Consider the following 42,652-nt stretch of genomic DNA (forward strand, 5'->3'; position numbering starts at 1 on the left):
GCGGCGCCCATGACGCAGTAAGATTAGTTAGCCGGAGGCGTAACCCACCACTGCTCATCTCCATTGGTGTGGTGGACTACGCTTCGCTAATCCACCCTACGAAGTCTCCTCCGCCATTGCGAGCGAAGCGAAGCAATCCAGAATCCCTCCGCGGAGACAATCTGGATTGCTTCGTCGCTGTGCTCCTCGCAACGACGACGGAGCAAACGAAAAACGCCGGAGCGGTCTCCCGCTCCGGCGTCATGTTTGTGCAGCCGATAAAGCTTACGCCGCGTTGAAGCCGGCGACGGCCTTCACTTCGAGGAAGTCTTCGAGGCCGTACTTGCCCCACTCGCGGCCGTTGCCCGACTGCTTGTAGCCGCCGAACGGCGCGGTGCGGTCGTTGGGCACGCCCTGGAGGTTGACGTTGCCGGCGCGGATCTGGCGGCCGACGCGCTTGGCATCCTCGACCGAGGGCCCCGAGACGTAGCCGGCGAGGCCGTAGGGCGTATCGTTGGCGATCTTGACCGCGTCGGCTTCGTCCTTGGCGCCGATGATGGTCAGCACCGGCCCGAAGATCTCCTCGCGGGCGATCGTCATGTCGGGCGTGACGTCGGCGAAGATGGTCGGACGGACATAGAAGCCCTTGTTGACGCCCTCGGGCAAGCCCGGGCCGCCGGCAACGAGGGTAGCGCCCTCGTCGATGCCCTTCTTGATCAGGCCCTGAATCTTGTCCCACTGACCGCGGTTGACGACGGGGCCGATGGTGGTGCCTTCGGCGCGCGGATCGCCGGCCTTGGTCTTGTCGGCGACGGCCTTCGCGATCGCGGCGACTTCCTTCATCTTGGACAGCGGCACGATCATGCGCGAGGGCGCGTTGCAGGACTGGCCGGAGTTGTTGAACATGTGCATCACGCCGCCGGTCACCGCCTTCTGGAGGTCGGCACCCTCGAGGATGACATTCGGCGACTTGCCGCCGAGCTCCTGGCTGACGCGCTTCACGGTCGGCGCCGCGCGCTTGGCCACGTCGATGCCGGCGCGGGTCGAGCCGGTGAAGGAGATCATGTCGATGTCGGGGTGCTCGCTCATGGCGGCGCCGACCTCGGGGCCGAGGCCGTTGACGAGGTTGAACACGCCCTTCGGCACGCCGGCTTCATGCAGGATTTCCGCGAAGATCAGCGCAGAGGTCGGGGTGAACTCGCTGGGCTTCAGGATCATGGTGCAGCCGGCGGCGAGCGCGGGCGCGACCTTGCAGGCGATCTGGTTCAGCGGCCAGTTCCAGGGCGTGATCATGCCGACCACGCCGATCGGCTCGCGCAGCACCATGGCGGTGCCGACCGGCTCCTCGAAATGATAATTCTTGAGCACGTCGAGCGTGGTCATGAGATGGCCGAGGCCGGCGCCGGCCTGGAGCTTCTCCGCCATCGGCAGCGGCGCGCCCATTTCGTCGGAGACAGCAGCGCCGATCTCCTTGAGACGGCCCTTGTAGACCTCGATGATCTTGGCGAGCAGCGCGACGCGCTCCTCGCGGCTGGTCTGGGAGAAGGTCGCGAAGGCGCGCTTGGCGGCGGCAACAGCCTTGTCGACGTCGGCCTTGGAGCCCAGCGCAACCTCGTACATCGCCTCTTCCGTCGCCGGATTGACCACGGCGGTGGACTTCTTGACGGCGGGATCGACCCAGGCGCCATCGATGTAGAATTGCATGCGATTGACCATCGTTAACCTCTTCTTGGGGGCATGGTGGGGGCGTTTCGGCAGGCATCCTTGCACGAAAGCGCCGGCGATTGAACCCGCCATATGCGGGGCCAGCGTTGCGGCGGACGGAGGTTATATGAGCCGATGGCCGGAGCGTGGCAAGGCTCCCCGGATGTCATTCCGGGGCGCGCGTTAGCGCGAACCCGGAATCTCGAGATTCCGGGTTCGATGCTTTGCATCGCCCCGGAATGACGGCACGGTTACCTTGATCACACCGCCATCTTCCGATGCAGCACCGGCGCGCCGACGGTGAGGCTTTCGGCCGCATCGATGATCGCATTCGCGTCGATGCCGTAGTGGCGATAAAGGTCCGCGATGCTGCCGGTCTGGCCGAACTGCTCGACGCCGAGCGCCTCGACGCGATGGCCGCGGACGCTGCCGAGCCAGCCGAGCGCGGACGGGTGCCCGTCGATCACAGTCACGATGCCGCAGTCGCGCGGCAGCGGCGCCAGCAGCTTTTCGATGTGGCTGAGATGCTGCACGCCGCGGCGGTCGCGCCGCAGTTTTCGCGCGGCGGTCCAGCCTGCGTGGAGGCGATCCGCGGAGGTGATCGCGAGCAGGCCGATATCGCGGCGGCTCTCGCCGATGAAGCCTGTGGCCTCGATCGCCTCGGGCGCGACCGCGCCTGTATAGGCGATCACGACCTCGGCATTCGGCCCCGGCCTGCGCAGCCAATAAGCGCCGTCGGTGATACCCTGCCTCAGCTCCGGCGTCATGATCCGCTGCGCCTGCTCGATGCTGCGCGTGGAGAGGCGCAAGTAAACGGAACCTCCCTCGCCCGGATCGCGCTGCATGTGCTCAAAGCCGAAACCCATGATCACGGCGAGCTCGTCGACGAAGGCCGGCTCGAACGAGGCGAGCCCGTCTTGCGCCATGCCGATCAAGGGCGTTGCAATCGACTGGTGCGCGCCGCCCTCGGGCGCGAGCGTGATGCCGGACGGCGTCGCCGCCACCATGAAGCGGGCATCCTGGTAGCAGGCATAGTTCAGCGCATCGAGCCCGCGCTCGATGAAGGGATCATAGAGCGTGCCGACCGGCAGCAGCCGCTCGCCGTTGATCTGGTGCGACAGGCCGAGCGCGGAGAGCATGATGAACAGGTTCATCTCGGCAATGCCGAGCTCGAGATGCTGGCCTTTCGGCGAAGCGTCCCAATTGTAGGTCGACGGAATTTTCTCGCTGCGGAATAAATCCGCCTTCTCGGCGCGCGCGAACAGGCCACGGCGGTTGACCCAGGGGCCGAGATTGGTCGAGACGGTGACGTCGGGCGAGGTCGTCACGATTCGTTTTGCGAGCTCGCTGTCGCTGCGCGCGATCTCGTTGAGCACGAGGCCAAAGCCCTGCTGGGTCGACATCTGCGGCGACGGCTTGAAGGCGAGCTGCTGGGACACCTCGATGACGGGAGCCGTCAGCCGGCGGCCGTCCTGGTTGAAGGGCACCCGCGCGAGGAACGCTTCGAGTTCGGCCGCATCCTGCGTCAGGCCTTCGAACTTGTCCCATTCGTGTCCGGGCCGGATGTTCTGGCTGTCGCGGTACTTCTCCATCTGCGCGACCGTCATCAGGCCGGCGTGGTTGTCCTTGTGACCCTGGAACGGCAGGCCGACGCCCTTGATGGTGTAGGCGATGAAGCAGACCGGCCGATCATGATCGACGGAGTCGAACGCCTCGAGCATGCTCGCCATGTCATGGCCGCCGAGATTCGACATCAGCGCGAGCAGATCCTCGTCGCTGCGCTTGTCGATCAGCTTCGTGATCGGGCCCTGGTCGCCGATCTCGTCGTGCAGATGCTTGCGGAAGGCCGCGCCGCCCTGGAAGCACAGCGCCGCATAGAGCGCATTCGGGCAGTTGTCGATCCAGCGCTTCAAGGCTTCGCCGCCGGGTTCGGCAAAGGCTTCGCGCATCAGGCGGCCGTATTTCACGATCACCACGTCCCAGCCGAAATTACGGAACATGGTCTCGAACTTTTCCCAGAGCCCCTCGCGGACGACGGCGTCGAGCGACTGCCTGTTATAGTCGACCACCCACCAGGTGTTGCGCAGGCCGTGCTTCCAGCCCTCCGCCAGAGCCTCGAAAATGTTGCCCTCGTCCATCTCGGCGTCGCCGACGAGCGCAATCATCCGCCCTTCGCGGCGGTCCTTCATCCAGCCATGCGCCTTGACGTAGTCCTGCACCAGCGAAGAGAACAGCGTCTGCGCGACGCCGAGGCCGACCGAGCCGGTGGAGAAATCGACGTCGTCGACGTCCTTGGTGCGCGAGGGATAGGACTGCGCGCCCTTGAAGCCGCGAAAGTTCTCCAGCTTCTCGCGGCTCTGGCGGCCGAACAGATGCTGGATGGCGTGGAACACCGGGCTCGCATGCGGCTTCACCGCGACGCGGTCCTCGGGCCGCAGCACGTGGAAGAACAGCGCCGACATGATGGTCGCGAGCGAGGCGGACGAGGCCTGATGGCCGCCGACCTTGAGCCCGTCCGCATTGGCGCGGATATGGTTGGCGTGGTGGATGGTCCACGACGACAGCCACAGCGCCTTGCGGCTGAGGGCGGTCAATGTGTCGAGGCGGGCGGAATCAACGGGCATGGCAATGCTCCCGGAAACAGGTCGGCCGATGATACGCCCGGGAGGAGCGCCAGACTTCTCAATTTTTCGCGCCATACCCACTCGTCTTGGGATATTTTACCAATGGACCGCGACAAATCCCAGGTTTTATCCCAATGCCCGAACTCGATGCCATTGACCGAAAAATCCTCGCGCTGCTCCAGACCGACAGCCGCATGACCATGCAGGAGCTCGCCGACAAGGTCGGGCTCTCGGTCTCGCCCTGCCACCGGCGCGTCAAGCTCCTGGAGGAGCGCGGCGTCATCTCGCGCTATATCGCGACCGTGGACCAGAAGGCGCTGGGGCTGCATGTCAGCGTCTTCATCTCGATCAAGCTGGCGCGGCAGAAGGAGGAGGACCTCAACCGCTTCGCGCGCGCGATCTCGAAATGGGACGAGGTGCTGGAATGCTATCTGATGACCGGCAATCGCGACTATCTGCTCCGCGTCGTCGCCGCCGACCTCGCCTCCTACGAGACGTTCCTCAAGACCAAGCTGACTCGGCTCGACGGCATCGCCTCGATCGAGTCGAGCTTTGCGCTGAGCCAGGTGAAGTATTCGATCGCGCTGCCGGTGTAGGGGTCACCGCCACGGCTGCACGATGATCTTGGTATGGGCCTCGGGATTGGCGAGATCGGCGAACGCCCTGGCGACGCCGTCGAGGCCGACGTCGGCCGTCACCATCGCGGCGGCATCCACCTGCCCGTCCGCGATCAGGCGCAGCGAGGTTGCGAATTCGTCCGGCGTGTAGCCGAGCACGTATTGGACGTTGAGCTCCTTCATGATGCCGAGCATCGGCTCGCTTCTGTCGGTTTCCATGCAGACGCCGACCACGACGATCCTGGCATCGCGCGGCGCGCCTTCGAACACCTGCTGCAACAGGCCGGGCACGCCGACGCATTCGAAGATCAGCGCAGGTTTAAGCGCCGGCAGCATCGCCTGGAACGGCGGCCGCGCGGCCTTCTCGGCGTCCGACATTTGCGCGTGCTCGGCCCAGGTCGCATAGGGTTGCGACAGCCTGGGATCGACCACGACGTCCGCGCCGAGCTTTACGGCGAGCGCGCGGCGGGCCGGCGAATAGTCCGCGGCGACGATCGGATACACGCCCCTGAGCTTCAGCGCGGCGATCACCGCGAGACCGACCGGGCCGCAGCCGATCACCAGCGGCACCTCGCCGCCGCTTATGTGGGCCTTGGCGACGGCGTGGACGCCGACCGCCAGCGGCTCCGGGAGCGCGGCATGCTCCGGCGCAAGACCGTTGGGCACCTCGAGCAGCAGAGGCTCGCTCAGCAGCATCGCTTCGGCGTAGCCGCCGATATTGTCGTTGGAATAGCCGATGCCCTCGATACCCTGCGGCGTCAACAGTGCCGGCAGCGAGCAGACGCGGGTGCCGGGCTTGAGTTTGCGCGCGGTGCCGGGGCCGTAGTCGACGACCTCGCAGCAGAACTCGTGGCCGAATACGACGTCGCGGCTGAGGTCCATCGGCTTGCGCCCGACCTTCTGCGCCATCTCCACCATGCGATGGGCGTGCTGGCGTGCATGCAGGTCGGAGCCGCAGATGCCGCAGGCGAGCGTCCTGACCAGCACCTGGCCGGGGCCCGGCTTCGGCTCGACGATCCGGTCGACGACGATCTCTCCGTTCCTGAAAATCGCGGCCCGCATCCGGCTCCTCCCGCATTGTCTGGAGCGCTGATACCACGACGCCCAAGGGGCGAACTTGCGTCAGGCGTTCGGGGAACGCTCTTCCAGCACCAGGAGCTGGGCGCGGCGGACACGTTCGCGATGGGCGATGTAGAGGCCGCTGGCGACGATGAAGGCCGCGCCCGTGATGGTCCAGACGTCGGGCACTTCGCCGAAGATGAAGAAGCCCAAGATGCTGACCCAGAGCAGCTGCGTGTAGGAGAACGGCGCCAGCACCGAAGCATCGCCGTAGCGATAGGCGAGTACGACGATCCACTGACCCGCGGTCGAGGCGACGCCGATGAAGATGCCGAGCGCGACTGCGGTCCAGGATGGCGTGACCCAGACGAACGGCACCAACGCGGTCAGGATCGCAAGCCCCGTCACCGAGGAATAGGCCATGGTGGTGACGACGGCTTCCCGCCCGCTCATCATGCGCGTTAGGATCAAGGTGCCGGCCCAGCATGCCGCCGAGACCAACGGAAAGAATGCGGCGGGGTGAAACGCGCTGGTGCCCGGGCGCAGGATGATCAGCACGCCGATAAGGCCGAGCGCGGTCGCGAGCCAGCGGCGCATGCCGACCTTCTCGCCCAGGAAGACGATCGAGAGCGCGGTGACGAATAGCGGCGCGACGAAGCCGGTGGCGGATGCCTCCGCGATCGGGAGGAAGCCGAGGCCCGTGATGAAGAACAGCGAGGAGCCGAGCAGCGCCGCACCACGCATCACGTGCAGGCCGGGACGCTTGGTGCGCATCGCATAAAGCGGCGAGGCGGGCAGCATCACCGGCGTAAACAGCAGCGTGAAGGTGAGGAAGCGGATCCAGGTGATCTCGATCGAGGGCAGGCTGGTCGACAGATATTTCGCGGTGACGTCGGAGCAGCCGAGGAACACCGTCGAGAGCAGGATCAGTGCGATGCCTTTGAACGGATGATCGACGCGCGCCGGTGCGCGGCGGCCGACATGCTTCCTCTCGGGCATGGGCATGGAAATACTGTCGAGCCTTGCGGCTGCGGCTGGCGGCGGGGTCACGGCTGGAACTCGGGAAAAATGCGAATCGAGCGCCATAAAAAACGACAAATGCGCCCCGTTCACAACTTCCGAAAACAGGATGCCGATATGCGCGAGCCGCCGCGCGCGTCAATGCTCCGTTAATATTGCCCGTTGTGCGCTACAGCATGGGCAGGCTGTGCGGCTTCGGTCCGCGCGGAAACGCCGTATCAAGCGCGGCAATCTCGTCTTTCGTCAGCACGAGATCGCCTGCAGCGGCATTTTCGCCGGCATGTTCCGCGGACGAGGCCTTCGGAATCGCGAACACCGTAGTCGCACGGGTAAGGAAGCTCAGCGCGACCTGGCGCGGTGTCGCGCGCCGCGCCTCCGCAATGCGCGCCAGCACGGCGCCGCCCTTGCTGCCGCCTGCGGGGAAATCATCGTGACCGAACGGCGAATAGGCAACGACGGCGACTCCGTGCCGCTCGCACCACGGGATCACCGCATGCTCGATCGCGCGCTCCTTCAGATGATAGAGCACCTGGTTGCAGGCGATGCGGCCTTCCCCGGCGACCTCGAGGATCTCGTCGAGATCGTCAGCATCGAAATTGGAGACGCCCCAGGACTTGATCTTGCCTGATTTCACCAGCTCCTCGAACGCAGCGACGGTGTCCTCCAGTGCATAGGAGCCACGCCAGTGCAGGAGATAACAGTCGAGCCGGTCGGTCTTGAGTCGCTTCAGCGAGCGCTCGCACGCCGCGATGGTGCCTCGGCGCGAGGCGTTGCTCGGCAGCACTTTTGAAACGAGGAACACCTCATCGCGCCGGCCTGCAATCGCATCCGCGATGACGAGCTCGGCATCGCCATACATCTCGGCAGTGTCGATGTGGGTCATGCCGAGATCGATCCCGCGCCGGAGCGCCGCGATCGCGCGCTTGCGGTCGCCGTGATCGAGATACCAGGTACCCTGCCCGATTGCGGAGACGTTGGCGCCGGTCTGGCCGAAGGGGTTCGTGTTCATGTTCGCTCCGCTATCGCTCTTCCGTTCAGGCAACCGCGACCAGGCTCAAGAGTTCAATCCGCCGATGTCGGCGACCAGCACGCTGCCGGTCGCCGACTCCGTGATATAGAGCCTGTCTCTCCTCGCGCCACCGATGGCGACGTTGGTGCAGTTCGGTCCCGCGCAGGATTTGATCCGCGCGATCAGTTCGCCGTTCGGCGCGAACACGAAGACGTGGCCGAGCGAGGCATGACCGACGAACAGGCGGCCCTTGGCATCCATGGTCATGCCGTCAGGACCGCTCGTGCCGAACAGCGAGCAGAAGCGGCCGACCTTGGACACGCTGCCGTCCTTCATGAACGGCAACCGCCACACCGCATTGTCGCGCGTCATCGCGACGAACAGCACGGTCTCGGTCGGGTCGAGCACGAGGCCGTTCGGGCTGATGCCGGTGTCGATCAGGCAATCGAGCCGGCCATTCGATGCGAGGCGATAGACCCGGCCGCTGGGATCATGCAGGCCGGTCTGGCCCTGATCGGTGAAATAGATGTCACCGTTGGAGGCGAGATGCAGGTCGTTGCAGCCGCGAAACGATTCCGAATTGCGCGCGGTCAACACCGGCTTTACGCGGCCGGCTTTGGCATCGAGCTCCATGATGCCGTGCATGTAGTCGGCCACCAGGATGCCGCCGTCGGATGCGATCTTCAGCCCGTTCGGCCAGCCCTCATATTCGGCGACCTGCGACCACTCGCCGTCAGGCGCAATGCGGAAAATGCGGCCGAACGGGATGTCGACGATGTAGAGATTGCCATCCTTGTCGAATGACGGGCCTTCGATGAAGCTATCGGTGGCGATGCCCGGCCGGTTGGCGTCGGCCCAATCCGTCCGCACGCCGTTGCGGCGGAACTTGTCGGGCATGGCGGAGAAGACTTTTGTCTCGATCAGGCGGGGCGGCGTTTCCAGATACATCATTGCTTTTTACGGGTGCTAATAGGGAGGCCGCGACACCATAAGGCGCAATCGGCGACGCGTCGATTGGGGCGCGGGGCATGGCTGCGTACCAGCCCATACCACTCTCGTGTCCCGGACGCGCTGCAACGCGCAAGCGTTGCGGCGCAGAGCCGGGACCCAGGAAGCCACGCAACCCGGTGCACCATGGGCCCCGGCTCTGCAGCGCACCGTCGAAGAGACGCTGCGCTGCGTCCGGGGCACGAGACCGCAGCGTTAGCCCACGCTTGCATCCAAGCCGTCATTGCGAGCGTAGCGAAGCAATCCAGATTCCCTCAGCGGAAAGACTGCTTCGCTGCGCTCGCAATGACGATGGAGAGAGCCAGCCCTACCCCGCCGCGCCAGCGACCTTCGCCTGCTTCGCCGGCGCCACCTCGGTCGTCGCGATCAACCGCTTCAGCTCGGGGATGCAGGAGCCGCAATTGGTGCCGGCCTTCAGCTTGGCGCCGATCTCGGCGGCGGTGCGCGCGCCAGTGGCAATGGTGTCGCAGATGGTGCCGCGGCCGACGCCGAAGCAGGCGCAGACGATCGGGCCGGTCGAATCGGCGCCCTCTATCGACTTGCCGGACAGCAGCATCCGACGCTGCTCGTCGCCAACGTGATCGGCAGCGAATGTGCTTTTCACCACCTCCCAATCGCCGGCGTCGTGCGCGGGTCCGACGAACAGGCAGGTCTCGATGCGGTCGCCTGCAAACGAGGCGGCGCGATAGACCCCGCCGCCGAAGTCGCGGTACTCGGCAACGTCCTCGCCCGCGACGCTCTCGAGCCAGGCGGGCCAGCGCGACAGATCGGCGTTGTCCGCGAAGAGATAACCGAAGCCGCCGGCGACCGTGAGGCGGGTCCACAACAGGTTCTGCGGCAGGTCGATCTGCTTTCGCGACAGCGCGAAGCCGCGGAACACGAATTCATACGGCGCGATCGCGGCCGGCGTCGCCTTCGCCTCTGGCTGGCCCGAGAACGGATCGGTGAAGGACTGCACCAGCGCGCCGACGCGGCCGTGCGAGGTGTTCATCGCGCTCCAGTGGATCGGCACGAACAGGGTGCCGCGCTGCTGCCGTTCGCTGACGACGGCCTTCAGGATGCACTTGCCGTAATCGGTGGTGATGCGGGCATAGCTGTCATTGGCGACGCCGTATTTGCTGGCGTCGGCGGGATGAATCTCGACGAAGGGCTCGGGCAGATGCGCACCCAGCCGCTGGCTCAGACCCGTGCGTGTCATGGTATGCCATTGGTCGCGGATGCGCCCGGTATTGAGCCGCAAGGGGCGCGACGGACCGGTCTCGCTGCGCAGCGCCGGCACCTCCGGCGCAACGAAGCGGCCCTTGCCGTCATTGGTGAAGAAGCCGCCTTGCGCAAAGAAGCGCTCGCCAGGCATCCCGCCTTCCCGCATCGGCCACTGCACCGGCTTCAACGCGTCGAACGCTTCGTCAGACAGCGAGGTCAGCGCGCCGATGTCGAAATCACGGCTGCCGTCGTTCTCGAAGGCAGAGAGCGCGGCGTGCTCGCGGAAGATATCGGCGGCGGATCTGTAATTGAAGCTGTCACCGAAGCCGAGGCGCTTTGCGGTCTCGCTCAGGATCCACCAATCGGGGCGCGCCTCGCCCGGCGCCGGCAGGAACGAGCGCTGGCGCGAGATGCGCCGCTCGGAATTGGTCACCGTGCCCGACTTCTCGCCCCAGGCGAGAGCCGGCAGCAGCACATGCGGGCCCGCCTCGACCGTGTCGTTGGAGAGCACGTTCTCGGAGACCACGAACAGTTCGAGCTTCTTCAGGGCATCGCGAACCATATCTGCGTCGGGCAACGATACCGCGGGATTTGTGCCCATCACCCACAGCGCCTTGACGTCGCCGCGGTTGATGGCCTCGAACAGCTGCACCGCCTTCAGCCCCTCATGCGTGGCGATGCGTGGCGCCTTCCAGAACCGCCTGACACGGTCGATGTCGGGCGGCGTGAAACCCATGTGGGCGGCGAGCATATTGGCGAGGCCGCCGACCTCGCGGCCGCCCATCGCGTTGGGCTGGCCGGTGAGCGAGAACGGCGAGGCACCGGGCTTGCCGATGCGCCCGGTGGCGAGATGGCAGTTCAGGATCGCGTTGACCTTGTCGGTGCCCTGCGCCGACTGGTTGACCCCTTGCGAATAGAGCGTGACCACGCGCGTCGTGTCGCGGAACATCTTGAAGAAGCTGGCGACGTCCTGCTCGGACAGGCCCGTGGCAAGCGCGGTTGCACCGACGCTGCCAGCGATGCTGCGCGCGCGCGCCAGCGCGTCGTCGAAGCCCGACGTGTTCCGCGCGATATAATCCTGATCCAGCGCGCCGTTGTCGGCGAGGTGGACGAACAGGCCGGAGAACAGCGCGGTGTCGGTGCCGGGCCTGAGCCCCAGGAAAAGATCGACGTCATCAGCGGTGTCGGTGCGGCGCGGGTCGATCACGATCATCCGCGCGCCGAGCTCCTGCCGGTTCTTCAGCATGCGCTGGAACAGCACCGGGTGACACCAGGCCGCGTTCGAGCCGACGAAGACGAGCAAATCGGCCTGGTCGAGATCCTCGTAGCAGCCGGGCACGGTGTCGGCGCCGAAGGCGCGGCGATGGCCGGCAACCGACGACGACATGCAGAGCCGCGAATTGGTATCGACGTTCGCCGTGCCGACAAAACCCTTCATCAGCTTGTTGGCGACGTAATAGTCCTCGGTGAGGAGTTGGCCGGAGAGATAGAACGCGACCGCATCGGCGCCATCGCGGGCCACGATGTGCTGCATGCGATGGGCGACATGATCCAGCGCATCGCTCCAGGCGACGCGCTCCAGCACGCCCTTGCAGCGGATCATCGGGTAGAGCAGACGGCCTTCCAGGCCCACGGTCTCGCCGAGCGCGGAGCCTTTCGAGCACAGCCGGCCGAAATTGGCGGGATGATCAGGGTCGCCGGCGATCGCAGCCCCGCCCCTGCCGTCGGGCGTTGCCAGCACGCCGCAGCCGACGCCGCAATAGGGACAGGTTGTTCGGGTGGTCCGGAGCGTGGGATCGATCACCGTCATATCAAGCTGCTTTCGAAGGAAGCGCGAGCGCGCGTCCGAACATCATGTCGGCGCGGATCGCCGCCACCTTGTCGCGATTGCGGATCAGATCGAGATACCAGAGCGCATCGACGGTATCGCCGATCAGCACCGCGCCAGTGAGCCGACCGTCGGCGATCACGAGCTTCTTGTAGGTGCCGCGCCTGCGGTCGGTCAGCACCAGGCTCTCGCTGCCTTCCCCGCCCATGAAGTCGCCGGCGGAGAACACGCTGACGCCGGAGACCTTCAGATTGGTCGAGACCACGCTGCCCTGATAGGCGGCGGGGCGGCCGGCAAGATACCGCGCCAGCACGCGCGCCTGCTCATAGGCGGGCTCGACCAGGCCATAGCAGGTGCCGCGATGCTCGGCGCATTCGCCGAGCGCGAAGATGTCGGGCGAGGCGGTCTGCATGACGTCGTTGACGACGACGCCGCGATTCACCGCAATCCCTGCCTCCTTCGCCAGCGCGACGTTCGGCTTGATGCCGGCAGCGAAGATCACCGCGTCGGCCTCGATGCGGTTGCCGTCGGCGAGCTCGACGGCCTCGACATGACCGTCGCCATGGATGCACTTCGTGCTGGCATTGAGCAGGATGCGGATGCCCTTGCGCTCGACCAGCGTCTTGAGCAGGTCGGCGGACGGCGCATCGAGCTGACGCTCCATCAGCCGGTCCATCAGATGCAGCAGCGTCACTGGCGCGCCGGCCTTGGCGAGCCCGTAGGCTGCCTCGAGTCCGAGCAGACCGCCGCCGACAACGACGACGCGCTTCTTCGCCGCGGCCAGCGTCAACAGAAGGTCGACGTCGCGCGTATCGCGAAAAGTATGCACCCCGGCGAGATCAGCGCCGGGCACGTTGAGCCGCAGCGGCGTCGAGCCGGTGGCAAGCACGAGCTTGGAATATTCCATGCTCTCCTCGCCCGCGATCTTGAGCTCGCGGCGGCCGGTGTCGATTTCGGTGACGCGATAGCCGTAGCGGACCGTGACGCCGCGATGGCGCCACCAGTCCGCCGGCCGGAGCTCGATCTCGTGCGAGCCGGTCTCGCCGGCCAGCACGGAGGAGAGCAGCACACGGTTGTAAGCGAGCCGCGGCTCCTCGCCGACGACGGCGACCGCGTAGCGGCCGAGCGCGGTCTTGGCGAGCTCGTCGACCAGACGCGCGGCCGCCATACCGTTACCGACGATGACGAGCGGTTCACTCACGAGGCATCTCCTATTCGGCGGCCTGCGGCTGTGCGCCATAGGCTTCGGACATCATGTAGCCCGACAGCACGCCGTAAGCGTCGGTCCAGGCCTTTGCCAGTTCGGGCGTCCAGGCTTCGCCGAGACCCTTCTCCAGGGTCCACAGCAGGGTCGCACCGACCACGGGATAGTGCTCGGCCACTGCGCCGTAAGCGACATGACGCTTGGCGAGCGCGGAGGCCGCGGGAAGAATCGAGTCCAGGTTCGACAGGCCGCCGACGACGGCGGCGAGCATGCCCATCAGCTTCTTGCGCTGCTCGGTCATGTCCTCGGGAAACATCGTGCGCACGGACGGCGCCACCTCGAACAGGCGATCGTAGAACAGCACCGCGGCCTGCTCCGATATCGGCGCGACCTTGGAAAAGCTCTGCTGGATGAGGGTGATCTGTTCGGGCGTCATGATGTTCTCCTGTCTGTTTCGGTCTGTCTTCGTCCGCGCCCTTGCGGAGGAAGTTCATGGGTCAAACGTCATCAGAGAGACTCCTCCCCGCGTACGGGGAGAAGCGACATTCGTGCCAAATGGTCACGCTCACACACGCGCTCCAGCGAGGCTTGGCGCGCCTTCACCCTGCGGGCTGCGACGCAGGTAGAACCACCAGGTCAGAGCGAGGCAGGAGGCGTAGAAGGCGAGATAGATCGCGAGCGCGAGCTGCGGCCCGCCGGTCATGGCGATCGACTTGCCGAAGCCGCTCGGGATCAGATAGCCGCCGACCGCACCGATCGCGCCGATGAACCCGACCGCCGCGCCGCTCTCGATGCTCGCGGTCTTCAGCGCAGCCGCACGCGCGACGTCGCCCTTGCCGCGCACCCCGAACAGGTTCTCCTCGCGGAAGATCGAGGGGATCATGCGGTAGGTCGAGCCGTTGCCGATGCCCGTCGTCACGAACAGGATCAGGAACATCGACAGGAAGCCGATGAAATCCTTCTGTCCGACGAAGTAGAGCACGCCGACCGTGGCGCCAGTCATCAGGATGAAATTCCAGAAGGTGATGATGGAGCCGCCGATCCGGTCCGCGAGCCAGCCGCCGAGCGGACGCGACAGCGAGCCGACAAGCGGGCCCAGGAAGGCGATCGAGATCGTCACCGCCGGAAACTGCGTCTTGATCAGAAGCGGAAACGCCGCGGAATAGCCGATGAACGACCCGAACGTGCCGACGTAGAGATACGCCATGATCCAGGTGTGCTTGCGCTTGACGATGGCGAGCTGGTTCTTCACCGACGATTTCGCCGAGGAGAGGTTGTTCATGAAGAACACCGCGCCGAACACCGCGATCGCGATCGGCAGCACCCACATCAGGCCGGCATTCTGGAGATAGATGCCGTCGACGGGCGTCGCCTGGAACAGGTTGAAGACGGCCAGCGTCATCAGGATCGGGGTCAAGAGCTGCACGCTGGAAACACCGATATTGCCGCCGGCAGCGTTCAGGCCGAGCGCCCATCCCTTCATCCGGTCGGGGAAGAAGAAGGAGATGTTGGTCATGCTGGAGGCGAAATTGCCGCCGCCGAGACCCGCGGTCGAGGCGATCAGCAGCATCAGCCAGAACGGCGTGTCGGGCTGGCTCACGAAATAGGCAAGCGACAACGTCGGAATGAACAGGATCGCCGCGCTGAAGATGGTCCAGTTGCGGCCGCCGAAGGTGGTCACTGCGAATGTATAGGGAAAGCGCATCAAGGCGCCGATCAGGCCCGGCACGGCGACGAGCTGGAACAGCTGGTCGGTGGTGTAGTGGAAGCCGGCCTGCGGCAGCTTGGTGGTGACGATGCTCCAGATCAGCCACACCGAGAAGCCAATATGTTCGGCTACGATCGACCAGATCAGGTTGCGCCGCGCGATCGTCTTGCCGCCTGCATTCCAGAACGCCTCGTCTTCAGGGCGCCAATCGGAAATCCAGGTCGAGTTCAGAGTCGGATTCTTCGTCATTGATATCCCTTCCAGGCTCACCGCTGCGTCGTTGCAGGCTCAGCCTCCGGCCACGGAGGCGCGCTCCGAGGCTTCACCCCGGTGGCGAGATCACGATGCTGATTGATGATGTTGAGGGACGTCGTCGTTGGCGTCGCGCAAAGACGCTTCAATTTCCGTGCCAGTTGCGCACAAGCTGGAAATCAAGGGATTTCAGGACCTTATTCGTTTTGACCGAATTTGTTGCAGGGCGTTTCCGCACGCTAAATTTGCGATTCGCTCAATCCTTGTGCGGCGCACAAGGATTGAGCGGGGGTGTCGATTATTTGAGCGTGTCGTGGATGAATGATCACGCCGCTTCAGGACTCGCTGTGGGGGCGGCCGCCGGCGCCTTCGGAGCAGCCCCGTGCTCATAAGCCTCGAGGAAATCGAGCAGCTCGCGGCGGTAGCGGTAGTAGTCGGGATGCTCGAGCAGAGTCTTGCGTGTGCGGGGCCGGGGAATGTCGACCTCCATGATGTGGCCGATCCGCGCGTTGGGCCCGTTGGTCATCATCACGACGCGATCGGCGAGCAGGATGGCTTCGTCGACATCATGGGTCACACACATCGCCGTCACCTGCGTGCGCTTCCAGACCTCCATCAGCACTTCCTGAAGATCCCAGCGCGTGAGGCTGTCGAGCATGCCGAACGGCTCGTCCAGCAGCAGCAGCTTCGGTGACAACGCGAAGGCGCGCGCAATTCCGACGCGCTGGCGCATGCCGTTCGACATTGCAGCCGCCGGCTTGTCGAAGGAGTTGGCGAGACCGACGCGCTCGAGATAATAGTCGACGATCTCGTCGCGCTGCCGCCGTGCGGCGTGCGGATAGACGCGATCGACACCCAGCGCAACGTTCTCGCGTGCCGTGAGCCAGGGAAACAGCGAGGGCGCCTGGAACACCACGGCCCGGTCGGGGCCGGCCGTCGTCACCTCGCGGCCATCGAGAATGATGCCGCCGAGGGAGACGTCGTTGAGGCCCGCGGTCATCGACAGGACCGTCGACTTGCCGCAGCCGGAATGCCCAATCACCGAGATGAACTCGCCCTTGCGCACCTTGAGATCGAAGTTTTCGACGATCGTGAGCGGTCCTTTCGGGGTGGGATAGACCTTCGAGAGCTGGGAGAATTCGAGATAGCGATCGGTATTGAAGATCACCGACGTTGCAGCCTGCTGATAGGCTGCCGGCGGTTTGTCCATTTGCGTGATCGGAATGAGGTTCGGCAGCGTCCGCACCGCCGCTTCCGACGCCGCCGCACGCTCGTTGACCACATCCATCAGATAGCCGGTGACGGCCTGGCGCAAACGCTTGAACGCCGGATCCTCGTTGATCGACGCACGGTCGCGCGGTCGTGGAATATCCACCCTGAACTCCCGGCCCAGGGTCGCGTCCGGACCGGGCAGCAGCGGGATGATGCGGTCGGCAAGCAGGATCGCCTCGTCGACGTCGTTGGTGATCAGCACCACGGTGCGCTTGTCGCGCGACCAGATGTCGATGATCTCGTCCTGCAACTTGGCGCGGGTCAGTGCATCGAGCGCCGACAGCGGTTCATCGAGCAGCAGGATCTCCGGGCTGGTTGCGAGCGCACGGGCAACGGCAACCCGCTGCCGCATGCCGCCGGACAATTCTGCAGGCAGACGTGTTGCGGCGTGTGACAGCCCCACCATGGCGATGTAGCGATCGACCCGAGCCGCACGCTCGGCCTTGCTCTCGCGGGCGAAAACCTGGTCGACCGCGAGCGCCACGTTGCCGCGCACCGTGAGCCACGGCATCAGGGAGTAGGACTGGAACACGACGCCGCGGTCGGGACCGGGCCCGTCCACGGGCTGTCCCTTGAGCACGATCTCGCCGGAATCGGGCTGCACCAGCCCTGCGATGGCCGAGATCAGCGTCGTCTTGCCGCTTCCCGAGAAGCCCACGATGGCGATGAACTCGCCTTCGGCGACCTCGAGGTTGACCTCGGAGAGCACGCTGGCCCGCTTGGCGCCGGTGCCGTAGGCCTTGCATAGCCCCTTGAGAGACAGGAACGACATGCGGACCTCATCAGCGCTGGCTGGAGAAAGTGAAGGCGGACTGCAACGCGTACATCACGCGATCCAGCAGGAAGCCGATGATGCCGATCGTCAGCACGGCGACGATAATCCGTGCGAGCGACTGAGACGAGCCGTTCTGGAATTCATCCCAGACGAATTTTCCAAGCCCCGGATTCTGGGCCAGCATCTCGGCCGCGATCAACACCATCCAGCCGACGCCGAGCGAGAGCCGCAGACCGGTGAAGATCAGCGGGAGCGAGCTCGGCAGCACCAGCTTGGTGATGGTACGCCACGTCGGCAGCTGCAGCACGCGCCCGACGTTGAGCAGATCCTTGTCGATCGAGGCGACGCCAAGCGCGGTGTTGATCAGCGTAGGCCACAACGAGCATAGCGTCACGGTGATCGCGGAGATAACCAGCGATTTCGGCAGGAACTCCGAGGGATTCACATAAAGCGCCGAAACCACCATCGTCACGATCGGGAGCCAGGCCAGCGGCGACACCGGCTTGAAGATCTGGATCAGCGGGTTGAGCGCGCCGTTCATGGTCTTGGACAGGCCGCAGAGGATGCCGAGCGGAACGGCGACGAGTGTCGCCACCACGAAGCCGAGTGCGACCGTCACGAGGCTGGTCACGATCTGATCGAAATACGTCGGCTTCCCCGCATAATTTCGATGGCGAACCTCCTCGGGATGCCCGTCGGCGACGGCCTTGGCGTTGCGCGCATCCTGGCGCTCGTAGAAGGCCGCCTGCTTGGCGCGCTCGGCGCGATGGTCGGCATAGAGGTTCTGCGCCTGAACCCACACCTCGGCCGGACCGGGAATGGCACCGAGCGAGGTCTTGACCTGCGGCGCGGCCAAGGCCCATGCCAGGAGAAAGGCACCGATGCCGACAAGCGGCACCAGCAATCCCTGCCGCAACTCCTTCAACTGGGGCTTGACGATGTCGCCGGCGGCGATGCGCGCAAGCGGCGCAAGCCAGCCGAGGCCCAGGATGTTCAGATAGACGGCTGCGCCATTGATGCGCGCGAGCATTCGCTCGCGGCGCGCGCGCTTTGCCTCTTCCGCGGTGACGTCAACATATTCGCTAACCAATGCCATTTGCATATTCCCTTGGCGTCCACCGCCGGATTGCGAGCAGGGCGCCGGGCCGCAACAGCGGCCCGGCTGCGTTTTCTCAGCCGTCGATGACCTTGGCACCGTCGATCTTCTGCTTGCCCTTCAGGCCGATCTTCAGGCTGTCGATGTAGGCGTTGGGCTTGCGGCCGTCGTAGGTGATGCCGTCGATGAACTCGGATGTCGGCGCGCGGTAGCCGTCGGTGTCCCAGGGAAAATCTTCCTTCCTGGCCTTGCCGTCGGCGACCAGAAGCTTGGCCGCGGCTAGATAGAGATCGGAGCGGTACACGCTCTTCGCCGTGTCGTGATACCACGCGTCGGTCTTGGCTTCGCCGATCTGCCCCCAGCGGCGCATCTGGGTCAGGTACCAGACGGCGTCGGACTGGTACGGATAGGTGGCGAAGTAGCGGAAGAAGACGTTGAAGTCGGGTATCGGCCGCTTGTCGCCCTTCTCATATTCGAAGGTGCCGGTCATCGAATTGGCGATGACCGCCTTGTCGGCACCGACATATTCCGGCTTCGAGAGCAGCTCGACCGCCTTGGCGCGGTTGGCATTGGCGTTCTCGTCCAGCCACATCGCGGCGCGGATCAGCGCCTTGGTGAGAGCAAGCACCGTATTCGGGTTCTTCTCGGCGAAGGCCGCGGTGATGCCGAATACCTTCTCCGGGTTGTTCTTCCAGATCTCGTAGTCGGTGATCACGGGCACGCCGATGCCCTTGAAGACGGCAGCCTGGTTCCAGGGCTCGCCGACGCAGTAGCCGTTGATCGTGCCGGCCTCGAGGGTCGCCGGCATCTGCGGCGGCGGCGTCACCGACAGCAGCGCTTCGGCCGCGACCGTTCCGGTCACGTCCTCGCCCGAATAGAAGCCGGGATTGATGCCGCCCGAAGCGAGCCAGTAGCGAAGCTCGTAATTGTGAGTCGAGACCGGAAACACCATGCCCATCTTGAAGGCCTTGCCGTCGGCCTTCAGCTTCTCGATGGCCGGGCGCAACGTGTCGGCCTTGATCGGATGCACGAGCTTGCCGCTCGCATCCTTCGGGATGCTCGGCTTCATCAATGCGAAGATCTCGTTCGAGACCGTGATGGCGTTCCCGTTGAGGTCCATCGAGAACGGGGTGATGATATGCGCCTTGGTGCCGAAGCCGATCGTGGCGGCCAGTGGCTGGCCGGCAAGCATATGCGCGCCATCGAGCTCGCCGCTGATGACGCGGTCGAGCAGAACTTTCCAGTTGGCTTGCGCTTCCAGCGTGACGAACAGGCCCTCGTCCTCGAAGTAGCCGTTCTCCTTGGCGACGGCCAGCGGCGCCATGTCGGTAAGCTTGATGAAGCCGAGCTTCAGCTCTTCCTTCTCCGGCTTGAGAGCGGCCGCGCGCACCCGGCCGCCGGAGATGGCGTAAGCCGCGGCGGCAGCGCCCCCGGCAAGGAAGGTGCGGCGGTCGAGACCCGTGAACGGGTTCGCGCCAGCGTCGCCAAGGAGATTGCTCTTATGGCGGCCGCGCAAGGACTTATCAGTTGGCTTCGTCATTGAATGTGATGCTCCTTTGTGACCGAAGGACCATCCGCGCACGCCAACTACCCCCACGCGCACAGGAGCGCGTCTCCAGGAAGGCCCCGGATGGCGAAGGTCACGATTCGGATGGGGATCTTCGAGGGACGGCGTCAGTGGCGTCGACCTGCTCTCAAACAAGAAGCGTGCCAAGCCGAACTATTCTGTAACCTACAATAATATCAGCCAGTTATTGCGAAGTCGCCCGTGCCGCGGACCCCGGATGCGCCCGCAAATCCAGCGGATCGCCCAGACTTTGTGCGACGCACAAGAAATGGGCAGAGGTCACTGCGAAGGGGCAGGACGATCACGTGCGCGCCTATGGCGAGGACAGCGACAACGACGGTTTCAGGATCCTGGCAGGGTTTTGTGTTCTGAATAGCCGTCTCATCCGCATCAAATCGGCATCGGACGACGCCGGCGGCGAACCGCATGGTTTGGCACGTGGATTGCTTTCTCCTTGATCACTCAGTCAACGACGACTGCGGTTCGCCGAAATGTTGAGGCCTCCAGGGGCTGAAACGCGCGGAGAGCTTGACCGTGCTTCGCCGGGCCCCCGGCGCAGTCGTCGTGACGCAATCCACGCGAAAACTTGCGCTCCTGGAGTCCGATCGTTGCCGGCTCGCCAATACGCGCGGAAGGGACACGCCGATAACTGCGCGCCCCGGAACGAACGTACCTTCATTCATACGAGCAAAGGAACCATTGATGTCGTATCTCGCGCCTTCGGAATTCGTCACCAAGATGGTGGATGCGGGCGAGTCCAAGATCTTCATGTCCACCCGGGATACCATCATCCGCGCCTACATGGCGGGCGCCATCCTGGCGCTGGCGGCCTGGTTCGCCGTCACGATCAACGTCAACACCGGCCAGCCGCTGATCGGCGCGCTGCTGTTTCCGGTCGGCTTTTCCATGCTCTATCTGCTGGGATTCGACCTTCTCACCGGCGTCTTCGTGCTTGCGCCGCTCGCCCTGATCGACAAGCGCCCCGGCGTCACCCTTGGCGGCGTACTGCGCAACTGGGGTCTCGTCTTCATCGGCAACTTCGCCGGCGCTCTGACGGTGGCCTTCATGATGGCCTTCGTCACGACCTTCGGCTTCACGCAGGCGCCCGACAAGGTCGGCACGGTCATCGGCAATATCGGTGAGGGCCGGACCCTGGGCTATGCCGCGCACGGCGCGGCGGGGATGGCGACGCTGTTCATGCGCGGCATGCTCTGCAACTGGATGGTCTCGACCGGCGTCGTCGGCGCCATGATCTCGACCTCGGTCCCCGGCAAGGTCATCGCGATGTGGATGCCGATCCTGGTGTTCTTCTACATGGTGTTCGAGCATTCGGTGGTGAACATGTTCCTGTTCCCGTCGGGCCTGATGCTGCACGCGAAGTTCTCGATCATGGACTATCTGATCTGGAACGAGATCCCGACCGTGCTCGGCAACCTCGTCGGCGGCCTCGCCTTCACCGGCATGACCCTCTACGCCACGCATGTCATGACCCTGCCGAAGCGCCAGGTCGACAAGGCCGCGAAGCCCCGCGTCGCGGCCTGATCGAATACATCTCGACAGGGGAGCCTCGCCCGATCAGGGTGAGGCTCCCCTCTCCTGGTGATGACGATGACCCGCGGACTCCTGATTTCGGTCGGCCAGCATTCCGACAAGGGTCGCAAGCCCGTCAATCAGGATTTCCACGGCGTCCTGGTTCCGGAAGAGCCGCTGCTCAGCCTGAAGGGCATCGCGGCGGTCCTTGCCGACGGCATTTCCAGCAGCAGCGTGAGCCAGATCGCCAGCGAGTCGGCGGTCAAGAGCTTCCTGACGGACTATTACTGCACGTCGGAATCCTGGACGGTGAAGACCTCCGCCCGCCGCGTGCTGGACGCGACCAATTCCTGGCTGCACGCACAGACGCGCAAGAGCCAATATGCCCATGACCGCGACAAGGGTTATGTCTGCACCCTCACCGCGATGGTCATCAAGGCGACCACCGCGCACATCTTTCATGTCGGCGACTGCCGCGTCTACCGCCTCGCCGGCAAGGCGCTCGAGCAGCTGACCGACGATCACCGCATCATCGTGTCGTCGGAGCAGACCTATCTCGGCCGCGCGCTCGGCATCAATCCGCAGCTCGAGATCGACTATCAGGCCTTCGAGGTCGAGGCCGGCGACACCTTTCTGCTGGCGACCGACGGCGCTTACGAATTCGTCGACGCACGCTTCGTCACGAGCGCGCTGAACGAGCATGCGGGCGATCTCGACGCGGCGGCGAAGACCATCGTCGGGGAAGCTTACCGGCGCGGCAGCGCCGACAACATCACCATCCAGATCCTGCGCATCGATGCGGTCCCGCAGCGCGAGCCGGCCGGCATCTTCAATCAGACCGCACAATTGCCGCTGCCTTCGCTGCCGGAACCGCGCGCGATCTTCGACGGCTACCGGATCGTCCGCGAGATTCACGGTAGCAGCCGCAGCCACATCTACCTCGCCGTCGACATGGAGACCGAGCAGCCGGTTGCGCTCAAGCTGCCGTCAGTCGATCTGCGCGACAACGCCGCCTATCTCAAGCGCTTCCTGATGGAGGAGTGGATCGCGCGCCGGATCGACAGCCCGCATGTGCTGAAGCCGCTGTCGCAGTCGCGGCGCCGCAGCTATCTCTACGTCGCGACGGAATTCGTCGAGGGGCAGACCCTGAAGCAGTGGATGATCGACAATCCGCGCCCCGATCTCGAAACCGTACGCGGCATCATTGAGCAGATCGCCGCGGGCCTGCGCGCCTTCCACCGCATGGAGATGCTGCATCAGGATCTCAGGCCCGACAACATCCTGATCGACAAGACCGGCACCGCCAAGATCATCGACTTCGGATCGGTCAGGGTGGCCGGCGTGGCGGAGGCCGCACCTCGCGACGAGGCTGACGAAATCCTGGGAACGGTCCAGTACATGGCGCCGGAGTATTTTCTCGGTCAGGGCGGCTCGCCGCGCTCCGACATGTTTTCGCTGGCCGTGATCAGCTACCAGATGCTGACGGGAAAGCTGCCCTACGGCACCCAGATCGCCCGGATCCGGCGCAAGGCGGACGTGCGGAGACTCAAGTACCGCTCGGCCGACGACGATCGCAACGTGCCCGCATGGGTCGACGGCGCGCTCCGGCGCGCGCTGCATCCCGATCCCTACAAGCGACACGAGGATCTGTCGGAGTTCATCTTCGAGCTGCGCACGCCCAATCCGGCCTATCTTGACACGCGGATCACGCCGCTCCTGGAGCGCAGCCCGCTGATGTTCTGGAAGCTGACCTCGGCGACCCTCGCCTGCGCGGTCGTCGTGCTGCTGGCGTTGCTGCACGCGCGCTGATCGAGACTGCTCGCTCACCATATGATCAATGGCGAGCGATGCAGCCAGGCCTCAGCGCGCCGCTCAAGCAAGCCCTCAGACGGAAGTTGCGATCTCGGCAACGAAGTCGCGATAGGAGCGCAAGGGACGGCCCAGAATATCGGTCAGACGCTTGACGTCGCCGGCTTCGGGGACCATTCCCTCCGTGAGGAAGCGCTCGCTCATCACCCGCATGTCGAAGGCCATCCAGCCCGGCATGGACTGCCTGAGGTTCTTCTCGAAGCCCGCAGTGTCGTCGCCGCCATAGGCGATCGAGCGCCCGAGCACCTCCGACCAGATTGCAGCAGCCTTGGCACCGGTGATCGTTTCGGGACCAACGAGATTGATGCGCTCGAGCGGAAGCGGCGCGGCGGATGTCTCGCGGCGGATCAATTCGATGGCCGCAACCTCGCCGATATCGCGCGCGTCGATCATCGCAAGTCCCTTACTGCCGATCGGCATGGGGTAGACGCCGTATCCGGTCACGGCGTCCTTGATCATGAGCTCGTTGTTCATGAAATAGGCGGGGCGCAGGATGGTCGCCTTGAAGCCCATCTGCTCGATCATGCGCTCGACGCCGAACTTGCCGGCGAAGTGCGGCACGTTCACGTAGCGGTCGCTGTGAATGACCGACAGATAGACGAACCGCTCGATGCCGGCCTCGCGGGCGAGGTTGAGCGCCGTCAGCGCCTGGGTAAATTCATCCGGCACCACGGCGTTGAGCAGGAACAGCGTCGAGACGCCCGAGAACGCACCGCGCAAGGAATCGACATCCAGCAAGTCAGCCTGGGCGACGGCGACACCTGTCGGGAAATTGGTCCTTGCGGGATCTCGAACGAGCGCGCGCACATCGGCGCCGCGCTTGACGAGTTGCTCGACGACCTGGCGGCCGATCGTGCCGGTTGCGCCGGTAACGAGGATAGTCATGGGATCACTCCGGTTTGGGTCTGAAGACACCCGAAAGTTAGCGATCCACATGCGAGCCGATAGACGTTATATTTAGACAGATCGTTTCATGAGTGGAACAAATGGATTTGCTTGCCCTTGCCGACTTCAATCTCGTCGCCCGCCACGGAGGGTTCGGAAAGGCCGCCCGCGCCACGGGACGTCCGAAAGCGACCTTGTCCCGGCGCGTGTCGGAGCTTGAAAGCAGCCTCGATTTGCGTCTCTTCGAGCGTGGTGGGCGCCTCCTCAAACTGACCCAGGAAGGACGAGCGCTTTACGAGCGTACGGGCGCACTCCTCACCGAACTCGACGAGACCGCGGCTGCGATCGCGTCGGGCGGGGACAAGCCGAAGGGCAAGTTGCGGATCAGCGCTCCCCTGCTTTTCTCCCAGACTGCCATGGGCCGGCTCGCCGCCGGTTTCGCGCTTAGGCATCCGCAAGTCCGGCTCGAGGTCACGACGGATGATCGTTACGTCGACATGGTCGAGGAAGGCTTCGACCTCGTGATCCGGGTCAATCCCGATCCGGATGAAAGTTTGGTCGGCCGCATCTTCTTGCGCGACCGGCTTGTGGTCGTGGCCAGCCCCACGCTGAAGCGACCGAAGGGCCATATCGCGGTTCCGGTCGTCGTGCGCGGAACGGACGACGCGGCTGCAACCTGGGACATCAGGCGACCGAGCGGCACGTCGCGTATCGCGGTCGATCCGGTGCTTCGCCTGTCATCGCTGATGATGGTTCGCGATGCCATTCGAGCCGGCGTCGGCGCTGCGCGGCTGCCTCTGTCGCTCGCCAGTCTCGATCTGGCCGAGGGCACGCTGGTCCGCTGGGGCGATGTCGACGGGTTCGACATCAACCTGTGGACGCTCTATCCCTCGCGGCGATTGCTCAGCGCGCGCGTCTCCGCCTTCCTCGACTATCTGAAGGACGCCTTTCCGAACGGAACGCCCGACGAGTTGGCAGCCTACATCGGGGGATGACCGAAATGCCGAGGCTTCACGCCGGCTCCGCCGCCTTCACCCCCAGCGGCTTCGGCGCCATGCCGCCGCCGGGCTTGAGGTGGAATTCGTAAGTCATCAGATGCCATCGCCCGTTCGCCTTGGTGCCGTCGGGCATCGCGGCATCGCTCCGCGGCTCGACCTTGGCGATCAGGTCGTCCTTGACCCCGAACACCACGTCGGAATCGAGATATTTGTCGCCGCCGATGAAGACGTGGGTGATCAGCGGCTCATGGCCCTTGGCATTGACCAGGAAGTGCACATGCGCGGGGCGCATCGGGTGGCGATTGGTCTGCACGATCATCTCGCCGACCGGGCCGTCGGTCGGGATCGGGTAGGTGCACGGCAGGATGGTGCGGAAGAAGAAGCGGCCGTCGCTGTCCGTGATGAAGCGCGCCCGCGCAGAGGCGCCGACCTCGTCATAGTTCGGCTTCTGGGAGTCGTAAAATCCGTCATCATCGGCATGCCAGACATCGACGGGAACGTTCGCGAGCGGCTTGCCCTCGAGATCGGTGACGCGGCTCTGCACGAACATCTTCTCGCCGGTGAGATTGTGCGGCGAGATGTCCGTGCCATGCGCGGTCACCTTGTGCTCGCCGACATAGAACGGACCGAGCACCGTGGTCTCGGTGGCGCCCTCGCGGTCGCGGTGGTTGACGGCGTCGACCAGCATGGAGACGCCGAGCACGTCTGACAGCAGGATGAACTCCTGGCGCGTGTCGGTGCATTTCTGCCCCGTTCGGGTCAGGAAATCGATGGCGTATTCCCATTCCTCGAAGGTCAGGCCGGTCTTGCTCACATAATCGTGCAGCGACTTCACCAATTCCTGGAGCAGGAATTTTGCCCGCGTATCAGGCGTCTGGTCGAAGCTCCGAACGACGGCTTCGGTGAGTTCGGTCTCGTTGAACTGGGTCATGGTGGGTTTACCCTGCGTTTTTCTGGTTGGCCCCCTGGGGCTCCTTCGAGGCGTTCCAGGGTGCAGCCTACACCAGCCGGCGGCCTCGCGTTAAGCGCGTCCGGCTTGGAATGGGGCCGCCGTTTGGCTATCACCGTCCTCGAGAAACTGCCCGGAGGAACTGATGCTCGCCCCCACCCCCGCCTCGCCCGAATCCGTCGGCATGTCCAAGGCCGCGCTCGACCGCGTCGATGCGCATCTCAGGCGCCGGTACATCGATGCCGGCCGTTTCCCGGGCACGCAGCTCCTGGTCTATCGCCGAGGCAAGATCGCCCACAACTCGGTGCAGGGCTTCGCCGACGTCGAGCGCAAGGTCCCGGTCAAGGACGACACCATCTACCGCATCTATTCCATGACCAAGCCGCTCACCAGCGTCGCCTTCATGATGCTGGTCGAGGAAGGTCTCGTCGCGATTGACGAACCGGTCGCCAAATACATTCCGGAATGGAAGGATCTCGGCGTATTCGTCGCCGGCACCTACCCGGCCTTCCTGACCCGGCCGCCGTCGCGGCCGATGCTGATCGTCGACCTGCTGCGCCACACCTCCGGCCTCACCTACGGCTTCCAGCAGCGCTCCAATGTCGATGCCGCCTATCGCAGTGAGAAGATCGGCGAGGTCGAGAAATCAGGCACGCTCCAGACCATGATCGAGGGCCTGGCAAAGATCCCACTGGAATTCTCGCCGGGCGAGTCCTGGAACTATTCCGTCGCGACCGACGTGATCGGCTACCTCGTCGGCAAGATCTCGGGGATGCCGTTCGAGCAGTTTCTGAAGCAACGCATCCTCGATCCACTCGGCATGACCGACACCGATTTCCATGTGCCGGCCTCGAAGGCGCATCGCTTCGCCGCCTGCTACTCGGCGGACCCCGGCGGCGGAATGACCTTCCATGCCGGCCAGCGCCGCGAGGGCATCACGCTGCAGGACGATCCGACGACGAGCTCGTTCCTGTCACCGCCTTCCTTCATCTCCGGCGGCGGCGGCCTGTGCTCGACCGTCGCCGACTACCTCACCTTCTGCCGCGCGCTGCTCAACGGTGGTGAGCTCGGCGGCGTCAGGCTGATCGGGCCCAAGACACTGGCGTTGATGACGACGAACCACATCCCAGGCGATCGCGCGTTGCCGGAGGTGTCGCGGTCGCTGTTTTCGGAAGCGACCTATAACGGCATCGGCTTCGGTCTCGGCTTCGCCGTCACCATGCGCCCGGCCGAGACGCTGATCGCCGGCAGCCCCGGCGAATACAATTGGGGCGGCGCGGCCACGACCTCGTTCTGGATCGACCCGGCCGAAGAGCTGATCACGATCTTCATGACGCAGGTGTTGCCGTCGAGCGCCTACCCGATCCGGCGCGAACTGCGCAGCATGGTCTACGCCGCGATCACCGAGAGCAATCTGTAACACATCGAAACGATCCCGTGGCCGCCGGCCGCGGGATCGCGCGATCCGATCCTCATTTGAGCATCTGCGGCACGATCAGGCGCGGCAGGAACAGCGACACACTTGGCCAAACGATGACTGCCGCCAGCACGAGCAGCATCGGTATCAGCATGATCACGGTGTCCTTCAGGGCATAGCGCAGCCGCACGCCGGCGATCGAACAGGCGATCATCAGACAGAGGCCATAGGGTGGCGTCACCAGTCCGAAGGCCAGCGATACGATGGAAATGATCGCGAACTGGACCGGGTGGAGATCGACGGACTTGGCGAGCGGCTCCAGCACGGTGCCGACGATGATGATCGCCGGGATCGCGTCGAGGAAGCAGCCCACGACCAGAAAGCAGAAGGAAATGAAGAAGCCGGCCGCCACGGTGCCCATGCCCCATGTCGAGACGTTCGCCAGCAGCTCTTGCGGGATCCTGTAATAGGCGAGCAGCCAGCCGAACGCGCTTGCAGTGCCGACACAAAACAGCGCCACGCCGGCAAGGCGCCCGGTATCGAGCAAGGCCTTGTACAATTCGCGCGGACCGGTCTCGCGGTAGAAGAATGTCGAGAGCGCAACGGAATAGAGCACCGCGACGCAGGCGGACTCGGTCGCGGTGAACCAGCCGAGCAGAATGCCGCCGACGATGATGAACGGCGTCATCAGCGCCGGTATCGACCGCCAGATGGCGCATCGCATCTCCACCCAGGTCGCTTTCGGATAGGTGGGGTAGCCCCGGCGCACGGCATAGATGTGCACCGTCGTCATCTGCGCGCCCGCGATCAGCAGGCCCGGCACGATGCCGGCCAGATACATCGCCGCAATCGAGGTCGAGATCAGCCCACCCCACACGATCATCAGGATCGAGGGCGGAATGACGACAGCGAGCACCGCCGACACCGCGGTGATGGCGATGGAGAACGACAGGTCGTAGCCCTCCTTGTTCTGCGCATCGATGAAGATCTTGGACTGGCTCGCCGCATCGGCAGTGGAGGAACCGGAGATGCCGGCGAAGAACACCGACAGCACGACGTTGATCTGCGCCAGCGATCCCGGCCAGTGCCCGACCATCGAGCGCGACAGCGCCACCAGGCGGTCGGTGATGCCGCCGATGCTCATCAGGTTCGCCGTCAGCAGGAAGAATGGCACCGCCAGCAGGATGAACGAATTGTACGCATTGAAAGTCTCCTGCGCGAGCATCATCAGCGACAGGCGCGGCTCGATCAGCAGGATCGGCACGCAGGCAAGACCAAGCGCGAAAGCGACCGGCACGCGCAGGATAAGCAGGCCGATGAACACCCCGAACAGCACCATCGCAGCCTGTCCGGCAGAGAGTACAGTCCCGTTCATCGCCTCGCCCCAAACAGAACGCGCATTTCATCGATGATCTGCTCACCCGCAAACACGATCCACGTCGCGCCGGTCACGGGCCAGGCGACGTGAATCAGCCAGAGCGGCAGATCGGCCAGTTCCGACGTTCTGTTCCAGGCAAAGCGGGTGAACTCGATGCCGGCGGATACGAACACCAGCGCCAGCGCCAGCACGCCGAGCCGGGCGAAGATCCGCACCGCGGCCTCCGACCGCCGCGACAGGTCGGGCCACACGTCGACCTCGAAATGCTGCGCCTCCCGGATGCCCACCATGGCGCCGATCATGATCGTCCAGACGAACAGGAACCGCGCCATCTCCTCGGTCCAGATGTAGGAGGGAATGAACGGCGTGTAGCGGGAGATGATTTGCAGCGTGACCGGAACAACGATGATGCCGACGCAGGCGGCCAGCAGGAATTCCAGCAATTTCGCATAGGCCGCGGTGACGCGACGCCACAGCGACGGTGTGGACGGAACGTGCATTTCGGACATGGGAGCTCCGTACGGCGCTCATCCGCTGCGTCCGGGCAAGAAGCGGGACCTGCCCGGACTATCGTCGGCGGACAGAGCGACCTCAGACGACGTTGATCTTCTCGAAAATGCCTTCCGCGCCAATCTCCTTGGCGTAGGCGGCCATCACGGGGTCGGCGAGCTTCTTCATGGCGTCCCGCTCCTCGAAAGGAACGCGCTTGAGCTTGCCGGCCTTCTCGAGCGTGTCGAGCTTGACGACCTCTTCGCTCGACTCGAGCTGACGGCCGTAATCGCCGGCTTCCTTGCCCGCCTTCATGATCGCGTCCTGCAAGTCCTTCGGCAAGGTCTTCAGCGTCTTCACCGAGAAGCAGATCGGCCGGATCGACACGGCGTGCTGGGTCAGGCTGAGATGCGGGGCCACTTCGTAGAACTTCATCGCCTCGACGCCGGCCGCCTCGTTTTCGCCGGCCGATATCACCCCATTCTGGATCGCGTTGTAGATTTCGTTATAGGCGATCACGGTCGGGCTCATGCCGACGGCCGCAAAGGTCTTCGACCAGATCGGCGCGCCTTGCACGCGAACCTTGAGCCCCTTGAGATCGGCGAGGTTCTTGAGCGGCTTGTTGGCGAAGATGTTGCGGATGCCGCCGCCGGCATAACCGATCAGAACGACCTCGGCCTTGGTCGCGACCTCGTCGGCGATCGGCGCCAGGATGTTGGCCTCGACGACTTTGTTCATGTGCTCGATGCCCTTGAAGACGAAGGGCGCATCGATGAACGGGGCCGCCTTGGCGAAAGTCGACATGTGGGCCGGCGAGACGATGCCGTAATCGACCGCCTTGCCCTGCGACATGTACTCGAAATACTGCTTCTCGAGGCCGAGCGAGGAGTTCTTGTGCAGGGTGAAGTTGACGGGCTTGCCGTAATACTTCTTCACTAGTTCCTCGAACCGGATCAGCGCCCGGTTGAAGGCATGGTCGTCATTGAACTGGACCGCGCCGTTCAGCGTGATCGGGGCTTGCGCCCTGAGGATCGACGGCATGCCTAGCGTAGCAGCCGCAGTGGTTGCACCGATACCGGCGAGAAATGACCTTCGCTTCATCGTCTCCCCTCCCTTTGATGCTCCGCCCCTGTCGCCGGGCCGTGAGCGCAGCCGCTATGCGGCTTGCGTCCAGGGAGGGTATGAAAAACCATGGCGGCACGGAAGCCAAATTCGCAGGCTTCGTCCGGGCAGTGACGAGCCCTCCGCTGATTCAATTCGACGCAGGCTCGGCGGTCACGCCTTCTGTTGCACTGCACCCTTCATCTCTCGCCCCTTCTCACGAGGACCGAAGCACGCGTGGCCCATGACCAATTGTGCAGTGGCGCAACGCCGTTCCTGCACTATGCTTCGGTCGTCCGGCGCCGTCGCGCCGGAACCGGGACGCCTGCGTTTGTCAAAGCTCACCCTTCCGGTCCGGCTCGCTCTCCTCGTCGCGGGAACGATGTTGCCGCTGATGGTCTTTGCCGTCGGGCTTGCCTATTCCAACTATCGCCAGGATCGCACCGAGGCGACACGCCGGGTGCTCGAGACGGTGCGAAGCATGCGCGTGGTGCTCGATTCTGAAGTGCAGCGGGTGACGGGCGGCTTGCAGGTGCTCGCGCTCAGCGATTCCCTGCAAAGCGGTGATTTCGACGGCTTCCGTCGGCTGGCAGTCGGTTTCATCAGCCAATATGGCGGGGACAGCATTCTTCTGCTGGCCGACAGATCCGGCCACCAGCTCTTTTCGACCGTCACGACGGACACGGCGAATCTGCCAACGCGCAACAATCTGGAGATCGTCGAGCGGGTGTTTGCAAGCAAGGCGCCGCAATATTCCGACCTGTTCGTCGGTTCGACCAAGAAACGGCCGATCGTGACTGTGGAAGTTCCTGTGCTGCGCAATGGCGAGGTCGCCTACGCGCTCTCCTTCAGTCCGCCGATCGCGATATTCCAGAAATTGGTCGAGCAGCAGCGGCCGAACGATCAATGGACGGTGTCGCTGCTGGACACCAAGGCTCGCGTGTTCGCGCGTACACCCAACCCTGCCGAGACGTTCGGCAAGCAGGCTTCCGGCGCACTCTACGATGCGATGTCCCGCGCGCCGGAGGCCGCGCTTTCGACCGTTTCGCTCGATGGCGTCGCGCTGTCTTCCGCCTTTGCCAGATCGCAACTGACTGGCTGGACGGTCGTGGCGGGCGTCGCCGAGAGCTCGCTGATCGCGCCACTCTGGCGCGACATCGCAATCACGAGCCTGATCGGCGGCATCCTGCTGCTGGTTGGCCTCACCTTCGCCGTGCGGATGGCCACCACGATCGCGCGCGGCGAGATGCTGCACAATCTCCTGATCGAGGAGCTCAATCATCGCGTCAAGAACACGCTGGCGCTGATGCAGGCGATCGCGGTGCAGACCTTCCGCAGCGCCAGCCGTGACGAGCGGACCAAGTTCGAGGGCCGGCTCGGCGCGCTGGCCGAAGCACATAACCTCTTGAGCCAGGAGAAATGGGCAGGCTCGGAGCTGAGGGACGTCATCGCCCGCGCGCTCCGGCCGTTCCTGCTCAGCAATCCCGACCGCATCCGCATGGCCGGCCCGGCCGTGCCGCTGTCGCCGCGGCTCGCCGTGGTGCTGTCGATGATCGTCCACGAGATCGCCACCAACGCCGCGAAATACGGCGCGCTGTCCAACGAGACCGGCCGGGTGACGCTGGACTGGGAGATCATCGCCGATGCGCCGAAGCCGCGGCTGCGGCTGATCTGGACCGAGATCGGCGGACCGCCGGTGACGGCACCGGTACAACGCGGCTTCGGCTCGCGCCTGATCGAGCGCAGCGCGCGCGATCAGCTCGGCGGCGAGGCAACCGTCGACTTCCTGCCGCGCGGCGTGGTCTGCACGGTTGTCTGCGCGCTGGACGAGGCGCCCTGAACGGAAGACGCCGTCACACCGGTGCTCCGCTATGCGCCAAGACGCGTCATGAACCATCAAGCGATATCACGAACCCTCACTGCGTGATCGCGTTCCGCGTCGCGAGTTGTCGTTCGCAGGCCATTTTCGCGCGATCTCCGCTCGACATCCGTCAATCTGAGCGGCGTGCGTTCATGAAAGTGCGCGCCTGCCCGGGCTGACGGGCGAAACGCGGAGCGATTGGCGCGGACGCGTGCGTTAGCAGCCGCCTCGGCACCGGGTCTATCCGATCGTCTGCAGCGCCGGAAACGTCTCGAGCAGCCAGATGCTCACGTTCGAGACCGCGCCGGTGAGAAAGCCGATGCCGGTGATCACCATCAGGACGCCCATGGCGCGCTCGACATTGACGAGGTGGCCCTTCATGCGCGCGAACAGCGCGGAGAACTGTTCGATCATCAGCGCGGCGATCAGGAAGGGAATGCCGAGGCCCGCGGAATAGACCGCGAGCAGTCCGGCGCCCTTCATCACCGTGGCTTCCGCCGCGGCGATCGAGAGGATCGCCGCGAGGATCGGGCCGATACAGGGCGTCCAGCCGAAGGCGAAAGCGAGGCCCATGATATAGGCGCCCCAGAGGCCGACCGGTTTGGGGATCGGCAGCCGCCCCTCGCGCATCAACAGGCCGATGCGTGTCAGGCCGAGGAAGTGCAGGCCCATGATGATGATGACGATGCCGGCGAGGATCGACAGTTCCGCCGACCAGGCACGGATCAGCCCGCCGATCAGCGAGGCGCTGGCGCCGAGCGCCACGAACACCGTGGAAAAGCCGAGCACGAACAGAAGCGCCGACATCATGATCGCGCGCTTGGAGGCAGCGGCCGGCTCGTCGCTCTCGACATGCTCGATCGTGGCGCCCGTGAGGTAAATCAGATAGGGCGGAACCAGAGGCAGGACGCAAGGCGAGAGGAAGCTGACGAGGCCGGCAATCATCGCCGCCGGGATCGAAACATTTTGCATGATGCAGTCAGAGCCATCTCAGGTGCCGGTACGGCGCGCAAGGGGTGCGCCCGGCCCGGAGCCGAACGGCTCTGGTGTAGCCGATGCCAGAGAATGCGCAACAGAGGCGCACGAAACCAAGGCTCCTCCCGATGCCCTCCGTGATCACAGATGCGGCATCGGGACGCGCACAAACCTCGCCAAAAAGCGAGATCCGGCGGCGCGGCTACTTCACCACGCGGAGCAGCGGACGCCGGGGCTGGTCCTGCGTCTGCTTGGAAGGGGTCAGCGGCTCGCTCGCAGCGCTCCGCAGCATTTCGTCGCACAGCGCCTTGAGATCGGCACTGTCAATTCCTTTCAGTTTCATCCGCATGTCGAGGATGACGATGGACAGCATCTCGGCCGACTCACGGCTGTGGCACTCATTGAGAACCCTGCGGCACTCCTCGAGCGTTTCCAGCACCGACTGCAACTTTTCGTCTGAATGCGACACTGGTGTTCTTTCCGTTAATTCGACCTGCGAGACGCGTTTGTGACGTTCTCTTCGGCCCCCATGGAAGACCGAAGATAGCACGAGGCTACTGCGCCCCCGAACCCGATGTCAGTGTGTTTCTGCCGCGGAACCGCGGTTCCGTCCGCTATCGCCGTGCAGCGCCATTGGCGATCGCCAAACTGCTCCGGGAGCAAACGCCTGACGCGGTGTGATCGATCCATCAAGGGGGACCGCACCCGCGCTCGCGCGAGAATTTCAATTTCGGACAGCGCCGACAATCCCGCAGCCATCTCACGGCTCGCAACGGAACTCACGCCACACCCCCACTCGTGCGATAGTCTGCCCGATCCCCAACCCATGACAGCACTCCAATACCGCCCGCAAGGTAGTAAGGATGACGTTCAAAACTCGTCATTCCCCAACCCGCAGTGGTTGTGGTTTGCGCCAGATTCTGCCAGTTTAGCGTCCCGAAAGGACTTGTATGCACTCCTTGGCGGAAAGGGGCGTTCCGCCGGCGGAACGCCCAAAGACAAATCTCAGCGGCCTCTCGGATTGGGATGCGGCCCGCATATTTCTGGAAGTTGTCCGGTGCGGAAGTTTCCGCTCGGCGGCCGAGCGCCTGTCGCTGTCGATCAATGCGGTGCGCCGGCGGATCGACGATTTCGAACGCCAGACCGGCACGACCCTGTTCACCCGCGACGTTCACGGCACCCATCTGACCGATGAAGGCGCATTGGTGGTCTCCGCCGTCGAGCGCATGGAGGCGGCCACCTTCGACGTGCTGCGCGCCAGCGATTCGATGGCCAATGCCTTGTCCGGCGAGGTCCGGGTTGCCGTCACCGAGGGGCTCGGCACATTCTGGCTGGCCCCGCGCCTGGTCGAATTCCAGCAGGCCTTTCCGAAGATCCTGGTGGACCTGCATTGCGCGATGCGCTCGGCCGATGTCTCGCGCCATGAGGCCGACGTCGCCATCCATCTGTCGCGTCCCTCCGCGCTCGACATCAAGCTGGTGCGGCTGGGCCGCATGCATCTGATGTTCTGGGCCTCCGAGAAATACATCGAAAAGCATGGCGCGCCGCGAACGGCGGCGGAATTGATCAAGCATCGCCTGGTGCTGCAATTCGCCGACCAGCTCGCCGCCAAGGAATCCTTCGAGAGCTTCTTCCCGGGCGTTTCAGAACGTGACCTTCTGGTCATGAAGACGAACGTCTCGAGCGCCAACTACTGGGCGGTCGCGAATGGCGCCGGCATCGGCGTATTCCCGAGCTATGCCATTGCGCTTGGAGGGAGGTTGATTCCACTGGAGGTCGAGCTGAACCGACCGCTGGATATCTGGTTGTCCTACCATCCCGGTAGCGGCCGTATTCCGCGGGTGCGGCACATGATTGACTGGCTGATCGACGCTTTCAATCCGGCTCGCTTCCCGTGGTTTAAGGAAGAGTTCGTGCACCCGCATGAATTCAAGGACTCGTATATGGGCGAACCCCTGACCCAGCTCTTCGGGGGATTTTCAACCGAAGAACAAAGGTGAGAACAGAGATGAAAGCAGCGGCGAAAAGAATGAAGCAGCGCAGCGCCGGCAAGCCGGACATTGAGCTTGGCAAGCGGATCCGTCTGCGGCGCGTCGAGATGAAGATCTCGCAGGCCGAGCTCGGCGAAAAGCTGGGCGTCAGCTTCCAGCAGGTCCAGAAATACGAGAAGGGCGTCAATCGCGTCGGCGCGGCCCGGCTTCAGCAGATCGCCTCCGCCCTCGATGTGCCCGTGACCTTCTTCTACGACGGCGACAACAAGGCCCGCGAAGTCGAGAGCCTGCTCTTCCTCGACTCGGCCTTCAGCCTCCGCCTGCTGCGCGCCTACAGCAAGATCAAGGACCAGACGGTGCAGCGTCAGCTCGTCTCGCTGATGGAATCGATCGCGGCGAACGAGAGCTGAGGTCGGTCGGCGCTCTGGCCTTTACGGCCGATGTTCAATCCGCCGCGTCACGGGGGCGCGGCCGGATTGGACGAGATCCGACGAGATATGCCTGCCCGCGCGCTTGCGCGCGGTCTGTCGCGGAGCGGCTCGGCCGCTCTTTCTTCTTTGCGGTTTCGCCATTCGTCGAACTTCGCGCGCCATGCAATCGCAGCACAGGCGGATGCAAGCTCTCATCCCCTGCGCCGGTTGACCGCGGCGCCGGCGACGCCGCACATTGCGCTCGGCCACCGACAAGCGAGCGCGCGATGCCCGATATTTCCAGCACGACCGGAACTCCCTACGCCGACGGCAAGATCCTCAAGCACTCGGCCGATGGTGTCGGCGTGATCACCTTCAACAATCCCGACAAGCGCAACGCGATGTCGCTGGAGATGTGGGAGGGATTTGGCGAGGCGCTGACCGCCTTGCGCGACGACGACACCGTGCGCGTCGTGATTCTGCGCGGCGCCGGGGGCAAGGCGTTCGTCTCGGGCGCCGACATCAGCCAGTTCGAGAAGGTCAGGCACAATGCAGCAGCGTCCGAGGAGTACGCCAAGCGCAGCGCCGCCCAGCGTGCGCTGCTCGCCGACTATCCCAAGCCGACCATCGCCTGCATCGACGGCTATTGCCTCGGCGGCGGCATGCAGGTCGCGATGCTCGCCGACATCCGCCTCGCCTCGCATGGCAGCCAGTTCGGCATCCCCGCAGCCAAACTCGGCATTGCCTACGGCTTTGACGGCTTGCGGCATCTGGTGTCGCTGGTCGGACCGTCCTGGGCGCGGCTTCTGATGTACACGGGCATGCGGATCGATTCCGCCGAGGCGCTGCGCATCGGTCTCGTCGAGCGCCTGTTCCCGGTCGACGAACTCTGGGGCGAGACCATGACGATCGCCGCGACGATCGCGCAAAACGCCCCGCTCGCGATCAAGGCCGCCAAGATCACCATCGCGCAGGTGCTGAAGGACGAAAGCGCGCGCGACATGGAGGTGATCAAGGCGATCGGCAACGCCTGCATGGATTCGGAGGATTTCCGCGAGGGCCGGCAAGCCTTCATGGAGAAGCGCAAGCCGAAGTTCCGGGGTCGCTGAAGCTGAACCGGCGTTCAGGTAGATTAAATTCCTCATGCAACTTTACACAGCCGCAACCACTTGATGTCGCAAAAGTTCTCCCGCCACCAACGAGGGAGATTACGATGACACTGAAATCTGCTGTTCTTGGTCTGGCTGCCGTCGGCAGTGTGGCCCTCGCGTCGGGACCGGCCCTCGCGGCAATGCCAAACGGCATCCCGCAGGCGGACAAGATTGCAAGCGGTCCGGCGGCCGACGTCGAGCAGGTGCGTTGGGTGTGTAACCCCTGGGGCCGCTGCTGGTGGCGCCCGAACTATTATCGCGCCTATGGCTATTACGGCGGCCCGCGCTTCTACGGCCCGCGTCCGTGGGGCTGGCGTCATCACCATCACTGGCGCCGCTGGTGAACGACAAAGGGGCCCTCGGGCCCCTTTCCTTTGATTACAGCGCTGCCAGCACCGCCTTCGTAAGATCCGCCGTGCCGTTGCTGCCGCCGAATTCCATCGGCTTGATGCCGCCGGCGTAGACCCGGTCGACCGCGCGCTCGATGGTCTCGCCCGCCTCGGCCGCACTCTCCACGCCATGCTTGTCGGCGAGCCAGTCCAGCATCATCGCCGCCGACAGGATCATGCCGGTCGGATTGGCCTTGCCCTGCCCCATGATATCGGGTGCGGTGCCGTGGCACGGCTGGAACACCGCATGCTTGTCACCGATGTCGGCCGACGGCGCCATGCCGAGGCCGCCGATCAGGCTCGCGGTGATGTCGGAGACGATGTCGCCGAACATGTTCTCCATCACCATCACGTCGAAATCCCAGGGGCGCTTGACCAGCATCGCCGAGCAGGCATCGACATAGAGCCGGTCGGTCTTCACCTCGGGATGCTTCTTGGCGATCTCGTCGAAGATGCCGCGGAAGAACGCAAATGCCTTGAACACGTTCGCCTTGTCGACGCAGGTGAGCATTCCCGGCTTGCCGCGCGCCCTGCGCCGCTCGGCCAAGCGAAACGAGAACTCGAACAGGCGCTCGGACGTCCTGCGGGTGATCACCATGGTCTCGCGCGCATCCTCGTGGGTGACGACGCCCTTGCCCATGGAGGCGAACAGGCCTTCGGTCGATTCCCGGATCACGACGAGATCGATGCCGCGTCGGTCGGCGCCGACGATCGGGCTCGGCACGCCCGGAATGAGCCGCGCCGGACGCACGCCGGCATAGAGATCGAAAATGAAGCGTAGCTCGATCTGCGGCGCGATCTCGGTATTGTCAGGATAGCGCACCGACGGCAGTCCGCACGCCCCGAGCAGGATCGCATCCGCCTCCTCGCACAGCCGAACCGTGGACTCCGGCATCGACTTGCCGGTCGCGAGATAATTGTTGGCGCCGGCCGGCGCCTCGGTGAAGCGAAAGCTCAAGCCGGATTTCTGCCCGACCTTGCGCAGGACCTCGAGGGCCGGCGCCATGACTTCGGGACCGATGCCGTCACCGGCGAGCACGGCAATGTGGAAGGCGTTGTTGGCGGACATTTGAAAGACCTCAGGAAGTAGCTAGCCAAGTCGTCATTGCGAGCGAAGCGAAGCAATCCAGAACTGCATCCAACGGAGACATTCTGGATTGCTTCGTCGCAAGGGCTCCTCGCAATGACGGCGGAGAGAGCGACGACTACGGCGTCAGCACGGTGCGGCCGACCACCGCGCCCTGCTGCAACTGCACCAGCGCGTCATTGGCCTTGGCGAGCGGTTGCCGCGTCACCGGAATCGGCGGCACCTTCTTCGCTCGCACGAGTTCGAGCAATTCCTGCGTTTCGCGCAGATTGCCGACATAGCTGCCCTGAATCGTGACGGCCTTGATCGGAATGAGCGGCAACGCCCAGGTCGCGCCGCCGCCGAACAGGCCGACTATGACGAGCTTGCCGCCCTTGGTCAGGCAGTCGAAGCCGAGCTGCGTCGTGGCGGCGTTGCCGACAAGGTCGATCACGGCGCGAATGGGGCCTCCCGCTTTCCTGGCAAGCTGCTCCAGCGCATCCGGCGCCTTGGGATCGACGGTCGCCAGTGCGCCGGCCTTCTCGGCCGCTTCACGCTTCTTCGCGTCGATATCGACCATGATGGCGCCCTTGCCGCCCATGGCCTTGAGCAGCGACAGCGCCATCAGCCCGAGGCCGCCGGCGCCGAACATCACGATCGGCGTATCGAAATGCTGCTCGACCTTCTTCAATGCGCTGTAGGTGGTGACGCCCGAGCAGGCATAGGGCGCGGTCGTCGCTGGATCGAGCCCCCGGAGGTTGAGCAGGTAGCGCGGATGCGGCACCAGCATGTGATCGGCATAGCCGCCGTCGCAATAGACGCCGAGCGAGCGCGGCGTCAGGCACATGTTCTCGTCGCCGCCGAGGCAGGTCGCACATTTGCCGCAGCCGATCCAGGGATAGACCAGACCGACATCGCCGACCTTCAGATCGCCCTGGTCGGTCGGCTTCACATCGGGACCGAAGGCCAGGACTTCGCCGACGGTCTCGTGGCCCATCGTGAGCGGCAGGTTGATGCCGCGGTCCTTCAGTGACAGCGGCTTGCGGCCATGGCCGAGATCGTAGCCGCCTTCCCAGATGTGGAGATCGCTGTGGCAGACGCCGGCCGCCTTCACCTTGATCAGCACCTGCGTGCCCGATGGCTGCGGCGTCGCCTCGTCGACCTCCAGCAGCGGCGCCTTGAAATCGGCAACCTTGAAACTCTTCATTGGCGTCCTCCCGGCATGCTTCTCATTCTCTGCACAGCATGCCATGGCCGGCGAGACGAGACAAACCCGGAAGCGGTCTTAGTTCGGGCCCGCGGATGCTGGCAAGCGGCGAATCCCGACGTCTCGGATCGTTGAATGACTTGGGGCGAGATTGGCGACAAAGGCTCGCCACGGCAAGAGAATGGCACGAGAGTCCAAACGCCGCATGCGGCGGCGATGCTGCTCAATATGTCGCCGCCGTCTTGCCCGACGGAATTGGCGTATCGCCTGCGAGGCCGATCTCGTCGCGCAGCGCATCCGTGTGTTCGCCAAGCACAGCCATCGTCTGGCCCGGTGTCGTATCGGCGCCGGACATCCGGAACGGCAAATTGAGCACCCGGAAGGAGCCACCCTGGTCCCGCACCTCGGAGAGCGCTTGCCGATGCGCAAGCTGCGGATCGGCCAGCGCCTCGGACACCGTGCGATAGGCCGAGGCGGGCACGCCGGCAGCACCAAGCGCGACGAGGCATGCATCGGTCGTGAGCGCACGCGACCAGACCTCGACGCCGTCCATCAAGTCCGCCCAGTTCTCGCGGCGCGCGGCATAGGTCGCGAAGCGTGGATCGGAGATCCATTCGGGGCGCCCGATAACGCTCATCAGTCCCTGAAACGTCTTCTCACTGGCGACCGTGATCATGACATAGCCGTTTTCCGTCTCCGTCGGGCCGAACATCGGGCGCGGCGGCGGCTTCACCGCGAATTGTGCGCTCTGCAGTTCGACCACCGTCAAGGTCAGCATCGATTCCAGCATAGAAACGTCGATGTGCTGGCCAAGCCCGGTCACGGTGCGCTGGTAGAGTGCGGACGCAATTGCGCCAAAACCGTAGGTGCCGGTGACGACGTCGGCGTGGTAGATGCCGCAATAATCGGGACGATTGCGGCCCGGCTGGTAGGCCAGATGCGCCATATCGTAGCCGGAGGCCGCATGGATCACGGGAGCGTAGGCCGGAAGTTCGGCCGAGGGGCCGGTCTGGCCGTAGCCGGAGATGGAGCAGTAGATCAGCCTCGGGTTGACCTGACACAGCCTGTCGTAGTCGAGCCGCAGCCGGCGCATCACGCCGGGGCGGAAATTCTCCACCAGGATGTCGGCCGTCGCGGCCAGCCGGCGCACCGCCTCCCTACCGTCCTCGGACTTGAGGTCGAGAACCACGCTCTTCTTGCCGACGTTGAGTTGGCCGAACACGGTGCTGCACCCCTTGCGCAGGGGAGGCCGGGTCCGCATCGTCTCTCCGCCGTCGGTCTCGATCTTGATGACTTCGGCACCCATGTCGGCGAGCATCCGCGTGCAATGGGGACCGGCGATGGTGGTCGAAAAATCCAGGACCCGCAAACCCGCCATGACCTTTGTCAACGTCCCCTCATGCTTATCTGCTAGCTGCATCGCCGGAGCCTTTGGAACCTTCAATGTTCTCTCTTGTTGATGCGGCGACCCTAGAGGGCGGCGGCCGAGTAGGAAAGTGTTTACCGCGCGGACGCGTCGCGTGGGCGGGGCTTTGAGAATTCCAGGACAACTGGACCCGTTCTTGCATAGCAGCAAACGGGATCGGAAGAGGGCGGCTGTTCTTGAGGGTCTTGTTCGTCACCACAGAGATGGACGACTTCGTCCGCGTTGGCGGACTGGGCGCGGTTTCCGCCGCCCTCCCCCGTGCGCTTCGCTCCTTCGCCGACATCCGGATCATGCTGCCCGGCTATCGCGACATCATCGAGCAGCTCACGCACATTGAGATCGTTGGCCGCTGTCCCGCATTCGCGGAGATGCCGGCCTGCTCGCTCGGCCGGGCCGCGACCAAGGACGGCCTGCCGGTCTATGTGCTGTTGTGCTCGCAACTCTACGATCGTCCAGGCAACCCCTATGGCGACGAGTCCGGGCGCGATTGGCCCGACAACGACATCCGCTTCGCGCGCTTTGCCTCGGCGGCGGCTGAGCTCGCGATGGGCAAGCTGGACAAGAATTGGGCAGCAGATCTGATCCATGCCAATGACTGGCAGGCCTCGCTCGTGCCGGCGTACCTTGCCTGGCGCGGCGCCAAGCTGCCGTCGATCCTGACCATTCATAACCTCGCCTATCAGGGCCTCTTCCCGAAGGACTCGCTGCGGCGGATCGGCGCACCGGAGAGCGCCTTCCACATCGACGGCGTCGAGTTCTACGACCAGGTCTCCTTCCTCAAGGCCGGGCTGGTCTACGCCTCGCACCTCACCACCGTCAGCGGTACCTATGCCCGGGAGATCACCACGGCCGAGTTCGGCTGCGGCCTGGAGGGCCTGCTTCGCCTGCGCTCGGACGCCGCCGAGCTCACCGGCATCCTCAACGGCATCGACGAGAGCTGGGACCCGCGCTCCTGCGCCCAGCTCGCCCAGCAGTTCGGCGCCGGCGACTGGGTCGGCAAGAGAGCCAATGCGGATTACGTGCGCAAGCAGTTCGGGCTCGCGGTCTCCCGCGGCCCGATGTTCGGCATCGTCGCACGACTCGTGCACCAGAAGGGCATCGACCTCGTGCTGTCGGCGGCCGACGAGATCGTCGACGCCGGCGGGCAGATCGTGGTCACCGGCTCCGGCGAGCCGGCGCTCGAGCAGGCCCTGATCGACGCGCATCGCCGCCGCCCCGACGCCATTGGCGTCGCGATCGGCTTCAACGACGCCCAGGCGCGCCGCATCTTCGCCGGCAGCGACTTCACGCTGATGCCGTCGCGCTTCGAGCCATGCGGCCTCAGCCAGATGTATGCCCAGCGCTTCGGCTCGCTGCCGATCGGGCACCAGACCGGCGGCCTCGCCGAGACCATCACCGACGGCGAGACCGGATTCCTGTTCTCGAAGCCCTCGCGCGAGTCCTTCCTCGGCGGCGTCCGCCGGGCCTTCTCGGCCTTCATGACGCAAGACCAGCTCGATACGATGCGCCGCAGCGCCATGGGACGATCGTTCTCCTGGAGCATCTCGGCCGGCAGCTACAGCGCACTGTACCGGAAGCTGGCGTCGGTGTGAGGCCGAGGCACTTCCGCATACTCCGTCATTGCGAGCGCAGCGA

General features: G+C 64.5%; 35 protein-coding genes. 12 read left to right on the top strand and 23 right to left on the bottom strand.

Annotated features, from left to right (window positions below; translation table 11 throughout):
* Positions 1-264: 264 nt before the first annotated feature.
* Positions 265-1,695 carry an aldehyde dehydrogenase family protein gene (locus IC50_RS33405; protein ID WP_035715449.1) on the bottom strand — a complete coding sequence of 477 codons (1,431 nt, stop codon included), beginning with the start codon at positions 1,693-1,695 and terminating at the stop codon, positions 265-267.
* Between the two features lie 248 nt (positions 1,696-1,943).
* Positions 1,944-4,307, bottom strand: coding sequence for a transketolase (locus IC50_RS33410; RefSeq protein ID WP_035715450.1), 2,364 nt, complete (start codon positions 4,305-4,307; stop codon positions 1,944-1,946).
* A 134-nt stretch (positions 4,308-4,441) separates the two neighbouring features.
* Between IC50_RS33410 and IC50_RS33415 the strand changes: the two genes are divergently transcribed.
* Positions 4,442-4,903: an Lrp/AsnC family transcriptional regulator gene (locus tag IC50_RS33415; RefSeq protein ID WP_035715451.1), complete on the top strand. Its 462-nt coding sequence runs from the start codon at positions 4,442-4,444 to the stop codon at positions 4,901-4,903.
* Between the two features lie 3 nt (positions 4,904-4,906).
* Here the strand turns inward: IC50_RS33415 and IC50_RS33420 are convergent, their stop codons facing one another.
* The 11 genes from IC50_RS33420 to IC50_RS33470 form a co-directional block, all read right to left on the bottom strand.
* Complete coding sequence (locus IC50_RS33420; RefSeq protein WP_035715453.1) at positions 4,907-5,986, bottom strand: zinc-binding dehydrogenase; 1,080 nt, start codon at positions 5,984-5,986, stop codon at positions 4,907-4,909.
* A 60-nt stretch (positions 5,987-6,046) separates the two neighbouring features.
* Positions 6,047-6,988 (bottom strand): DMT family transporter, encoded by a 942-nt coding sequence (locus IC50_RS33425; RefSeq protein ID WP_035715456.1) that lies wholly within the window; start codon positions 6,986-6,988, stop codon positions 6,047-6,049.
* A 184-nt stretch (positions 6,989-7,172) separates the two neighbouring features.
* Positions 7,173-8,012, bottom strand: coding sequence for an aldo/keto reductase (locus IC50_RS33430; protein WP_035715459.1), 840 nt, complete (start codon positions 8,010-8,012; stop codon positions 7,173-7,175).
* A 45-nt stretch (positions 8,013-8,057) separates the two neighbouring features.
* Positions 8,058-8,960, bottom strand: a complete 903-nt coding sequence (locus tag IC50_RS33435) for an SMP-30/gluconolactonase/LRE family protein (RefSeq protein ID WP_035715518.1) — start codon at positions 8,958-8,960, stop codon at positions 8,058-8,060.
* Between the two features lie 367 nt (positions 8,961-9,327).
* Positions 9,328-12,033: a nitrate reductase gene (locus IC50_RS33440; RefSeq protein ID WP_035715460.1), complete on the bottom strand. Its 2,706-nt coding sequence runs from the start codon at positions 12,031-12,033 to the stop codon at positions 9,328-9,330.
* Position 12,034: 1 nt separating this feature from the next.
* A complete protein-coding gene (locus tag IC50_RS33445) occupies positions 12,035-13,252 on the bottom strand; it encodes an NAD(P)/FAD-dependent oxidoreductase (protein WP_193374182.1) in 1,218 nt (405 codons plus the stop codon).
* 10 nt (positions 13,253-13,262) lie between these two features.
* Positions 13,263-13,691 (bottom strand): globin family protein, encoded by a 429-nt coding sequence (locus tag IC50_RS33450; protein WP_035715462.1) that lies wholly within the window; start codon positions 13,689-13,691, stop codon positions 13,263-13,265.
* Between the two features lie 129 nt (positions 13,692-13,820).
* Complete coding sequence (locus tag IC50_RS33455; RefSeq protein ID WP_035715464.1) at positions 13,821-15,212, bottom strand: MFS transporter; 1,392 nt, start codon at positions 15,210-15,212, stop codon at positions 13,821-13,823.
* A gap of 328 nt (positions 15,213-15,540) precedes the next feature.
* Positions 15,541-17,259, bottom strand: coding sequence for an ABC transporter ATP-binding protein (locus IC50_RS33460; RefSeq protein WP_035715466.1), 1,719 nt, complete (start codon positions 17,257-17,259; stop codon positions 15,541-15,543).
* 10 nt (positions 17,260-17,269) lie between these two features.
* Entirely contained in the window at positions 17,270-18,358 is a 1,089-nt protein-coding gene (locus IC50_RS33465) for an ABC transporter permease (protein WP_035715468.1), read from the bottom strand.
* A 76-nt stretch (positions 18,359-18,434) separates the two neighbouring features.
* Positions 18,435-19,898: a CmpA/NrtA family ABC transporter substrate-binding protein gene (locus IC50_RS33470; RefSeq protein ID WP_035715470.1), complete on the bottom strand. Its 1,464-nt coding sequence runs from the start codon at positions 19,896-19,898 to the stop codon at positions 18,435-18,437.
* A gap of 332 nt (positions 19,899-20,230) precedes the next feature.
* Here IC50_RS33470 and IC50_RS41690 point away from each other — a divergent pair, with 332 nt between their 5' ends.
* The 3 genes from IC50_RS41690 to IC50_RS33480 all read left to right on the top strand — a co-directional run bounded on the left by IC50_RS41690 (position 20,231) and on the right by IC50_RS33480 (position 23,264).
* Positions 20,231-20,383, top strand: a complete 153-nt coding sequence (locus IC50_RS41690) for a hypothetical protein (protein WP_157461178.1) — start codon at positions 20,231-20,233, stop codon at positions 20,381-20,383.
* 244 nt (positions 20,384-20,627) lie between these two features.
* Positions 20,628-21,467, top strand: coding sequence for a formate/nitrite transporter family protein (locus IC50_RS33475; protein WP_035715473.1), 840 nt, complete (start codon positions 20,628-20,630; stop codon positions 21,465-21,467).
* A 60-nt stretch (positions 21,468-21,527) separates the two neighbouring features.
* The gene (locus IC50_RS33480) at positions 21,528-23,264 is read left to right on the top strand and encodes a bifunctional protein-serine/threonine kinase/phosphatase (protein WP_035715475.1); all 1,737 of its coding nucleotides are present in this window, start codon (positions 21,528-21,530) and stop codon (positions 23,262-23,264) included.
* A 75-nt stretch (positions 23,265-23,339) separates the two neighbouring features.
* On the opposite strand, the gene IC50_RS33485 is transcribed toward IC50_RS33480, so the two are convergent.
* Positions 23,340-24,209 (bottom strand): SDR family oxidoreductase, encoded by an 870-nt coding sequence (locus IC50_RS33485; RefSeq protein ID WP_035715477.1) that lies wholly within the window; start codon positions 24,207-24,209, stop codon positions 23,340-23,342.
* Between the two features lie 101 nt (positions 24,210-24,310).
* On the opposite strand from IC50_RS33485, the gene IC50_RS33490 reads away from it, so the two are divergent.
* Positions 24,311-25,204: a LysR family transcriptional regulator gene (locus IC50_RS33490; protein ID WP_035715480.1), complete on the top strand. Its 894-nt coding sequence runs from the start codon at positions 24,311-24,313 to the stop codon at positions 25,202-25,204.
* Between the two features lie 16 nt (positions 25,205-25,220).
* Here IC50_RS33490 and IC50_RS33495 read toward each other — a convergent pair whose 3' ends face one another.
* A complete protein-coding gene (locus tag IC50_RS33495) occupies positions 25,221-26,138 on the bottom strand; it encodes a dioxygenase family protein (protein WP_035715482.1) in 918 nt (305 codons plus the stop codon).
* Positions 26,139-26,301: 163 nt separating this feature from the next.
* Here IC50_RS33495 and IC50_RS33500 point away from each other — a divergent pair, with 163 nt between their 5' ends.
* Positions 26,302-27,576, top strand: a complete 1,275-nt coding sequence (locus IC50_RS33500; protein WP_035715485.1) for a serine hydrolase domain-containing protein — start codon at positions 26,302-26,304, stop codon at positions 27,574-27,576.
* 52 nt (positions 27,577-27,628) lie between these two features.
* Here the strand turns inward: IC50_RS33500 and IC50_RS33505 are convergent, their stop codons facing one another.
* The 3 genes from IC50_RS33505 to IC50_RS33515 form a co-directional block, all read right to left on the bottom strand.
* A complete protein-coding gene (locus IC50_RS33505) occupies positions 27,629-28,948 on the bottom strand; it encodes a TRAP transporter large permease (RefSeq protein ID WP_035715487.1) in 1,320 nt (439 codons plus the stop codon).
* A complete protein-coding gene (locus IC50_RS33510) occupies positions 28,945-29,460 on the bottom strand; it encodes a TRAP transporter small permease (RefSeq protein WP_035715490.1) in 516 nt (171 codons plus the stop codon). Before IC50_RS33510 ends, IC50_RS33505 begins: the two co-directional genes overlap by 4 nt.
* A gap of 82 nt (positions 29,461-29,542) precedes the next feature.
* Entirely contained in the window at positions 29,543-30,541 is a 999-nt protein-coding gene (locus tag IC50_RS33515; RefSeq protein WP_035715492.1) for a TRAP transporter substrate-binding protein, read from the bottom strand.
* Positions 30,542-30,923: 382 nt separating this feature from the next.
* Here IC50_RS33515 and IC50_RS33520 point away from each other — a divergent pair, with 382 nt between their 5' ends.
* A complete protein-coding gene (locus IC50_RS33520; protein WP_050991177.1) occupies positions 30,924-32,381 on the top strand; it encodes a sensor histidine kinase in 1,458 nt (485 codons plus the stop codon).
* Positions 32,382-32,642: 261 nt separating this feature from the next.
* On the opposite strand, the gene IC50_RS33525 is transcribed toward IC50_RS33520, so the two are convergent.
* Both IC50_RS33525 and IC50_RS33530 read right to left on the bottom strand, forming a co-directional pair.
* Positions 32,643-33,374 (bottom strand): cytochrome c biogenesis CcdA family protein, encoded by a 732-nt coding sequence (locus tag IC50_RS33525; protein ID WP_035715495.1) that lies wholly within the window; start codon positions 33,372-33,374, stop codon positions 32,643-32,645.
* Between the two features lie 205 nt (positions 33,375-33,579).
* Complete coding sequence (locus tag IC50_RS33530) at positions 33,580-33,816, bottom strand: hypothetical protein (RefSeq protein ID WP_244429701.1); 237 nt, start codon at positions 33,814-33,816, stop codon at positions 33,580-33,582.
* 511 nt (positions 33,817-34,327) lie between these two features.
* Here IC50_RS33530 and IC50_RS33535 point away from each other — a divergent pair.
* From IC50_RS33535 to IC50_RS33550, 4 genes are all read left to right on the top strand, one after another.
* Positions 34,328-35,377 carry a LysR family transcriptional regulator gene (locus IC50_RS33535; protein ID WP_035715501.1) on the top strand — a complete coding sequence of 350 codons (1,050 nt, stop codon included), beginning with the start codon at positions 34,328-34,330 and terminating at the stop codon, positions 35,375-35,377.
* Positions 35,378-35,406: 29 nt separating this feature from the next.
* The gene (locus IC50_RS33540; protein ID WP_020608151.1) at positions 35,407-35,778 is read left to right on the top strand and encodes a helix-turn-helix domain-containing protein; all 372 of its coding nucleotides are present in this window, start codon (positions 35,407-35,409) and stop codon (positions 35,776-35,778) included.
* Between the two features lie 287 nt (positions 35,779-36,065).
* Complete coding sequence (locus IC50_RS33545) at positions 36,066-36,887, top strand: enoyl-CoA hydratase (protein WP_035715503.1); 822 nt, start codon at positions 36,066-36,068, stop codon at positions 36,885-36,887.
* 104 nt (positions 36,888-36,991) lie between these two features.
* On the top strand, positions 36,992-37,273 hold the full coding sequence (locus IC50_RS33550; RefSeq protein ID WP_035715506.1) for a hypothetical protein: 282 nt from the start codon (positions 36,992-36,994) through the stop codon (positions 37,271-37,273).
* Between the two features lie 34 nt (positions 37,274-37,307).
* Here the strand turns inward: IC50_RS33550 and IC50_RS33555 are convergent, their stop codons facing one another.
* The 3 genes from IC50_RS33555 to IC50_RS33565 form a co-directional block, all read right to left on the bottom strand.
* On the bottom strand, positions 37,308-38,387 hold the full coding sequence (locus IC50_RS33555) for an isocitrate/isopropylmalate dehydrogenase family protein (protein WP_035715508.1): 1,080 nt from the start codon (positions 38,385-38,387) through the stop codon (positions 37,308-37,310).
* A gap of 136 nt (positions 38,388-38,523) precedes the next feature.
* The gene (locus IC50_RS33560; RefSeq protein ID WP_035715510.1) at positions 38,524-39,591 is read right to left on the bottom strand and encodes an alcohol dehydrogenase; all 1,068 of its coding nucleotides are present in this window, start codon (positions 39,589-39,591) and stop codon (positions 38,524-38,526) included.
* A gap of 223 nt (positions 39,592-39,814) precedes the next feature.
* On the bottom strand, positions 39,815-41,011 hold the full coding sequence (locus tag IC50_RS33565; protein WP_035715513.1) for a CaiB/BaiF CoA transferase family protein: 1,197 nt from the start codon (positions 41,009-41,011) through the stop codon (positions 39,815-39,817).
* Between the two features lie 182 nt (positions 41,012-41,193).
* Between IC50_RS33565 and glgA the strand changes: the two genes are divergently transcribed.
* Complete coding sequence (gene glgA / locus IC50_RS33570; protein WP_035715516.1) at positions 41,194-42,609, top strand: glycogen synthase GlgA; 1,416 nt, start codon at positions 41,194-41,196, stop codon at positions 42,607-42,609.
* The last annotated feature ends 43 nt before the right edge of the window (positions 42,610-42,652 follow it).

It is taken from the genome of Bradyrhizobium genomosp. I (2014), from assembly GCF_000261685.1.
GTDB lineage: Bacteria > Pseudomonadota > Alphaproteobacteria > Rhizobiales > Xanthobacteraceae > Bradyrhizobium.

Excerpts from the sequence above, each read along its gene's own strand:
- IC50_RS33465 (WP_035715468.1), bottom strand. The coding sequence starts at position 18,358 with ATGGCATTGGTTAGCGAATATGTTGACGTCACCGCGGAAGAGGCAAAG.
- IC50_RS33415 (WP_035715451.1), top strand. The coding sequence starts at position 4,442 with ATGCCCGAACTCGATGCCATTGACCGAAAAATCCTCGCGCTGCTCCAG.
- IC50_RS33425 (WP_035715456.1), bottom strand. The coding sequence starts at position 6,988 with ATGCCCATGCCCGAGAGGAAGCATGTCGGCCGCCGCGCACCGGCGCGC.
- IC50_RS33405 (WP_035715449.1), bottom strand. The coding sequence starts at position 1,695 with ATGGTCAATCGCATGCAATTCTACATCGATGGCGCCTGGGTCGATCCC.
- IC50_RS33495 (WP_035715482.1), bottom strand. The coding sequence starts at position 26,138 with ATGACCCAGTTCAACGAGACCGAACTCACCGAAGCCGTCGTTCGGAGC.
- IC50_RS33440 (WP_035715460.1), bottom strand. The coding sequence starts at position 12,033 with ATGACGGTGATCGATCCCACGCTCCGGACCACCCGAACAACCTGTCCC.
- IC50_RS33485 (WP_035715477.1), bottom strand. The coding sequence starts at position 24,209 with ATGACTATCCTCGTTACCGGCGCAACCGGCACGATCGGCCGCCAGGTC.
- IC50_RS33430 (WP_035715459.1), bottom strand. The coding sequence starts at position 8,012 with ATGAACACGAACCCCTTCGGCCAGACCGGCGCCAACGTCTCCGCAATC.
- IC50_RS33535 (WP_035715501.1), top strand. The coding sequence starts at position 34,328 with ATGCACTCCTTGGCGGAAAGGGGCGTTCCGCCGGCGGAACGCCCAAAG.
- IC50_RS33510 (WP_035715490.1), bottom strand. The coding sequence starts at position 29,460 with ATGTCCGAAATGCACGTTCCGTCCACACCGTCGCTGTGGCGTCGCGTC.
- IC50_RS33555 (WP_035715508.1), bottom strand. The coding sequence starts at position 38,387 with ATGTCCGCCAACAACGCCTTCCACATTGCCGTGCTCGCCGGTGACGGC.
- IC50_RS33460 (WP_035715466.1), bottom strand. The coding sequence starts at position 17,259 with ATGTCGTTCCTGTCTCTCAAGGGGCTATGCAAGGCCTACGGCACCGGC.
- IC50_RS33420 (WP_035715453.1), bottom strand. The coding sequence starts at position 5,986 with ATGCGGGCCGCGATTTTCAGGAACGGAGAGATCGTCGTCGACCGGATC.
- IC50_RS33490 (WP_035715480.1), top strand. The coding sequence starts at position 24,311 with ATGGATTTGCTTGCCCTTGCCGACTTCAATCTCGTCGCCCGCCACGGA.
- IC50_RS33470 (WP_035715470.1), bottom strand. The coding sequence starts at position 19,898 with ATGACGAAGCCAACTGATAAGTCCTTGCGCGGCCGCCATAAGAGCAAT.
- IC50_RS33545 (WP_035715503.1), top strand. The coding sequence starts at position 36,066 with ATGCCCGATATTTCCAGCACGACCGGAACTCCCTACGCCGACGGCAAG.
- IC50_RS33565 (WP_035715513.1), bottom strand. The coding sequence starts at position 41,011 with ATGCAGCTAGCAGATAAGCATGAGGGGACGTTGACAAAGGTCATGGCG.
- IC50_RS33410 (WP_035715450.1), bottom strand. The coding sequence starts at position 4,307 with ATGCCCGTTGATTCCGCCCGCCTCGACACATTGACCGCCCTCAGCCGC.
- IC50_RS33480 (WP_035715475.1), top strand. The coding sequence starts at position 21,528 with ATGACGATGACCCGCGGACTCCTGATTTCGGTCGGCCAGCATTCCGAC.
- IC50_RS33540 (WP_020608151.1), top strand. The coding sequence starts at position 35,407 with ATGAAGCAGCGCAGCGCCGGCAAGCCGGACATTGAGCTTGGCAAGCGG.
- IC50_RS33475 (WP_035715473.1), top strand. The coding sequence starts at position 20,628 with ATGTCGTATCTCGCGCCTTCGGAATTCGTCACCAAGATGGTGGATGCG.
- IC50_RS33520 (WP_050991177.1), top strand. The coding sequence starts at position 30,924 with ATGTTGCCGCTGATGGTCTTTGCCGTCGGGCTTGCCTATTCCAACTAT.
- IC50_RS33550 (WP_035715506.1), top strand. The coding sequence starts at position 36,992 with ATGACACTGAAATCTGCTGTTCTTGGTCTGGCTGCCGTCGGCAGTGTG.
- IC50_RS33505 (WP_035715487.1), bottom strand. The coding sequence starts at position 28,948 with ATGAACGGGACTGTACTCTCTGCCGGACAGGCTGCGATGGTGCTGTTC.
- IC50_RS33450 (WP_035715462.1), bottom strand. The coding sequence starts at position 13,691 with ATGACGCCCGAACAGATCACCCTCATCCAGCAGAGCTTTTCCAAGGTC.
- IC50_RS33515 (WP_035715492.1), bottom strand. The coding sequence starts at position 30,541 with ATGAAGCGAAGGTCATTTCTCGCCGGTATCGGTGCAACCACTGCGGCT.
- IC50_RS33560 (WP_035715510.1), bottom strand. The coding sequence starts at position 39,591 with ATGAAGAGTTTCAAGGTTGCCGATTTCAAGGCGCCGCTGCTGGAGGTC.
- IC50_RS33455 (WP_035715464.1), bottom strand. The coding sequence starts at position 15,212 with ATGACGAAGAATCCGACTCTGAACTCGACCTGGATTTCCGATTGGCGC.
- IC50_RS33435 (WP_035715518.1), bottom strand. The coding sequence starts at position 8,960 with ATGTATCTGGAAACGCCGCCCCGCCTGATCGAGACAAAAGTCTTCTCC.
- IC50_RS33500 (WP_035715485.1), top strand. The coding sequence starts at position 26,302 with ATGCTCGCCCCCACCCCCGCCTCGCCCGAATCCGTCGGCATGTCCAAG.
- IC50_RS33525 (WP_035715495.1), bottom strand. The coding sequence starts at position 33,374 with ATGCAAAATGTTTCGATCCCGGCGGCGATGATTGCCGGCCTCGTCAGC.